This is a genomic window from Proteocatella sphenisci DSM 23131, from assembly GCF_000423525.1.
GTDB lineage: Bacteria > Bacillota > Clostridia > Peptostreptococcales > Filifactoraceae > Proteocatella > Proteocatella sphenisci.
Genome location: NZ_AUID01000012.1, coordinates 1 through 57671, shown reverse-complemented (window position 1 = coordinate 57671; position 57671 = coordinate 1). Strand labels below are relative to the sequence as shown.

Sequence of the window (57671 nt, the reverse complement as noted above, 5' to 3'; positions counted from 1 at the left end):
AGCAAGCTGGAGCCCTATGAGGCGCTTACTGTTGCACTTCCGCTTCAAGAAGGGTATTTCAGTCAAGCACATAAAAAAACCAATCCGGCTGACATGGTGCAAAAATATTATTTACTCATAATGCCTTTAATTACTGGTCTGGGAGCTTTTTTCTGGTTTAAAAAGGGGAAAAGTAAGCCCTTTGTGCAGACTGTAGAATTTTATGCTCCACAAGGAGTCACTCCAGCTGATGCAGGATTTATAATAGATAATTCGGTAGATCCTATGGATGTAACTTCACTCATAATTTACTGGGCGGATAAAGGATACCTTGAAATAGAGGAAATAACAGAGAAAAAAATTCTCTCTGTTAAAAAAACATTTACGCTTCATAAACTCAAAGATTTGGACACCAATGCCAAAGCCTATGAAATAACTATGTTTGAATCACTTTTTAATGAATTTGGAGATGGTTCGAGTGTTAGCACAAGTGAACTGGAACATAAATTTTATAAAGTCATGAGCGCCGTAAAAGAGATGGTAAAATCTTCATGGCAGGATGATTCAGATAATAGGATATATAAAAAAATGAACATTTTCATTTCAGCTATACTTTCGCTTGCATCGCTTCTGATTGCATTTATCGGTTTTATGCCGGCTATAAATACAGGATTTGGCGACACGTTTGCTGTGACAGTCATACTTTCCCTTGTTGGCGCTATTGTAGTAATGATACCGGTGTGGGGATTTATGTATGTAGTAAGCTGGAACAGATATAAAGAAAAGAAATTTGGATATTATGCAGCGCTTATACTGTCTGCGATATTGAGTGCGATCGCGTGGAGCATTGCACTTTATCTGAGCATTACTCAAAACAGTCTCATGCCTCTTGCAATATCACTTGCAGGCGCAGCAGTTCTTAGCGCAATGTCATTCATGTGTGATAAAAGGACTGAAAGCGGTAATCAGTATTATGGAAGAATGCTCGGCTTTAGGGAATTTTTGCAGACTGCAGAAAAAGACAGGATAAACATGCTTGTTGAAGAAAATCCACATTATTTTTACAGCACTTTGGCATATGCAATGGTACTTGGAGTAACAGACAAGTGGGCAAAAAATTTCGAATCAATAGTGACCCAGCCGCCTGACTGGTACAGGACTGACAGCTACGGAAGAAATTTCAATACGATAATATTTGCGAATGCGCTTAATAACAGTATGAGCAGTTTCAACTCTGCAATGACCACCCCTCAGCCTCAGAGTACAACGAGTTCTGGTGGAAGCATGGGAGGAGGTTTTTCTGGTGGAGGTTCTGGAGGAGGAGGAGGTTCCAGCTGGTAAATGGATAAAAAAAGAGGTTGCAGTATTGTTTGCACCTCTTTTCTTGTTTAAAATACGCTTAGATATAAGGAGTTGCTAAGCTTTTCAAGAAGTTTTATTCCGGCTATGCTGTTTCCTTTTGAATCAAGAGCTGGACCATATATGCCTATGCCCATAATGCTTGGAGCGACAGAGAGGATTCCACCACCAACCCCACTTTTGGCAGGGATACCAACTCTTATGGCAAAATCTCCTGCGCCATCATACATCCCGCATGTCATAAGTATGGCATTTACAAAGCGTGTGTATTTTTTTGATACTATTTCTTCATCAGAGGATTTGGATCTTCCGTTGTTTGAAAGTACAAATCCTATATTTGCAAGGTCTTTGCAAGTTATTTCTATAGAACATGCTTTAAAGTAAACATCGAGTACGTCATCTACATCATCTGTTATGGTTCCGTAACTTTTAAGAAGATAGGCAAGGGCCCTGTTTCTGTCTCCGGTCTTTCTTTCGGACTCAAACACTTGCATGTTTACCCCTATGTTTTCATTTCCAGAGAGTTTTTTTGTGAGATCGAGGAGCCTTTGAAACTTTTCATCCTTATCTTTACCCTCTATCATAGAACACATTGCAATAGCACCGATATTTACCATGGGATTTATGTGATCCTTTAGATCTTCAACCTGCGAGAAATCCATGATTGCATTAAAGGCTTTTCCTGTGGATTCAACACCTACTCGCTGGGTTACGTAATCTTCGCCATTATCAATAAGGGCAAGAAGGAGAATAAGGGGCTTGCATACACTTTGTATTGTAAATCTCTTATCAAAATTACCAGCGTAGAATTCTTTTCCGTCATTTCTTATAAGGTATATTCCCAAATCGTCCTTGTTATACTTAAGAAGCTCAGGTATGTAGCTGGCAAGTTGGCCACCTTGCGTAAATTCCCTGCTTTCTTCTACCATTTTTTCTAATAATTCTCTCACATTTCACCTCTTTGTGTATTTGTTTTTTATATTTTTATTATAGCACTAGAGCAAGTATAAATTCAACACTTGCTTATAATGTAAGAAAAATGTAAGAAAAATATAGATACTCACTTAAGAATTTGTTTGTACAATAATATCCATAGGCTCAATAAATTCACGATTAAAAAATATGATGAAAGGAGACGGATCTTGAATATGAAAATAACAGCTTCATCAGAAGGAGAAGCTACAATACTTGTAGTAGATGATGATATAGAGATTGCAAATTCAGTTGCAAAAATACTGGAAAAAGAAGGTTATATGTCGCTGATTGCACATGATGGGATAGAGGCACTTGAAATTATAGCGCAAAAACAGGTGGATCTTATAATACTTGATATTATGATGCCAAGGCTGGATGGACTCTCTGCTACAATGAAGATAAGGGAAAAACGAAACATTCCTATAATAATACTTTCGGCCAAGACAGAGGACAGCGACAAGGTACTTGGGCTCAGCATGGGTGCAGACGATTATGTATCAAAGCCATATAATTCAATGGAGCTGGTTGCAAGGGTAAAATCTCAACTCAGGAGATACCTTTATCTTGGAAGTTCAAAAAGGCTCCAGGAGAGGACTTCTCAGAGCGGTGAAATGATAAGGGTAGGAGGCCTGGAACTTGATAAGAACTCCAAAACCATAATAGTAGATGGCAGAGAAGAAAATCTTACAGCGACAGAGTATAAGATCCTTAAGCTGCTTATGGAAAACCCAGGCAGAGTTTTTCCATCTGAGGAAATCTATGAAAGAGTTTGGAATGAAGAAGCATATTCAGTAGAAAATACAGTAATGGTCCATATAAGAAGAATCCGTGAAAAGATAGAAATAAATACTAAAGAGCCTAAATATCTTAAGGTGGTGTGGGGAATTGGATACAAAATTGAAAATAAATTTATATAACGGATTTTTTAAATTCATAGCAGTAATATTTATAATAGCAGGAATGTCAGCGATAACCCTGAACATTTCAAATCAGGGAAGCCTGGAAAGCGTGGCAGTCTTCATCGAGGGAGAGAGCTACTATAACTCAAAAGTATATTATGACACGCAGGAAATAGCAGACATGATAGGTCCGCTCAAATTCTCGGAGAAGAATTCTGAGGGTGGCTGGAACTATTATCCGGATGACGAAGCAAGAGCGAGCATGCAAGCCAACCTTGATGAATATCTGAAGAAGGGATACAGGTACTTGGTCACTTCAGATGGCAGGACGGTGCTTGAGGATGGAATCATTCCTGGGATATCGCCGCAAAGCAATCTTGAGAGCAGATATATAGTAAATGAGTTCGGACAGAGCTATATGGAAAATGGCGCCTACAAAGATGTGACAATAAAGGTTGCGGTGCCAAAGCAGATGCTGACTGAACAGGGATATCACATGAATCCGGATTCTCCGGAAGGCCGCATAATATTCTACAGCACTGTGGCAGGGATAGGCGCTATACTTGCAGGAGCGCTGTGGCTGATGATTTTTGCTGGGCAGGGCAAAAAGGGAGATGATGTAAGCATCCGTCTTTATGACAGGGTTTACTTTGACATCCTTCTTGTAATAACGTTTTTTGCAGAGCTTGGCTTTGGTGCAGGATTTATATTGCTTTATCAGGGCATAATAGACAAAGCGGCAAATGAAGAGGTCATAATAACGCTGCTCTGGCTTCTTTCGGCGCTGTTTGTGATTTACAACATATATTTCGTGACAAACTTCGCAAAGAGGATCAAGAGAAAGGAACTTCTGAGATACACGCTTGTCTTCAGAAGCCTTGCATGGATGAAATCTCTTTTCAGGGCAGTCCTGGAATTTTTCAGGATAAGAGCCATGAATATAAGGACTGCTATTAACAGCCTCATGGGAGAAAAACTCTCAAAAAGATATACGAGGTGGATAATTCTTGTGATGGCAGTGCTTCTGATAAATCTTGTGTTTAGTGCTGCAGGGGGCCCTCTTTGGGCTATAGTGACTTATCCGGTGATTGTTTTTTACCTGCTTAAGCCGGCGGCAAAGGAAATAAAAGATTTTTCGCAGATGGCAAAAGGTGTCAGAGAACTAAGAAATGGAAATCTGGGTCAAAAGATTCCGTTTGCATCCTGCAGGGAACTCAGCGAAGTTATAGATGATATCAACAATATTGCAGAAGGATTTGACAAGGCGGTCCAGGGGGCTGTGAAAGCTGAAAAAATGAAATCAGAGCTTATTACCAATGTATCTCATGATCTCAAAACTCCGCTTACTTCGATAATCGGATATGTGGATCTGCTTGAAGGAACAGAGGGAATGCCTGCTGAGGCCAGAGATTATATCGCAGTAATAAAGAAAAAATCATATAGACTAAAAAATATAATATCAGACCTTTTTGATCTTTCGAAGAGTACAAGTGGAAATTTTGAGCTTGAAATGGAAAAACTGGACATGAAAAAACTTATAGAGCAGACGCTCGCAGATATGTCAGATTCCATAGAAACCAGTGGAAGGACCATAAGGCAGAGTTTGCCTGAAAATCCTTTGATGATACTTGGGGATGGGAAAAAGCTATATAGAGTATTTCAAAATGTAATAGATAATGCTATAAAATATTCTATGGACAATACGAGGATATTTATTAATCTTTATGAAAAGGACAATAGGGCCTTTGCAGAAATAAAAAACATTGCTGCATATGAACTGGATTTTTCTGAAACAGAAATTACAGAAAGGTTTACACGAGGAGACAAGAACCGGGCAACAGAAGGAAACGGGCTTGGGCTTTCTATAGCCAAGAGTTTTACAAATGCCTGTAATGGAGATTTTAGAGTGACTATAGACGGTGATCAGTTCAAAGTGACAATAGAATTTAATACACTCAGAGAAAATATGTAATAAATTAATTCAATTATATGATATCTTTTGTTAAAGACCGTCCAAAGAAGGGTATAAATAGTATCAGATATGAAATTGTGACCAAATGGAGGGTGTATGGATAATATAGTTCATAGAAAGATACGTGTAGGAATAAGTGCCTGCGCTTATGGTGCAAAAACCAGATACAATAGAAAAGGATGGGATCTCGTTTCCGAATTTGGAAGAGACATGTCCAATTTTATATGGTGTCCGGTATGTCCAGAAGTTATGTCAGGTATGGGTACTCCCAGAACTCAGATAAGGATACAAGGTGACAGTGGCAGGGACGTAATAGAAGGTCGTGCAAAGGTCATCACAAGAAATGGAGTTGATGTCACGGCAGATATACTCTCTGCGTCCAATGTATGCATGGATATACTCAAAAAATCTGAGATAGATGCATTCATATACATGGATGGAAGCCCAACTTGTGGAGTAGAAAGAACTTCTCTTAAAAATAACAAGGTTGGGAAACCGCCGGGAGTTTTTGGTGCTATGCTTCTTAATGAAGATATATTTTTAATTCCGGCACTTTCGCTTGCAAGTCCTGTTAGAAGATGGGACTATAAGAGGCGCCTCTATGCATATGTGTGGGCCAAAAATCAGGAAATAAAAACTAAGGATGAGCTTTTTAAATTTTGGCATAATGTAAAATTTTTATGCCAGGAGCTTGATGAAAAAGAGTCAAGGATAATGGGGAAAAAAATTGCAAACAGTGAATTTAGTCCAGAACTTGCACAAGAGCTAAAGATTTTTGTAACAGCTTTGATGAAAAAACCCTCAACTCTTGAAAAAATAAAGAACAGGCTGTGGAAGCATTATGTTTATATAAAAAGAAAGCAGGGAACTGAGATTGAAGAAATAATGGCACCTCAGGAAAACAGGAATATGCATCATATAGCAATGGAGCTTGAGGCACTTGAAAAATATGCATTTACACACGATATACTTTTTGGCTCAATGCCAGCCAGAAACAAATAAAACATTATATATAAAATAAGGAGGAAATTTTATGGTAACTTTAGAAAAAATAGACAAAATTGTTGAAAGAACAGGTGTAACGTTTGAAGAGGCCAGAGATGCATTAAACGAATGCAATGGAGATGTTGTAGAAGCTATAATTCTTATACAGTCCGAGCCAGGTTTAAAACAAGAAAAAGACAGTAAGGTTTCTGATATTATATCGACACTTAAAGAATATATCAGAAAAGGGAATGTAAGCAGAATAATAGTTGAAAATGACGGAGAAGTAGTTTTGAGTATTCCTGTCACTGTGGGAGTAATTGGTGCAGTCATAGCTCCAGTCATTGCAGTCATAGGCCTTGGTGCTACCGTTATAAACAAGGTTACAGTAAAGGTAGTAGACTCAGATGGAAAAGTAACCAACATAAATAAAGTCAAGTCTGAAAAAGTAGATGACCTTAAAAAAGCAGGCAAAGAAATGTCTGAAGATTTTAAAGATATGACAGATGATATAAAAGCGAAGATAAAGGTAAAAAAAAGAGCTGTAGAAGATAAGTTTGATGACATAGACGAAATCTTTGAAGATGGAAGCGAAGAAGTAGAGCTTGAAGCAGATGATGAGCTTTGTGAATGGCGTGAAGATGCAGGCACTGAGTGCGAACCGGAAAAAGAAGTAAAACTTGATAAATAGTTGATAAAAAAATCAGAGCCTCTGCTCTGATTTTTTTATCGAACTTGAAATTAATTCTAATTTACGGTATAATTAATAATTGTTCAAAACAAAAGAAGCTAATTCTAATAAAATAAAATTAAGGAGGTAAAGAAGTGGACAGTCATAGTATGAAAACGGAAACAAGAGAAACATCATATTCTGCAGACGGTTCATTTAAGTAGCCTCCGGGTCAGGTAAACCCCGCCCCATAGATGCACTGATATGAAGTTTTGGCCGTTTTCAGTTAAATCTGAAAGCGGTTTTTCCTGTTTTGGTACTCTTTAAAAGGAGGAAAAATGGAAAATAGAAACTTAGAACTATATGAACTTATAGAAAATAAGAAATTCATCGATCTGAGAGAAATTTTGATAGAGATGAATGAAGTAGATATTTCAGAGTTTTTTGAGACTCTTGAAATTGAAAAAATGATTGTGGTATTCAGGATGCTTCCAAAGGAAATTTCATCAGAGGTATTTTCTTTCCTTGAGTCGGATACCCAGGAGCACATAATAAACTCGGTAACTGACAGTGAACTCGCAGAAATAATTGAAGATCTTTTTGTAGATGATGCAGTTGATCTTCTTGAAGAACTGCCCGCATATGTTGTAAAGCGGGTTCTTGAAAATGCAAACAGTGATACCAGAGACCTTATAAATCAATTTTTAATGTATAAAGAAAACAGTGCGGGAAGTATCATGACAGCTGAATTTATACACCTGAAAAAAAACATGACTGTGGATGCGGCATTTGACAGAGTAAGGATGCTTGCGCGCGATATGGAAACAATCTATACATGCTATGTAACTAATGACGGCAGAAAACTCGAAGGAGTTGTATCTATAAAGACCATGATTCTTTCAGATCCTCAAGAAATTCTGGAGAACATAATGGAAACTGATGTAATATCAGTGATTACAGACAATGACAAAGAAGAAGTTGCAGCCATATTTTCAAAATATGGACTACTTTCTCTTCCAGTGGTGGATCATGAGAAAAGGCTTGTAGGTATAGTCACCATAGATGATGCAGTTGATGTAATAAATGAAGAAGCTACAGAAGACTTTGAACTTATGGCTGCAATGAGACCATCAGAAAAACCATATTTAAAAACCAGCGTCTTTTCTCTTGCAAGGAACAGGATAACGTGGCTTCTTGTACTTATGATATCAGCAATGGTCACAGGTAACGTGCTTCAAAAATATGAATACGCCTTTGCAACATTTCCCTTGCTTGTTACCTTTATACCAATGCTTACAGATACGGGAGGAAATGCCGGTTCTCAGAGCTCAACACTTGTAATAAGGGGAATGGCACTTTCGGAGATAAAGCTTGCAGACGTGGGCAAGGTTTTATGGAAGGAACTGAGAGTCAGTATTCTTGTGGGAAGTGTTTTGTCAGTTGTAAACTTTTTTAGATTATTGGTAATGTATCCAGGAAACGAAATCATAGCGTTCACTGTTGCCCTCAGCCTTTTTGCAACAGTAATAGTAGCAAAGACTGTGGGATGCCTGCTTCCAATGGCTGCAAAAGTATTTAAGGTTGACCCTGCGATAATGGCGGCACCAATAATAACTACATTAGTCGATGCTTTTTCTCTTATATTTTATTTCAATATTGCACAGAGACTGCTTCAATTGTAGATATAATTTCAAAAAGAGCATGAAATACGGATTTACTGTATTTCATGCTCTTTTTTTGTTTGAGTTTTAAACTTTGACAGTATTATAACATATTTTGTCCATAATTATAACATGTTTTGTCCGCCAAATAGAGCCAGGTTCGTTATAAAGTGATATTGATTTTTCCGATGAATATTATATTTAGATGTTACAATTATAACAATCAGAGAATAAAGATAAGTATAAAAATCCATAGCGAGGAGGAATTGATATTGAGCAGTAGCTTTTTCAACAAATTCAACAATGGTCAATCGAATTTTGTAACTGCTGGAATGCAACTAAAATACATTGCAGATTATAAACCAGATGATACCGCCATTATTTATATTGATAAGGAAGAAAAAACTTCTTTTATAACCTGGAGTCAACTATACATACAATCAAATAAGCTGGCATGGATGCTTATGGAAAAAAACATTAAACCGGGTTCGGTAATCATGGTAGCATGGCCCAACTGCATTGAACATATAATTGCAGCATTTGCCATATGGAAGGTAGGAGCCTGTTATCTTCCAGTCTCCAGCAAGACAGCTGATAAGGAATTTGTAGAAATCGGCGATATGATATCACCAACTATTGCATTTGCAGAATTTGAAGTTCCAGGAGTGCCTATAACCTTAAATTATAAAAAGATGTACGAGAGTATGGAAGGACAATCAGAAGAAATGCCAGAAGACATCAAGGCAGATCCTAACATGATCTCACTTTCCGGGGGAACTAGTGGAAATCTTAAGCTCATACGTCAGAACATGCCAAGTGGAATATCAGATGACATTTTACAAATTTGGTTTCATATGTCTGGGATGGGATTTGAACAAAGGCAGCTGCTCTTGGGTCCATTATTTCATGGGGCACCTCATACTGCAGCATTTAACGGTCTGTTCTCCGGCAATACCCTGGTAATACCAAGGAATCTGTGTGCAGGAAACATTGTAAGACTGATAAAAAAATACCAGATAGAATATGCGCAAATGGTACCTATTCTTTTAAATCGTATCATTAAGATTCCTGGTCTGAAAATCGAAGACTTTGACTCTATAAAGGCTATATGTCATACCAGCGGATACTGCTCTGACTGGCTCAAAAAAAGGTGGATAGATCTGCTGGGGCCGGAAAAAATTCATGAGATTTACTCCATGACTGAGGTGATAGGGCTGACTTGTATCAGAGGAGATGAGTGGTTAAAACATACTGGAAGTATTGGACGCCCTATATGTAATGGAAAGGTATCAATTCGCAACAATCAGGGAAAAGAATTGCCCCCACGTGAACTTGGTGAAATCTATATGACATTTCCAGATGGATGCTTTGATACAGAATATATGAACAAGGAACAGCTGGAAACTACAAAGGATGGATTTAGAAGTGTTGGAGATTTTGGATATATAGATGAAGATGGATATCTTTATTTTGTAGACAGGCGAAATGATATGCTGGTGACAGGTGGGGAAAATGTATTTGTTAACGAAGTAGAGACTGCCCTGCTCAGACATGAGGGCATTATGGATGCAATTGTTGTTGGCATCCCTGATGAAGAATGGGGAAGACTCATTCATGCGGTTATAGAGTCTACAACAGGAATATCAGAAGAGGAATTAAGAACTTTTTTAAGGCAATATCTGTCGCCGTACAAGATTCCCAAGACCTTTGAATTTGTAAATAATTTGACAAGAGTAGGTAATGGAAAGACCGACAGAGACAGGATATTAAGAGAATACGTGTCCAGCTAATAACGTTTTAAATGAACAATGAAAGTCGGTAATTTTTATTTAAAATATAATACAATCAATCGATCAAGGAGGATACAAAATGAGTTATGAAGCATTATTTTCACCGTTTAAAATTCGTGGGCTGGAATTAAAGAACAGAATTATTCTGCCAGGAATGAACACAAAAATGACAAAGAGCAAGCATGATATAGGAGAGGATCTTATAGCATATCATGTAGCAAGAGCTAAGGCAGGGTGTGCACTTAATATTTTTGAATGCGTTGCCATATGTCCAGCTCCACATGCGTACATGTATATGGGACTTTACAATGACCATCATGTAGAGCAGCTGAAAAAACTTACAGATGCTGTACATGAGGTTGGCGGCAAGATGAGCGTTCAGCTATGGCATGGAGGATTTAGCCCGGAACTGTTCTTTGACGAAACAAATGTACTGGAAAAACCTGAAAATCTTTCAGTAGAGAGAATCCATGAGATTGTTGAAGAATTTGGACTTGCTGCAAAAAGAGCAGTTGAAGCTGGATTTGATTCTGTAGAATTTCATGCAGCGCACAGCTATCTTCCTCATGAGTTCCTTAGTCCAGGAATGAACAAGCGTACAGATGAATACGGTGGAAATTTTGAAAATCGCTGCCGATTCCTTTTCGAGACAATTACAGCAATCCGTAACAACATACCAGAGGACATGCCTTTCTTCATGAGAGTGGGATGTATTGACGAACTTATGGACGAGACTATGACAGAAGCAGAAATAGTTGAATTCATAAACAGAAGTGCGGATCTAGGGGTGGACGTGGCAGACATTTCCCGTGGAAATGCAGTGTCATTTGCTACAGTATATGAGGTTCCTCCATTCAACCTTGCACATGGCTTCAATATAGAGAACATATACAACATCAAGAAGCAGATCAAGATCCCGGTAATGGGTGTGGGAAGCATCAAGACCGGAGAAATGGCAAACAGAGTAATAGAGGAAGGTAAATTTGATCTTGTAGGTATAGGGCGTTCTCAGATTACAGATCCAGACTGGGTTGCAAAAGTAAGAGATGGCAAAGAAGACACAATCCGTCACTGCATAGGCTGCGTACAGGGCTGCTATGATGCGATAATTGATCCTAAGATGAAGAGTATAACGTGCACTCATAACCCTATGGTAGCTCAGGAATATAAGGGACTTCCAAAGACGGAAGAAGCTAAAAAGGTAATGATCATCGGCGGGGGAATGGCTGGACTTATGGCGGCGCAGATACTTAAAAAACGTGGACATGAACCGGTAATATTTGAATCATCTGACAAACTTTCAGGACAATTTGCTCTTGCCGGAGTTGCGCCCATGAAACAGGACTGGGCGAATATGGCAATATGGGAAGCGGAAGAAGTTAAGCGTCAGGGAATTGAAGTTATGCTTAATACAGCTGTAACCCCAGAAAAGATTGCTGAAATAGCACCAGACCATGTAATCATTGCAATAGGTTCTGACTATGTGGCACCTGAAATCCCAGGAATTGACAGCCCTAATGTATATTCACAGTACCAGGTTCTAAGGGGAGAAGTAAACCCGACTGGTCATGTAGCAGTTGTCGGCTGTGGACTTGTAGGTACAGAAGTATCGCAATTGCTTGCTTCAAGAGGACAAGAGGTTACGGCAATAGAGAGAAAAGGTATTGGTACAGGCATGAATATGCTTAGAAGAATGTTCTTACCAGGAGAGCTCAAGTACTACAAGATAGCAAAACTGGCAGGTACTGATGTTACAGGAATAAAACCAGGAGAAATCCATTACAATATAACCGACAAAAAGACTAAAGAAATCATTCCTGGAACGCTTGAGTGCGACTCAGTAGTTATCTGTACTGGAATCACATCTCGTCCAAGTGAAGATCTAAAAGCTAAATGCCAAGAGCTTAATATTCCATATAACGTAATTGGAGACGCAGTTAAGGCGAGAGATGCAAGAATTGCAACACTTGAAGGCTACAACGTGGGTATGTCAATTTAAATAATAATTATTTTAAATAGAAAGGATTTATAGACATGACTTTAGAAGAAAGAATAATCGCCCTTGAAAAAGAAATTCAAAATATAAATGATATTGAGGCAATTAAAGAATTAAAAGGAAAATATTTCAGATGTCTTGACAGCAAGCACTGGGATGAGCTGGAATCTACGCTTTCACCTAATATTGTCACATCTTATTCTGATGGAAAACTTGTTTTTAAGAGTCCAAAAGAAGTTACAGATTATTTGAGAAGTGCGATGCCTCCTGAAGAAATCAGCATGCACACAGGACACACTCCAGAAATTACTCTTGAAAGCGAAAATATAGCTTCAGGAAGATGGTATTTAGAAGATAAATTGATTTTTACAGATGGAAAGTATAAGGGTATAGAGGTTAATGGCGGGGCATTCTATACAGACAAGTATGAAAAAGTTGATGGACAATGGTACATATTAGAAACTGGTTATGTACGAATTTATGAAGAAAACTTTAGAAGAGATGAAAAAAGAAGAATATTAACAAATATGCATGACAAATAAGAGGAACAGAAGGACAACAGAACTGGAAAACCATTTAAACCATTTAAATAATTTAAACAACAAGGAGAGATAAAATCATGAAACTAGTACAAGATAAAATTACAGTAATCACTGGTGGAACTCGCGGAATAGGTTTTGCAGCAGCAAGAAAATTCATAGAAAATGGGGCAAAGGTAGCTATATTTGGAGAAACTCAGCCAGAAGTAGACGCTGCGCTTGCAGAGCTTAAGGGACTATATCCAGAGGAAGAAGTGCTTGGATTTGCTCCAAACCTTGCTTCAAGAGATGAAGTAATGGGTGCAGTTGGTGCAGTAGCTCAAAAATACGGCAGACTGGATGTTATGATAAATAACGCTGGAGTTTCAATGAACACAGTTTTCAGCAAAGTAGAAGAAGATGAGTTTAAGAACATAGTAGACGTAAACCTTATAGGAGTATTCAACGGTGCCTGGGCTGCTTATCAGTGCATGAAGGATGCTAAAAAAGGTGTAATTATAAATACGGCATCTGTAACAGGTGTATACGGTTCACTTTCAGGTATAGGATACCCAACAACTAAGGCAGGAGTAATAGGTCTGACTCATGGTCTTGGAAGAGAAATTGTAAGAAAGAATATCCGTGTAGTTGGCGTGGCTCCAGGAGTGGTTAATACAGATATGGTGAGTGGAATGCCACAGGAAATTCTGGACGGATACCTTAAAACTCTTCCAATGAAGAGAATGCTTGAGGCTGAAGAAATAGCAAATGTGTATATGTTCCTTGCATCAGATCTGGCAAGCGGAATAACTGCAACTACAATCAGTGTAGATGGAGCTTACAGACCATAATTTGAAAACCTGTAATTTTAAAAATAACTTTAACTTTAACTAATAAACATAAGGGAGATATAAATATGGCTGGATTAAAAGATTTTCCACAATTTGGAGCGCTTTCAGGATTAAAAGTACTGGACAGTGGTTCAAATATTGCAGGACCTCTTGGAGGAGGACTTCTTTCAGAGTGCGGTTCTACGGTAATTCATTTTGAAGCTCCAAATAAACCGGACAATCAGCGTGGATGGTATGGCTATCCTCAGAACCACAGAAATCAACTTTCAATGGTAGCAGATATAAAGACAGAAGAAGGAAGAGAGATTTTCTTCAAATTAATAAAATGGGCAGACATCTGGGTAGAGTCTTCAAAAGGAGGACAGTATGACAGACTGGGTCTTTCAGATGAAGAGATCTGGAAGGTAAATCCAAAGCTTGCTATAGTCCATGTATCAGGATATGGTCAGACAGGGGATCCTGCTTATGTAACAAAGGCTTCTTACGATGCAGTTGGACAGGCATTCAGTGGATACATGTCTCTAAACGGAACTACTGAGGCATTAAAGGTTAATCCATATCTAAGTGACTTTGTGTGTGGACTTACTACATGCTGGACAATGCTTGCATGTTATGTAAGTACAATGTTAACTGGAAAGGGAGAATCCGTTGACGTAGCCCAATATGAGGCTTTAGCCAGAATAATGGACGGACGTATGATGCAGTATGCTACTGACGATATAAAGATGCCAAGAACAGGAAACAAAGATACACAGGCGGCACTGTTCAGTTTCTATACTTGTAAGGATGGAAAGACTATATTTATCGGAATGACTGGGGCTGAGGTATGCAAACGTGGATACCCTCTAATAGGACTTCCCGTACCTGGAACTGGAGATCCAGATTTTCCAGAAGGATTTACAGGCTGGTTGATCAATTCACCTGTAGGACAGAGAATGGAAGCTGCTGTTGAGAAGTTTGTATCAGAGAATACTATGGAAGAGGTAGAGGCTCTGATGCACGCTAATCAAATTCCATGTCAGAGAGTTTACGAACTTGAAGACTGCCTGAATGACCCTCACTGGAAAGCTCGTGAGACAGTAATGGAATGGGATGATCCAATGATGGGAAGAGTTAAAGGCCTTGGACTTATAAACAAGTTTAAGAACAATCCTTCACAAATATGGAGAGGTGCACCTTTGTTTGGTATGGATAACAAAGATATACTGAAAGATCTGGGATATTCTGACGAAGAGATACAAAGTCTGTATGAAAAGGGCATAACTAAAGAATTTGATCTTGCTACAACAATAAAGCGTTATAGATTGGAAGAAGTAATTCCGCACATGAGAAAGAAATAATTCTATTGAAAGGCGGGCAAAGCCCGCCTTTCATAAAATAAAAAGGAAGGGGATTATATAATGGATGCCGCGTTAAATAAAAAAGGTAATAATATTAAACCAGCTACAGATTATAAAAAAGGATTCATACCATATGCTGTTGCAGCCCTTATGTTGGGACTGATTGGAGGATTTACAGCAGTTCTGGCACCGGCATTCGTAGCGGATCAGGGGCTTGCCTACAATAATACTACCTGGATATCGCTTGCACTGGCAATGTCAGCCGCAGCATGTGCTCCCATTCTTGGTAAATTGGGAGATGTACTTGGAAGACGCAAGACTCTACTTATAGGAATAGGAATTTTTACTCTTGGTAACATACTTACGGCTATTGCCCCATCTTTGATGTTGATGCTGGCGGCTAGATTTGTTGTAGGTATTGGTACTGCAGCTATTGCGCCGGTTGTAATGTCTTATATTGTTTCTGAATATCCTCCTGCAGAAATGGGAAAAGGATTTGCTGTGTACATGCTGGTATCGAGCGGTGCAGTAGTTGTCGGACCTACCTGCGGCGGACTGATCATGAAGGCGGCAGGATGGAGAGTGATGATGTGGGTATGCGTTGCCATATGCGCTCTGGTATTCTTATTCTGCTCATTAGTTATAAAGAAAACGGCTTTTGAAAAGAAAAGTCTTGTAGATTTTGATAAAAAAGGCGCTGCACTTGTTGTTGTGTTCTTCAGTCTTTTCCTTTGCGTTCCGTCTTTTGGACAGAATATAGGCTGGGGTTCCACACTCTTTATGACTGTAGCTGGAGTTGCAATCATATCACTGTTTGCCCTTATAAAGGTTGAGAAAAAAGTTAAGAACCCTGTTTTAAATGGTACATTCATGGCACGTAAGGAATTCATACTTCCTGTGATGATTCTTTTCCTTACACAGGGACTTATGCAGGCTAACATGACCAATGTAATTGTGTTTGTAAGATACACTCAGCCGGACAATGTACTTATAGCAAGCTTTGCCATTTCGATAATGTACATCGGGATGTCACTTGGTGCTATTTTGATCGGACCTAAGGCAGACAAAAAAGAGCCAAGATCCATACTTACATTTTCACTTGTGCTTACAGGCATAGGCTGCGCCATAATGTACTTCTTCAAGGCGGATTCTTCAATAGCAATATTTGCAGCATCACTTGGTATCCTGGGAATCGGACTTGGAGGAAATGCTACAATATTCATGAAGGTAGCACTGAGCGGATTATCCAGTGAACTGGCAGGATCAGGAACAGGTACATACGGACTTTTCCGTGATATAGCGGCACCTTTTGGAGTAGCAGTATTCGTACCTATGTTTACAAACAGCGTGACTAGACTTATCGACAGGGCTACTGTAGCAGGTGCTGAACAGGGCGCTGCAGTTGTTCAAGCGGCTACTTCTTCAATACAGACCCTTGCATTAATCGAGGTGGCATGCATTATAGCAGGTATTATAATTGTAAGGATGATGCCAAAGATACATGACAGCAAAGCAAAATAAATAAATAATCAGTAATGAAAAGAGGTAGCATTATAATGAAAAACTCAAAATTATTTTCACCACTAAAAGTGGGTTCACTGACTCTTCAAAATCGTGTTGGGATGGCCCCTATGAGCATGGATTACGAAGTAGCTGATGGAACAGTACCAAAACGCCTTGCTGACGTTTTTGTCCGCAGAGCAGAAGGGGGAACTGGATTTGTTATAATCGATGCGGTAACTGTAGATCGAAAATACCCATATATGGGAAATACTACTTGTCTTGATTCGGATGATCTGGTTCCTCAGTTTAAAGAATTTGCGAAAAGAGTGGGAAACACAGGAAGCACACTTATTCCTCAGATTATCCATCCGGGGCCAGAATCTGTATGTGGTTACAGAAATATAGCGCCGATGGGACCATCTGTGAATACAAATGCAAACTGTCATGTGAGCAGAGCTATAAGCATCGATGAAATTCAAACTGTCATAAAACAGTACGGTGAGGCAGCAAGACGTGTAGAGGAGTCCGGATGCGGAGGAATATTTCTTCACTGTGCCCATGCATACATGCTTCCAGGAGCATTTCTGTCACCGCTTAGAAATAAGCGCATGGACGAATACGGAGGAAGCCTTGACAACAGAGCACGCTTGATGCTGGAAATAATAGCCCAAGTAAGAAAGAACGTAAGTCCGGATTTTCCTATATTTCTAAGAGTATCAGGAGATGAAAGAACTATCGGGGGAAACTCACTTGAAGATATGATCTATCTTGCACGCAAATTTGAAGCAGCTGGAGTTAACCTGATAGAAGTATCAGGGGGGACTCAGTATGAAGGAATGGAGCATATAATCCCGTGTCAGAATAAAAATATAGGCGTGAATGTATATGAGGCATCTGAGATTCGTAAAGCGGTTAACATTCCGGTTTTCGTTGTAGGAAAAATAAACGACATAAGATATGCGGCTGACATAGTAGAAAGAGGACTTGTGGATGGAGTATCCATGGGAAGACCTCTGCTTGCAGATCCAGATATATGCAACAAGGCCATGGAAAATAGATTTGAAGACATAACTCCTTGTGCAAACTGTGGAGGAAGCTGTATTTCGAGAAGTGCAGAAAGTCCACAGTGTCACTGCCATGTAAATCCTCTTGTAGGAAGAGAATATGATTTTCCGGAAGTACCGGCAGAAAAGCCTAAGAAGACGCTTGTAATAGGTGCGGGTCCAGGTGGTATGTACGCTGCAGTTACTGCAGCAGAGAGAGGCCACGATGTTACTGTATGGGAAGCAGACAGCATAATCGGAGGCCAGATCAACCTTGCCGTTGTTTCTCCTGGAAAACAGGAAATGACCAAATGGATGGTACATTTAAACCATAGAGCAAAAAAAGCCGGGGTTAATATTGAATTTAATAAAGAAGCTACTATAGATGCTGTAAGAGAATTTGCTCCTGAGGCGGTTATTGTGGCAACCGGAGCAAGACCACTTGTGCCGCCAATAAAAGGTACGCAGGATTATCCAGTACTGACAGCGCATGATTTCCTTAGGGGAAAATATGTAATACCAAAGGGACGTGTATGCGTACTTGGAGGTGGGGCTGTAGCGTGTGAGACGGCAGAAGCGGTTATGGTAAATGCAAGACCATCAGCATATATCAGAGGATTCAATTCAAGTATTGGTGATGTGGAAGTTACTCTTATTGAGATGATGCCACAGCTGCTTACGGGAGTGTGCAGTCCAAACAGAGGACCGCTTATAAGAAAACTCAAAGAAAGCGGCGTTGACATCAATGTAAACACAAAGATTCTTGAGGTAACTGACCATGCAGTAAAAGTGCAGCGTCTGGATGGTTCTGAGGAATGGCTGCAAGGATTCGATTATATCTTATTTGGACTTGGTTCCAGAAACTATGACCCACTTTCCGCTGAACTTAAAGAATTTGTTCCTCAAGTTCATGTAATAGGTGACGCTGTAAGAGCGCGCCAGGCGAGCTTTGCCATGTGGGAAGGCTTTGAAACTGCCTACAGTCTATAACATTTTCCTTTTCATAAATACAAACAAGGCATCCTGTGATATACATTCTCCGGGGTGCCTTGTTTTGGGTGCGCCCAGCATGGGCGATTATTTTGACCTTATATTACTTCCAAAAATCCACCTGATAAGTTTTTTGAAGGATTCCTATCAATCTCATGCACAGAAAAAACTCTGTATTTCCGCTTTTGTGAAGAAATCTGTCTGATATATTTCCACTTTGAGACAGGTCTTTGTATTTACTGCAGTTTTCTTTTTTTCGGCTTTTAGAGCTCGTGTCCACAAGTTCTTCAATTATATTCTCAGCCCTTTCAAGCATTTCACCTTCAAGTAATGCAGTAAGAGGTTTTGGATTCAGAGTAATCTCAGAGAAATCATAGTAAGGATTGGCGGCCATATATAAAAAAGTATCATAGCTCAGTCTGCACTGCATAAGCTCTATGGATACATTTGAAGGCTTTATCTGGAAATAGTGGTATGACCCTAAACATATAAGCATGCCTCTTTTGATTTCATAAGGCTTGGAATTTATAATTATGCTTCCCTCACCACTTCGAAAATAAATCAGAGTAATACCGCTGTTGTTCTTGAGCACAGTTGTATTATTTACAGTCTGATTGACCGCGTTAATTGGGAAAGTGAATTCTTTTTTTGAATAATAATGACCGCTGGCATATATTGGCGGATAGTTATTATTTTTGCACGTCATTTGAATAACCTCCCTTGTTAAGAGCCTTGTATTCGCCCGGGGTCATTCCGTGTATGGTTCGAAATACCCTTGAAAGAGAGCGCGAACTGTTAAATCCTACATTTATTGCAATGTCAAGGATCGGAAGATCTGTTGTGAGAAGAAGCGCCTCAGCGTGCCTGATACGGTTAAGTGAAGTAATATCTTTAAAACTTATGCCAAACTCCTTTTGTACAAGATCACTGACCATGCTCTCTGATATGTAAAGACTCTTTGCTGTGTTATTTATATTAATAGGATATGAAAAGCTGGAATAGCAGTGATTCAGAATTTTCATCAAAGTGCTTTCCATGATCATACCCCTGTATATGCCATCACCCTTGTTAAGGATATGACTTCGGTACTCAAGTGGAGTTATACCCATGTACTTTTTAAAGGTACGATAAAAATCTGTTTCTGAAGGAAATCCGGAATGAGTCGCAACATAGGAAAGTGGCATTCCCTCATAAAGCAGCGCCATTGAAGCGATATTCACGCGTATTCGGTTCAGTATCTGCGCAAAGTTATACCCACTTATATTGCGCAGTTCACGGTTTAGGTCAGAAACGCAGGAACCAAAATGTGAAGCTACATTTTCTGAAGTGAGATCTTTTGAGAAATGCGCACTCATGTAAAGAATGACCTTCCAACCAAGAGGTCTTTCTGATTTTGGCTGGCCCAGGTGATACTTCAAGCTCTTTCTTACAAAAATATCAGAAAGCTGGCCCAGTATTGATACTTTAATAAGAGAACTTCCGGGGTCGTAACACTCGTTTTCCTTTTCAAACTCATCAAAGAGGGATTGAATCTTTAAAAGCGGATCTCCTTGAGGATATAAAACTGGAGTGGCATCAATTATGGAGGCCACCACATCAGACCCTGGCTCCTCAAATACGAGAAAAGAGGAGAGCGGGTAGTCATATACACACACGCTTATCTCCAGAGGATAGTCGGCAAAAGCTTGTATGGAAAAAGTGTGATATGATTGTAGCCAGGCAAAGGTGCCTTTTTCAAAAGGGAACTCCACTCCATTTATCAGAATAAGGCCCTTTCCCGAATTTACTATAATTAATAAAGATTCATTTTCGGATATTGGTGGAGTTATGTCATATATACAATGTTTCTGAAGATGAAGATACTTGTCCACTCCGGTAAAATAGGAATGGACAGGTCTGCCACAGATACGCTTTGATTTAATAATTTTTTCCACAAGATACTCTCCTTCTAAATATTTTTTATAAAGAATTGATCATATCTGATTATTGATATAGCATTGAGATTTGCACCGCCTATGTTCTTTTTATGTGCTATTCCATTTTTGGGATGAAATAGGAATGCCCATGGGGCATCTTCGTGAATAATCTCAGCAAGTTCATTGTACATTTTCGCTCTTTTTGTTGGATTGACCATTTGCTTAGCATCTTCAAGAAGCTGAACTACTTCGGGATTATGGTAAGCGCAGAAGTTGTCGTTGCTGTCCTTTGTCAGGTTAGGTCTTAAGAAATTGTCCTGATCTCCTGTGTCAGCAGTCCATCTTGATATAAAGACATCTGATTTTTCATATGCGCGAGTCCTTATAAATTCCGCAGATGGGATGCTGTGCAGATTTATATTAAATCCAGCCGCCTTTAAATCTTCGACCACAAGTTTTTCAGTTCTCTTAAAGAGTCCGTTTCCTCCGTCATCTCTGGTATAGAGGTTAAGGGTAAGGTTACTCACACCACTTGCACGTATAAGCTCTTTAGCTCTTTGAATATTATGAGGATAAGGAGATATGTGGCTATCTTCAAGCATAGAAGGAGGAAGTGGAGAAGCAGCTATGGAACCGTAATTCATTAGCACTTCTTTTACAATCTGGTCCTTATTAATTGCAAGATTTACAGCCTGTCTTACAAGTTTGGAGTGAACAGCAGGGTGATTTGACTTGAAATTGAATCCTAAGTAGTAAACAGAGAGCATATCCAATTGCTGGATCTCCAGGTTTGCTTTTTTTGCAGCCTGATATGACATACCGTCTTCTATCCTTATGAAATCAAGTTCTCCATCTATGACTCTTTGAACACGATTTGCATCATTAGTTGAAATCTTAACTTTTGGAATATATGGAGCGCCAGAATAACATTCATCAAAGGCTTGCAGTATCATTTCGTCGTTAGAGTTTTTGGTAAGCTTGTAGGGTCCGCAGCCTGAAAGTTGACTTTCTTTTTCAAAGGCACGTGCTGAAATAACGGCAGAAGCAGGCTGGCCCAGATTAAGAAGAAATCCTGTATATGGGCTCGTTAGCTTTATAGTAAGGGTATGGGAATTTACAACTTTGATACCATCTACAGATTTAACCTGTCCCTTATGATATTCGTTTGCACCTTCTATATCCATAAGTATCCATGCAGAATTGGCATCAAGCGCCTTGCTGAGTAGTCTCTCATAGGAAAACTTCACATCTGCTGCTGTCAGCACGTCTCCATTGTGGAATTTAATGCCCTTTCTTATCTGGAATTCCCAGGTAAGCTGGTCGTCTTTTACATGCCAGAATTTGGCTATGCCAGGAGAGACTTTTCCATTGATATCTATATTTATAAGTGTTCCGTGGATATTGTACAATGTGCTGGAATCCACCAGGTCAGAGCTGATCATTGGGTCAACAATAGACAAACCATAAGGTTCACAGCACTTGAGTACAAGTGATTCCGAAACCTCACTGCTTAAATCATTTGAAGATATAAGTTTTTGAGACCCCTGTATAGAAGTGGATATGTTATTTAGTCTGCTCAGCGCTGTGCTTGTAAGCTCAGTGTTAAGTATAGTAAGCTCTACTGTTTTTATGAGCTGAGAAAAACTCTGGCTCATTTTTTGAGTAGAAAATATAACTGATTCAAGGGAATCTGTCTGTCTTGATATGGCTGTGCTTATTTCAGATGACACATTAAGATTTTCTCTTGCTGAATCTATAATGGTTTCAAAGACCTGTTTTGTAGCTTCAGATATCTGTTTTCCATCATTTACCTTGTCTATTGCAGAGAGCATAAGGTCTGATGTATTGCCTATGCTCTGCTTAATTTCATTAAGGATATTATCTATATGGGCCACGGATTCCATACTTCTGTCCGCAAGCATTTTCACCTCACCTGCAACGACTGCAAATCCTTTTCCTGCAGCGCCAGCATGGGCAGCTTCTATGGCAGCGTTAAGGGAAAGAAGGTTCGTACTGGTTGCTATGCCTTTTATTATATTGAGAAGGTCGTCTATATTCTTTGATTTTTCAAAAAGTTCGTTTACAGACTTTCTTACATCATTTACAACATTTTCTATTTCATCCATTGATCCAAGTACATTTCCCACAGCATTAGTACCTTCGTTTGCGTTTTCGACAGTTTTTTCAGCTATTTCTTTGGAGCTTTCAATACTAGTAAAGACTTCTTCGGCCAGTGAAGAATAGCTTGTAATTTCATCTACGACATTGTCTATAATTTCCATCTGCTCCTCGATAGAGTGGTTGATGCCTTTTGTGGATGCAATCAAGCCGTCTGCTACGACAGCTGTTTCTTCAACCTGATTGGTAAGTCTTGAAATCATCTTTGAACGATTCATTTCCTGAAGTATATCTAGATTTTTCTCGGAAATAGAGATTCTTTTTGGAGTGATTTCACTACTTACAGATATGTTGGTGCTTGATTTAAATAGATTGTTTTTTTTAAAGAACATTATATGTAACCCCTTCTTTTGTTTAAGTATTGTATATATATTATTAATTGTAACATTTATATAAACATACTTCCAGTTAATTAGTTTAAAATTAATAAATTAAAAAGTAAAAAGTTAACAATATTCCATAGATATTGACATTTTTATGTAAGGTTATAGTATAATAATCATAATGGAATAGTTTGAATAGTTAAAAAATGGCGATGGGTGGTGAATGATGAAGGCAGGACGAGCATTTATTTTAAAAATAGTGGTTATAATCTTAATAGCAGGTGCGGCGCTTTCGGTGTGGGACAGAGGAAACGGTTTTTTCAAATTGGGAACTGCTGGTATGGACCCCTATACTTTTTTTGGAGAGCTTAAAGAATACTCCACAGGTGAGGCACAAATTCCGTCTGGCCATATAAAACAGATAGATGTTATATGGGCATGGGGAAATATAGAAATCTCAGAATATGAAGGAGATTATATCGTTGTTGATGAAGCATATAAAGAAGATTTATCGGACATAGATAGAATAAAATTTCTTTCAAAAAATGGAAAGCTGATAATAAGATATAATGGAAATACTAGTGAAAACAATTTAAAAAATTTAAATAACAAGACACTCTATCTTAAAATACCACAAGGTATAAAGGAAGATATAAATCTGATAAAAATAATGACTGATGAAGCCTATATAAGTGTAGCTTCTGATCATGTGGAAAATCTTGTGGTATCTTCAAAAAAAGGAAATGTAAATATTTCAGGTGATATTGAAGACATAAAGATTCAAGAAGACTCTGGGCATATAAATATAGAGATGGATTCCAGACCAGATGATATTGAAATAAGAACGAACACAGGAAATACCACCATACAGATACCAGAAAACAATGGGTTTAAAGTGGATTACAAAATAGGAGAAGGACGTTTTTTGTGTGATTTCCCACTTATCTCAAGGTCGCATTATGGAATATATAAAAAGGTGGAATCGAAGTTTGAAATAAGAAGCGCTAAGGGCAACCTGAGTATTAAGAAAACGGCTTAATTTTTTAAAAGCGGATTTAAAGACTAAACAGGAGGTAGTTATGATAACATTGATAAAGAATGCAGAAGTGTACGCTCCAAAATATCTGGGAAGGCGAGATGTATTGCTGACAGCAGATAAAATTTGCAAAATCAGTGAAGTTGTGGAGCTGAGTGGATCTGTCGAATATACAGAAATAGATGCCACAGGTAAAATCTTATTTCCTGGATTTATAGATTCACATGTTCATATAGCGGGTGGAGGAGGAGAAGGCGGGTTTAACACCAGAACTCCGGAAATAATGATCAGTGATATAACTCAAGGAGGGGTAACGACTGTAATTGGGTGTCTTGGAACAGATGGAACCACAAGAAGCATGGCAAATTTGCTTGCAAAGGCAAAAGCACTTGAAGAAGAAGGAATAACGACTTTTGTTAATACAGGTTCATATCAGGTGCCGGTATTAACTCTGACTGGATCAATAACAGATGATATAGTCTTTATAGACAAGATTATAGGAGTAGGCGAGATTGCAATTTCAGACCACAGATGTTCTCAGCCCTCATTTGAAGAAATAACTCGCATAATATCTGAAGCCAGGATTGGCGGAATGCTCAGTAAAAAAGCTGGAACTGTAAACTTTCATGTTGGAGATTCTCCAAGAATGATAGATATATTAGAACAGATCGTTGAAAATACAGAGATACCAATAAAAAACATAATACCCACTCATATGAATCGAAATGAATTTTTATTCGAAAAAGGTATAGAATATGCAAAAACAGGAGGGATAATAGACCTGACTACAAGCAGTATCCCTCGATTTTTTGAAGAAGGAGAAGTAAAGTGTTCATCTGCTCTCAAGATACTTATTGAAGAGGGCGTTCCCGTTGAAAATGTCACCATGTCTTCAGACGGCCAAGGCTCTCTTCCTGAATTTGACGAACAGGGAAGAGTAGTAGGAATAAGTGTAGGAAAAGTAACATCACTTTACAAAGAGATTCAAGATGCAATACTTGTAGATAAGGTCCCTGTTGAATATGCAGTTATGACGGTCACATCAAATCCGGCAGCCATATACAGGCTCAGAGGAAAAGGTTCAATAATAGAAGGATTTGATGCAGACATAGTGCTTGTTAATGCAGATACATTTGATATAGAAACAGTGATATCAAAAGGAAGAATCATGGTAATGGACAAAGCGGTAACAGTAAGAGGAACTTTTGAATAAAGCTTATTTGTAAATGATTTTAATATTTAAATAAAATAGATCCCCTAAAGTATTCTTCAGGGGATCTATAAATTTAATTAATAATCAATCATCCTACCATACATCAGTATTTTTTATGCCAACAGCCTTTGCAGAAAACACAGGATCTTTTCCAGCTTTTCTCTGGTCAGAGTAATCCTTGAGGACAAGAACAGCTGTATTTCCAAGCAGAAGTATGGCAGTTATATTTATAAGGGCCATAACTCCCATGAGAACGTCAGCAATATTCCACGCAAGATCGTATCCAGCTATACTTCCAAGGAAGACAGCGATTATACACGTAATTCTAAAAATCGTAAGTGATCCGTCAGGTCTGTTTTGTATAAACATTACATTAGATTCAGTATAATAATAGTTTCCTATAATCGAACTGAATGCAAACAAGAACACAGAAATTGTAATAAATGTGATTCCCCACTCTCCAACTTGAGAAGACACCGCCTGCTGAACAAGAGGCATGGCTTTGAGTGCAGTATAATCTACTCCAGAAAGAAGTATGATAAAGGCAGATGTGCTGCAGATAAGCAGTGTATCTATGAATACAGATATCATCTGAACAAGGCCCTGCTTTGCGGGGTGAGAAACCTGCGCAGCTGCAGCAGCATTGGGAGCGCTACCCATACCGGCTTCATTAGAGAAAAGACCACGCTTTATTCCCCAAAGTATAGCAGACCCCATAAGGCCTCCCGAAAAACTTTCAAAATCAAATGCACTCTTGAAAATCATTGCAATTGTAGCTGGAAGTATACCGATATTCTTTACTATTATATAAAATCCAAGTGCCATATAAAACAAAGCCATAACGGGAACAAGTATAGAAGATATAAACGCTATATATTTTTGTCCTTTAAATATTATATATCCTGTAAAACCGGCAAGTACGAGGCCTATCATTGCTGGAATTGCAATGCTCGGATATTCGCCTCCAAAATAGTATGATAAAGCAGAAACTATGTTATTTGCCTGAAGTGTATTAAATCCATAAGCGAAACATGCTATAAGAGAAATTGAGAATATTATTCCAAGCCATCTCTGTCCAAGAGCTTTCTGGATGTAATAAGAAGGTCCCCCACGAAATTCCTCTCCATGCTTCACCTTGTAAACCTGAGCCAGAGTACTTTCAACAAAGGCAGATGCAGATCCAAGTACTGCAATAAGCCACATCCAAAATACAGCGCCAGGACCACCCGCGGAAATAGCAGTTGCAACGCCGGCTATATTTCCAATACCCACGCGTGAAGCCGTAGATATCATGAGAGCCTGGAAGGATGACATTGCAGATTTATTTTCATTTTTTTCCATAATTTGCTTTAATCCATCGGGAAAAAGCCTGAACTGAACGAAGCCAGTCCTCAAAGTAAAGTAAATACCAACGACCACAAGAAGGCCTACAAGTATATAACCATACATATAATCATTAATAGTTCCAATTATACTGTTTAATAATTCCATAAAAAATCTCCTTTGAATAATATTTTCATAATTTCATATTATGACAGTAATCATTATATCATCCTTCAAGATGTAAATAAAGCTAAAATTTCAAAATAATACATTGTATTATGAAAAGTGGAGTATACAAGACTTTAAACCGGATGTATACAGGAATGTCATCTAAAAAAGTTCGAATAAGACGAAATAAATCCTGCATAAATGAATAATCTAAACGGAAATAAATCAAAAAATTGAATTATCGATATTGATTTCCTTCTTGTTATTATTGTATAATGAGGAATAGCAAATATTGCAAATATAGCAATTATAAAAAAGGAGAAAAAATTGAAAAAACAGAAAAGCAGCATACTTTTTAAAATGATAGCAATGATACTAATTCCTGTCATAATTACTCTGATAATAATGCAAAGCGTGCTCCTCAGAGAATCTGGAAGTGCACTCGAAGGACTCACCAATCAGCAGATAGAGGATAAATCTGAGCTTGCTGCAAAGGATACTGAATCGTTCTTCTATAAATACCGCATGGTATCAGAGCAGATGGCAGCAAACAGCCTTGCCGCTAAGCTTTTCGCCAAGGTAACGGACTCATCTGACCGTATTTCTGAAAGAGATGAATACATACAGGTCCTTAATGATATGAAGGATTCGGCTTCACTTGATACACATAACGTATTGTTTACATGGTATGCAGATGCAGACACCAGCCAGTATATCCAAAATGATGGGTTTGTGGCAAATAAGGACTGGGACGTGACTAGCAGGCCGTGGTACAAGGTAAAAGAGCTCGGATCCACAATGCTTGTGCCGCCGTATGAAGATACATCTACAGGAAAGACTATTGTGAGCCTTGTTTCCCCGGTTTTTGAACCAGGAACAAAAAATGTAGTTGGCTTTGCCGGAATAGATCTTCTTCTCGATACGCTTGGAGAAAATTTTAATACATATAAGCTCGGAGAGACAGGGTTTTTTATTCTTTTTTCCGATGACGGAAGGATAATTTACCATCCGGATTCTGAAATGATAGACAGATCGATTGAAGAAATGGACATATCTGAAAATGTCGCATCTGCCTTAAAATCAAGAGAAGAGAACGACTTCAGCTATGAATTTAAGGGAACGGATGTATATGGTGTTACAAAGGCCGTAGGAGATACTGGCTGGACCGTACTGACGGGGCTCCCAGATGAAGAGCACTACAGAGTTGTCAATGGCCTTAATACCAGAGCCATGATAATACTGCTTGCGGGGACATTGATAATCGCACTTATAACATATTTCATAGCAAAGAGCATAACTACTCCTATGAAGCGCCTTGCAAAAGGGGTGGAGCAGATTGCAGCTGGAGAACTCGACGTAAGAATAGATGTAGTTACCAATGACGAAGTAGGCCTGATTGCAGATGGGGTGAGAAATACCACAGACAGACTTAGAAAATACGTGGCATATATAGATGAGATAACTCTTGTGCTTGATGATGTAGCAGGTGGAAATCTGGATTTTACCCTTACACAGGAATATAATGGGGAGTTTGCAAAGATAAAGTCAGCGCTTATAAATATATCTGAATCACTTAGCTCTACACTTTCACAGATTGGAATAGCGGCAGATCAGGTTGCAAATGGATCAGAGCAGGTTTCGGCAGGGGCACAGAATCTAAGTCAGGGAGCGACGGAGCAGGCATCATCAGTGGAAGAGCTTACTGCAAGCCTTGTTGAGATAACAGACAAGATTTCTGAAAACAGTAAAAATACGCTAGAAGCAAGCCGCCTGAGCATCGAAACTGGAAAAGCAGTTAACGATAATAATTACAAGATGAATGAAATCGTAGATGCTATGGAGATAATTACACAAAAGTCAGATGAGATTGGAAAAATAATCAAAACCATAGACGATATAGCATTCCAGACCAATATACTTGCACTCAATGCGGCTATAGAGGCAGCGCGCGCAGGAGCTGCGGGAAAAGGGTTTGCGGTAGTGGCTGATGAGGTAAGAAACCTTGCACAGAAATCAGCTCTGGCAGCTCAAGAGACAACGGAGCTTATAGAAGGCTCTATGACAGCAATAGCCTCAGGAAGATCCATAATCAATGAGACGGCAGAAGCACTGGGCCTCGTGGTTGAAAAAACAGAGGCTGTAGGCAGGGAGATAATAAGGATTGCAGATTCATCTGCGCTTCAGGCTCAGGAAGCAGAAAAGATAACTTCGGGAGTTGAACAGATTTCCTCAGTTGTACAAAACACCTCGGCAACTGCTGAGGAAAGTGCGGCAGCCAGTGAAGAACTTTCCGCACAGGCACAAATGCTGAGGGAGCTTGTGTCAACTTTCAGGATAAAGAGCGAATACTAGTTTTAAAATAATATGAAATCAAAAAAAGCAGGATGAAATCTGAATCAATAATCAGATTTCATCCTGCTTTTTTGCGTAAGTGCATAAATTGGATATATTTATTTTATATTGAACTTGCCTATCAGGCTGTCAAGAATCTGCGACTGACCAAAGAGCTCCTCGCTTGCTGCGGCGCTTTGCTCAGCGGTGGCAGAGTTTGTCTGAACTACAGCAGAGATCTGGTCCATACCAGTAGTTATCTGTGATATAGCCACCGATTCCTGCTGAAGGTAGCCTGATATAAGGTCGATGTTTTCGACAATTACCTGAGAATCCAAGGCCACTTTTGAGACAGAATTTGCAGTTTCTACCGCCATGTCGGAGCCTTCTTTTATTAGCTCAACGGAAGATTCTATAAGTTCAGCGATATTTCTTGCGGCCTGAGCACTCTTGCCCGCAAGATTACGGACTTCATCTGCAACTACTGCAAATCCGCTGCCGGCACTTCCAGCTCGAGCGGCTTCGACTGCGGCGTTTAGGGCCAGTATGTTGGTCTGGAAAGTTATGTCCTCTATAGTCTTGACAATGAGTGCAATTTCATTGGACTTGCTGTCTATGGCCTTCATGGCTTCAAGCAGATTTTGAACCTGAGCATTGCTGCTTTCCATTTCTGTGCCCATTTCAGTAGCCTGCCTGCTCACATTTTGAGCATTCTTTGCATTTGTCCTTACTTTTTCTGAAATGTCCTCTATGGTCGCTGAGAGCTCCTCTACAGAGCTTGCCTGCTCAGTGGCTCCCTGAGCCAGGGACTGTGATGCGCTGGAAACCTGATCAGAGCTCAGAGATACCTGAGATGAAGCCTGGTGCATTTCAGAAAGTACATCATTTAGAGAATAAATTATATTGTTAAGAGAATCTTTGATTTTTTGAAAATCACCCTCGTATTCACTTTCTACTTCAAGTTGAAGGTTTCCTGAGGATATGTTCTCAAGTATATATGATATGTCGCTTATATATCCATGAAGGCTTTCAGAAGTTGTTCTGAAAATTTTCATTAAATCACCAAGCTCATCTTCTCGAATATTGGATTCATCAATTTGAAAATCCAGGTTTCCTTTTCCCATTTGCTCAGCCATATGGATTACATCCTGGAGCGGGGAAAGAGATTTTCTAAGTATGGCAAGGGTCAAGAAAGTAAGGATTATAAGTCCTGCCAGGGCAATGGCTATGACTATGAAAGTGATATTTCTTACAGAGGCAAGAGATTCACTTTTATCCACTACGAAAATGCTCGACCATGACTTGTCAAATCCGCTTATTTTGACAGGAGAGTGGACTACAAAGGTCTTTCTGTTTCCATCAAGGGACTGGTTTCCTTCACCTATCATGAATTCTCCGTTTTTTGAGGCATTGCTTACAAAATCATCTTTTCCCGTAGATTCATAGGCAGTACCGACCTTTGAGCTGTCTCCTGAGTGGGCTATGTAGCTGTCTCCGTTTGTAAGGATATAGCTGTAGGAAGTATCATAGTTACCACGGTCATATTCCAGGCCGCTTATTGATTCTGTAAGGATATCACAGTTGGCGACTCCGATGAAATTCCCGTTTTCATCCAGTACAGGGTTGCTCAAAGTGATAAGCCATACGGTTTCGCCGTTGGAAAGCTCATAGGAGTAAGGCTCTGTGATGTGGGTGGAAAGAGTTTCCTTTGTGGGAGCATAATAATCTCCATTTGAATATGTACTGTAGTCATTGTAGATATCCATAACTATGCTTGAACCATCACGAAAGGCATAGTATGAAAGGCCTTCTGGTGTATCTTTAAAAAATTTGTCAGGCTCAAATGCGTAGTAGGCAGAAAAAATTCTTTCATCACGCAGTATCCCAGTAAGTGAGTTTTCAAGCATTTTTTCTGAGGATTCACGGTCCAGGGACTTGTAGCGGTTTACCTCCATTGCAAGAGCTTTTGAAGTAGTCTGGAGGTTTTCCAGATATGACTGAGCTGTATTTGCGTTATGCTTTGCAATGTAGCTTATCTCGCTCTTTACATCTGCAGAAATTATGGTGTTTAGCAAGATGTTAAGGGAGATGCATATAACAAGCATAACCACAGATACTACAACTCCAATCTTAAGAGGGATCTGAAACATAAGGCTTTTTCTCTTGTTTTTCATATAATCATTTAAATCCTTTCATGATGAATAAATTATTCCAATTGATAAAAAACTATTTTAACATGATAACATCATTTTGTTTATTATGTCAATATTTTACGGATGATATTGATCATAATTAAAATTAAGTTCGTGAAAAAATAATTGACATATAGCATATGCCATGTTATTCTAAAGAAAATTGAATAGCAAATCTTCAGGGCAGGGCGAAATTCCCTACCGGCGGTAAAGTCCGCGAGCCTTAATTGGCCGAACTTGTGAAATTCAAGTACCGACAGTAAAGTCTGGATGAAAGAAGATATCTACAGGAGCTTTATTTTCCTGTATTTACAGTACGCACGATACAGCTCTGGAATGTCATAAAACATTTCAGGGCTTTTTTATTATGTGATTTCCTGTACCCTGAATATGTACGTATTCAGGGTTTTATTTTATTAAAAAGGAGATGCAGGTTATGAAAGAAAACTATATGAAACTTGCCATAAATCTGGCACTCAGAGGTGGAAGCAGAGTAAGCCCAAACCCTATGGTGGGAGCTTTAATAGTAAAGGATAATGAAATTATAGGACAGGGTTATCATGAAGAGTACGGAGGGCCTCATGCAGAAATAAATGCTCTCAGATCCGCACACAAATCTCCTGATGGAGCGACTATGTATGTCACTTTGGAGCCGTGCTGCCATCACGGAAAAACTTCTCCATGCACAGAGGCCATAATTAAAAGTGGGATAAGCAAGGTAGTGGTAGGCTCAAAAGATCCCAATCCCCTGGTTGCCGGAAAGGGAATAAAAATGCTCAGAAAAAAGGGAATTAATGTGGAGATGTCTGAGCTTGAGAATGAATGTGATAACATCAACAAGATTTTCTTTCACTACATGAGGACAGGCTTGCCATACCTGGTAATGAAATATGCCATGACCCTGGATGGAAAAATTGCTACATACAGTGGTAAATCCAAATGGATAAGTGGAGAAACTTCAAGAGCTCATGTTCATCATACGAGGAATATGCTGACTGCGATAATGGTTGGCTCGGGAACCATCATTGCCGATGATCCGGAGCTTACATGCAGGATGGGGGGAGGAAGAGACCCCAAGCGTGTAATATGTGACGGAGGACTCAGGATTCCGCTTGATGCAAAGATTTTCAAGAACGCGGACCGGATAGAGACCTTTGTAGCAACTTGCAGCAAAGACGAGGCGAAGATTGAAAATCTTGAAAACTTTGGTTGCAAGGTAATTCGAGTATCAGAACTCAACTGCCATATGGATCTTGAAGATCTTATGAAACAGCTGGGAGCGCAGAATATTGACAGCATACTTCTCGAAGGAGGCTCAAACCTAAATGCGGCAGCGCTGGAGGCTGGCATAGTAAACAAGGTTCAGGCATACATCTCACCAAAGATATTCGGGGGAGAAAGTGCGAAAGGTCCGGTTGGAGGAAAAGGGATCTACAGCCCGGATGAGGCATTCATTATGAAGAACAGGAAAATCACATTAATGGATGAAGATGTGCTTTTGGAATATGAGGTGGAAAGATGTTTACAGGAATAATAGAGGAGACGGGAAAAATTATAAGGGTTGAAAAAAGCACAAAATCGTCAAGACTATCCATTGAAGGAAAGCTCATATTTGATGATCTAAAGCTTGGAGACAGCGTTGCAGTAAACGGAGTGTGCCTGACTGTTTCGAATATGGGCTCGGGAATTTTTGTGGCTGATGTGATGAGCGAGACAGTCTCAAGGAGCTCGCTTGGAATGCTTCGGGCGGGAAGCAAGGTAAATCTTGAGAGAGCGATGCCTGCAAACGGTAGATTTGGGGGTCATATCGTAAGCGGGCACATAGATGGTACAGGAACTATAGCCGCTTTAAGGTCAGATGAAAATGCGGTATGGATAACCATAAGTATCTCAGAAAAAATATCCAGATACATCGTTGAAAAAGGGTCGGTTGCAATAGACGGAATAAGCCTTACAGTAGCGCAAGAGAGCCCAGGGAAGTTTTCGGTGTCGGTAATTCCACATACGGGAAAAGAAACGACCCTTCTTAAAAAGAAGGTGGGAGACATAGTAAACATAGAAAATGATGTCATAGGAAAATATATAGAGAGATTTACCGGGTATGGGACTGGTAAAGGACCGGATTTATACAAAAAAAGTTATGAGAGCAATATAACTGAAGATTTTATCATGAGGTCGGGATTTTAATTATCGGTATTTTAATTACAGGGAGGATTAAAAATGTTTAAATTCAACACTATAGAAGAAGCACTTGAAGATTTGAGACAGGGAAAGATAATAGTTGTGACAGATGATGAGGACAGGGAAAATGAAGGCGACTTTATCTGCGCAGGAGAATTTGCTACCACAGAAAATATAAACTTCATGGCAATCCATGGAAAAGGGCTTATCTGCATGCCTTTAAGCAGAGAACTTGCACAAAAGCTGGATTTTCATCAAATGGTAACTAAAAATACGGATAACCATGAGACCGCATTTACAGTATCTGTAGATCACGTGGATACAACTACTGGAATATCTGCAGCAGAAAGATCCGTAACTGCAATAAAGGCGCTCGAAGAAGGAGCAAGGCCACAAGATTTCAGAAGACCTGGCCATATGTTCCCACTCCTTGCTAATGATAATGGAGTACTTGCGCGAAACGGACACACTGAAGCCACAGTAGATCTTATGAAGCTTGCAGGCCTCAAGCCCTGCGGACTTTGCTGCGAGATAATGGGACAAGACGGCACAATGATGAGGACTCCAGAGCTGATAGAGCTTGCCCAAAGATTTGGACTTAAGTTTATAACCATAGAGGCCCTCCAAAAATATAGAAAGCAATTTGACAGTCTTGTGCAAAGAGAAGTAGAGACCAAGATGCCACTTGTTCACGGAGAATTTAAGGCCATTGGATATGTAAACAAGCTTAACGGGGACCATCACGTTGCGCTTGTCAAAGGAGATATAAGCGGTGGAGAACCGGTGCTTTGCAGGGTTCATTCAGAGTGCCTTACAGGAGACTGTTTTGGATCGCTAAAGTGTGATTGTGGCCAGCAGTTTGATGCAGCCATGGCCCAAATAGAAAAAGAAGGAAGGGGCCTTATGCTTTACATGAGACAAGAAGGCAGAGGGATAGGCCTGATAAATAAGCTTAAGGCATATGCACTTCAAGATACAGGCCTTGACACAGTTGAAGCAAATATTGCGCTTGGATTTGAAGAAGACCTAAGAGAGTATTATATAGGGGCACAGATACTAAGAGACCTTGGGGTAAAAAAACTTAGACTGCTTACCAACAATCCCAAAAAGATAGACGGCCTTTCAGACTTTGGGATAGAGATAGTAGAAAGAGAGCCCATACAGATGGAAGCTACAGACCACGATGAATTTTATCTTAAGACAAAGCAGAACAAGATGGGACACATGATGCATTTTTAATTAAAAAAGGAGAGAAGAAAAATGAAAACATATGAGGGAAGTTTAGTATCAAGGGGAATCAAGGTAGGTATAATAGCAGCCAGGTTTAATGAATTTATAGTTTCAAAGCTTATAGGTGGGGCTACGGATGGCCTTCTTCGCCACGACGTAAAAGAAGAAGACATAGAAATTGCCTGGGTTCCAGGGGCATTTGAAATCCCGCTTATAGCTTCAAAAATGGCAAAGTCAGGAAAATATGATGCCGTAATATGCCTTGGAGCAGTGATAAGAGGAGCAACGACTCACTATGATTATGTATGCAGCGAAGTCACAAAGGGAATAGCGAGTGTATCTCTTGGGGCAGACATACCTGTGATGTTTGGGATACTTACTACAGAAAATATAGAGCAGGCTATAGAAAGAGCGGGAACTAAGGCAGGGAACAAGGGATATGACTGCGCGGTGGGAGCCATTGAAATGGTAAATCTCATAAGAAAAATAGAGCAGAATTAATATGAAGGGAATAATTTTTGATTATGATGGAACCCTGCATGAGAGCATAAGGATATACGCTCCGGCTTTTCAAAGAGCCTATGAATTTCTCGTGCAAAGAGGGCTTGCTCCTGAAAAAGAGTGGAATTACTCAGAAATAGGCCGGTGGCTTGGATACACCAGCAAAGACATGTGGAATGCCTTTATGCCTGGTCTGGATGAGGAGCTCAAGCAGCGCTGTAGCACCATAATAGGACAGACGATGCTGGAATTTACAGGTCAGGGGAAAGCCCAGCTTTATGACGGGAGCCTGGAGACCCTGGAAACCCTTAAAAATAGAGGGCACAAGCTGATATTTCTAAGTAACTGCAAGACTCAGTATATGGAGGCCCATAAAAGAGAATTTGGCCTGGATAGATACTTTGAGGGATTCTACTGCACCCACCAGTATAATTTTGCACCAAAGCATGAGATATTCAGCCATATACTGGCGCAGCACCCAGGAACGTACACTGTTATTGGCGACAGATTTCAGGATATTGAAATTGCACAAAGGCATGGCCTTGTGTCCATAGGTTGCACATACGGATATGGGGAGCTTGATGAGCTCAGAAATGCGGATTTCAGAATTTCAGACATAAGAGAACTCAGCGACATACTCAAATCGAGATATCCTCTACAGCACCTATATCCCTGAATATCCCTCGGGTAGCTCAAACATATCCGGCGTTACGTTTTCAGACAACTCTATGATTTCCATCATTACCGTCTCGACAGGATTGGTATTCAAGATGGCATAGAGTTTTTTCTTGTCTTCCTTATTAAAAAAGAATTTCAGAGTTCCTATGTCGTAGGTATACTCCTCATATATCATTCTCATGCCGTTTATTATTTCTTCGCCCTCAGATGAGTACACCAGGGACTCGCCGTTTATCAGGCTGGTTTCCATATTAGATATAGTTCCTGTTATATAAGATTTAGACTCTTGGTCAATCATGAAGGCCGTATCGCCCTTGGTAATGATATGACTTTTTGAGTCCTCGGCTTCGATTATCCAAAGGCCGTTTTCACCTTGCATTGCAAAAGTAACATTTGAGAATATATCTTCGGGATCGAGATCCACTACGCCTTTGAATTTGAGAAGATAATTTCCGCTTTTAAAAAGCTCCACATAGGGGTTAGAAACAAGCTTTGAGGTATCTATTTCGGGAACGGTATCTTCTGCATCTATATCTTCTGCAGCGGGTTTTTCGGTAGAATCCCCGCCTTTATTGCATCCGGCAACAGAAAATATGGTTATCAGGATGAGTATTAAAATATATATAAATTTTTTCATTTATTAAACCTTCCTTTATTTGTTTAGCAAATAGGTATTTTATCATATTATCATCAAAAATCATATTAAAACTTTTAAAAACAAATTTATCAGACGCTGAAACAGGCATTGACCAAGACACCTATGAGTGTTACAATCTTCATAGATATACATTTAGGGAGCTGATGCAAATCGGCTGAGATAGAAGTTAATGCGCTTCTGACCTTAGACCTGATCCAGATAATGCTGGCGTAGGAAAAATAAATTGAGAAATTTTTTCTACGCAGGCCTCAGCTTGCGTATTTTTTTATTTAAATTTATTAAGAATGGAATGGAGAAAAACATGAAACAACCAGAAGCAAGTATTGCAATACAGGTACTTCCAGCCCTTGAGGGAGAAAAAGTAATCGACGTTGTGGACAAAGTGATAGAATACATCAAATCTACAGGACTCACCACATACGTTGGACCCTTTGAAACCACAGTAGAAGGTGACTTTGAAAAACTAATGGATATAATAAAACAGAGCCAGATAATATGTATCAAGGAGGGCGCACCAAGTGTGATGTCATATATAAAAATAGCCTTTAATCCTGAGGCGGGGGTATGGTCAATTGACAAAAAAGTTAAAAAGCATCACGAATAACATTCATTCAATAGCATTTATTGCAGTGCTTGTGCTCATATGGCATTTAGTGTGCCGCTTTGAGCTGGTGCCTGCATTTATGCTGCCATCTCCAGAAAGTGTGGTAGCAGCCTTCTTTGCATCTGCGGCCCTGATGATGGATCATGCAGTCGTAACACTTGCAGAAGCATTTGCAGGGCTTTTTCTTAGCATAATTTTTGCTCTTTTGCTTGCAATAATGATGAATGAGTCAGAGTTTATAAAAAAGACTATTTATCCTTCAGTTATAATAACTCAGACAGTGCCTGCCATAGCCCTGGCTCCTCTTCTTGTGCTCTGGATGGGCTACGGTATGGCGCCCAAGATAGCTCTGATATTTATAACCTGTTTCTTTCCCATGGTAGTAAGCACACTCAGTGGACTTATGTCAGTGGATGAGGATATAATACGCCTCTTTAAATCCATGGGGGCAGGAAGGCTCAAGATACTGCTTTGGGTAAAATTGCCTTCAGCCATGGAGAGTTTTTTTTCGGGCTTGAGACTGGCGGTCTCTTATTCCATAGTGGGAGCAGTTATTGCCGAGTGGCTTGGAGGAAACAGGGGGCTTGGAGTCTATATGACAAGGGTAAGAAAGTCATATGCATTTGACAAGATGTTTGCGGTTATAATATTTATAAGTATAATCAGCCTCTTGCTCATGAAAATTGTTGATATTATACAGAAAAAAAGTATGCCCTGGAAAAATCTTGGGGACAAATCAGAATAAAGAGGAGAAAATAATATGAAATTTGGAAAAAAACTAATAAGCCTGGGACTTGCAGCTTCAATGCTTATTTCGCTTGCAGCCTGCACAGGAGAAACTAATACAGATCAAGAAAGTACAGAATCAGGACAACTTAAAAAAGTAACATTCGTGCTAGACTGGACTCCAAACACTAATCACACAGGAGTATATGCGGCAATAGAAAATGGATACTACAAAGATGCGGGACTTGAAGTTGAAATAATCCAGCCACCAGAAGGCGGAGCTCTTTCGGCAGTAGGTACGGGAAATGCTCAGTTTGGAGTAGATTTTCAGGAGTCTCTGGCTCTTGCGCTTGTAGCAGAAAACCCAATACCAGTTACTGCAGTAGCTGCAATTATAGACCACAACACTTCGGGAATGATTTCCATGAAGGATAAAGGCATAGACAGCTTTGATAAACTTGAAGGAAAGACTTATGCAACCTGGGATATGCCTTCAGAAAAAGCAATAATAAAACAGGTTATGACAGATGCAGGAGCAGATTACGATAAATTGAAAATGGTGCCTAATCCAGGATCAGATGCACTGTCTTTGATGCAGACAGACGTAGACGCAGTATGGGTATATGAAGGCTGGGATGTAATGATGGCAGAGCTTGCGGGCCTTGAATATAACTATATTTCCTTTGCAGACCAGTCACCGGTTTTCGATTTTTATACACCGGTAATAGTGGCAAACAACGACTTTCTTGAGTCTGATCCAGAAACAGCAAGAGCATTTTTAAGTGCCACTGCAAAGGGATATGAATTTGCAGTTCAAAATCCTTCTGAGTCAGCAGATATACTTTTAAAGCATGTTCCGGAGCTTTCTCCAGAGCTTGTTCAAAAGAGCCAGGAATATCTTGCAAGTCATTACATGGGTGAAAAAGAAGCCTGGGGATTTATTGACGAGTCAAGATGGAGCGCATTTTATACTTGGATGTTTGAGCAAGGACTTATAACAAGAGAACTTGGAAACCAGGGTTTTACAAACGAATACCTTACAAAGTAAAAAATCACAAGCTTGAAAGTAAAAGGAAATGGAGACGCAGTATGGCTTTTTTTGAAGCAGACAATATTTACAAGTCCTATGATGGAGAGCGCATCCTTGAAAACGTTAGGGTAAAGCTGGAAAAAGGCGAACTCGTATCTTTGCTCGGGGAGAGTGGGACTGGAAAAACTACCTTATTTAATATAATGTCAGGCCTTGAAAAACCAGAAAGTGGAAGAGTGACACTCGATGGCAAAGATGTAACAGGGATTCCAGGAAAGATAAGCTATATGCAGCAAAAAGACTTACTGCTGCCATTTATGAATATAATAGATAATGTAAGCGTCCCCCTTAGGATAAAGGGAGTCAGCAAAGCAGAAGCGAGAAAAACTGCTGCCAGATATATTCAAGAATTTGGACTCGAAGGATCAGAGGGCAAGTATCCAGCTCAGCTTTCTGGTGGCATGAGGCAAAGGGCGGCGTTTTTAAGGGCATATCTTTATTCAGATAATGTGATGCTCCTTGACGAGCCGTTCAGTGCACTTGATTCAATAACCAAATCCTCCATGCATCAGTGGTATAAGGACGTTGCAAAGATACATGGGACGACTACATTTTTTATAACGCATGACATAGATGAGGCCATACTGCTTTCAGACCGGATATATATAATGCAAGGTCCAATCGGACATATAAGGAGAGAATTCAAGGTGGAGTCTAGTGGAGACCGTGGTTCTGATTTTGGAATGACCCAGGAATTTATAAAGTTAAAAAGAGAGATTCTTGAATTTATAAAAGTATAATTTGAAAAAAAAAGTATATAAAAACTCCCTGAAGAAGGCTTTTTTGCCATTTACAGGGAGTTTTTATTTTTATTAAAACATTCCGATTTTATTTAAATATTCCAAACGGTTTTCCAACTGGAAGGAAAGTTTTTCCAAAGTGGTTGTTGAGTACGTTTGCACCACATCCGTAGAAAGAGAGCAGTGAAATAATAAGCTCAGAGTAAGCCGCAAGGCTATGCATAGCATGCTCTGCGATTCCAAGTGTTGAAAAAGCAAGTCCGATGAAAAGAAAGTCTATCATCAGGAATATGAAAAACAGTACCTTATTTGTTTCCATTGCTCCGATTGTCATGAAAAGAGTGAATATCAGATATCCGATAAATGCGAATCCTAACTGCTTTGGATCTGCAGCAGCTGCAAGAGATTCTCCAAAAACACCATTTTGAATCATCCATGACATAGCCATAGAAAACCAGAAGAATGCATAAGCTCCAAATGCAGTAGCACCAAAATGGTTGTTATGCTTGAAGTCATTGATGCAAGCTACAAGCTGAGCACAAGCTCCTAAAAATATTGCCCACGGGATAACAAGTGATACCCCATCTGTTAGACCTAGTTTTTGAGAGGACGCAACAAGTGTAACCATTGCAAGTCCAAAGAGTCCGATAGCCGAAGGGTCAGCTACAACTATCTTAACCTTATTTTCGTTCATGATACCTCCGAATAATATTATAATTGTAATAGTGCAAAAAACACATGCTACAAAACTTTACCAAATTTATGTACGCTTGTCAACTACAATTATAAATAAAAAATCATGGACAAAGCACTATTCAGTCAGAAACAGCCTTAAGATCTCTGAAATATGTTTCACGATAGGTAAATCCAAGATTTATATGGCCATCCTAAAGGGTAGCTATAATATAGAGGTTAAATATATGAGAAATTGGAGGATGTAATTATGAAGGTGTCAGAAATTTATAGAAAAAATAAAAAGAAAGTTATATTTCTTGTAGTAATACTGGTTTCTCTGGGAGGTTACGGCATATACCGTCAGCTTTACAGTACACCGGTGCCCCAGATGACCGTACCTGTAGATCTTTCCAAGAAACTCGATATTGAGCAGACGATTTCGGTAAATGGAAACATAGTCCCGTCCCAGAGCGCCGAAGTGAACTCGATTTACAATCTGGAGATCAAGGAGATAAGAGTAAAAGAGGGGGACTATGTAAAGCGTAATCAGATACTAGCAGTACTTGATTCAAAGTCAATCATGCAGGAGCTGACCATATCAAAAAAACAGCTGGAGCTTGCAAGTCTTAATCTTTCAGAGACTCTGAAAAAATCTCAGGAATCATACAACGATGCAGTTCTCAATCTTGAGAATCTGAGTCGCAGCCTTGAAAATACCAAGGCCCTTTTTGAAGCAGGTTCGGCATCTCAAGAAGAAGTGATTCAGGCTGAGAAAATCTATAAGAGCGCCCAGATAATGGTAGATAGCTTCAAGGTTTCTGGCGGCAAAGTGGTGGCTACGGCGGCGCAGAGCAAATCAATCGAAGTTCAAAGAGCGACTTATCAAAAGCAGCTAAGCAGCCTTGATGATATCGAGATAAAGAGTCCCATAGACGGCACCGTAACGAGGGTCAATGTGTCTCTTGGGAAATTTGCAGGTGATACGCTCAACCGTGAACCCATGTTTATAATAGAGGATATAGCTAATCTGAAAATGGATGTTAAGGTGAGCGAATATGACATAAGTCAGATAATAGAAGGCCAGAGCGTGAAGATAAGTTCAGATGTCACCGGAGATCTTATGGTGGATGGCCTTGTCGCGCGGATTTCGCCTTCGGGAGAGAAAAAAGATGCAGTAAGCAGCGAAATGGTAATACCAGTAGAAATCAAGATATTTAAGGGGAAAGCCAGACTCATATCAGGTGTAAGTGCAAGAGCACTCATAGTCGTAGAAAGCAGGAAAAATGTACTGGGAGTTCCCGTGGACTCAATCCTGGAAGATGGAGCAGGTGGCTACAGGGTCATAAAGGTAGATGAGAATAATATGCTTAGACTAATCGACGTAAAACCAGGCCTGGAGGGAGATTTTTACATTGAACTTGTTTCTGGAGATATAAAGGAAAATGAAAGGCTGGTTTTAAGCCCCGACCTTTCTATGAAAGACGGAACTCTGGTTGCTTTGGCAAATGAGGAGAATCTGGATAATGAAGCTGTCCTCCAGGGACCACCAGCCGTTGTAAGACAGGAAAACCAATAAGGAGACAATATGATAGAGCTGATAGATATATGCAGGGACTACATCATGGGAGATTCTACGGTAAAGGCGCTCGACCAAGTAAATCTTAAGATTGAAAAGGGTGAATTTATTGCCATAATGGGGGCCTCGGGTTCGGGGAAATCCACTCTTATGAACATCCTGGGCTGCCTGGACAGGCCGGACTGCGGGACTTATCTTCTCGATGGAATAGATATCAGGGATAAGACTGAGAATGAACTGGCAGAGATAAGAAACAAGAAGATAGGCTTTGTATTTCAGTCGTTTAATCTCATACCCAGAACCAGTGCCCTTAAAAATGTCGAACTTCCCATGATATATGCAAAAAAAGATGCGACGCAAAGGACCAAAAAGGCTATGGAAATTCTGGGCAGCCTGAATCTCGGGGACAGGGCAAAACACATGCCCAGCGAACTTTCTGGCGGGCAGAGGCAGAGAGTGGCGATAGCAAGGGCGCTTGCAAATGACCCGGATATAATTCTCGCCGATGAACCCACGGGAAATCTCGATTCCAAATCGTCGCTGGAAATAATGGAGATAATGAAGGCACTTAACTCAGAAGGCCGAACCGTCATAATTGTAACCCATGAACATGACATAGCAGACTATGCGAACAGGACAATTACCTTCAGGGATGGCAGAGTAATATCTGACGTCCTCAGAGACGATGCTTTGAAGGGAGATGCTTAATATGCTTATAGGCGAAAATATAAAACTTGCACTTCTAGCCATAAGGGCCAACAAGATGAGATCCTTTCTTACTATGCTCGGTATAATAATCGGGATAAGCTCGGTGATATCCATAACCTCCATAGGAGACAGCGCAAGAGCTTTGCTTACGGACCAGTTTTCCAGCTTTGGTAAAAACCGTATGATAATATATGCAGACAGCGAACTGTCAAAAGACGAAATCAGATACGAAGACTTATTTCAGATGAAAGATATCGATAATTTGAAGGAGAAGTTCAAAGACTCCATAGCCTATATAGTGCCGTCTGTTTCTGGTAGCAGTGAGGTAAGGGTCGGAAGAGTCGAAAGTACCATAATAATGGAAGGGGTAGATCAGGATTATGATGTATACCAGAACATCGAGATGCTCCATGGACGTATGATATCAGGCCAGGACACGGATTCGAGGAGAAACCGGATCGTAATCGATGAGGAGGGCGCATTAAAGCTTTTTGGAAGGACAGATGTGCTTGGTGAATCGCTGACCCTGGATATAGACGAAAAGACACTTGTGATGACCATAATAGGAGTCACCGCAAAGTCGGATTCCATATTCGCTTCGGTGGGCATGTCCAACAATCTGAAAGCTTATATCCCATATACCCTGTTTTCATCGAGGCTTAAGGATATGCCGATTCTGGATTTCTACACAGGAGAGGGACTCGACCAGAGGATAATGGGCAACACCATAACAAATTATCTGGCAAAGGTAAAGGATCGTCAGAGAGGTTTCTATGTCTTTGAATCCACCCAGCTTCAGCAGGACGAACTCGATAAGACGCTTCAGACCATATCGGTAGCAGTAGGAGCCATTGCAGGAATATCGCTGGTGGTAGGCGGTATAGGTATAATGAATATAATGCTGGTATCTGTAACAGAAAGAACCAGAGAAATAGGAATTCGAAAGGCGCTCGGTGCAAAAAGAAGAGACATCTTGCTTCAATTTCTTATTGAAGCCGTTATACTTTCAGTTATCGGAGGAATCATCGGACTTGTGCTCGGGATACTGCTTGGGATGGCGGGGGCAAAGCTCGCCGATATAGAGCTTGTGGTAAATCCAAATGCGGTAATTACCGCCCTTATCTTTTCAGCAATGGTCGGTATTTTCTTCGGACTCTACCCGGCCAACAAGGCTGCAAAATTGAATCCGATAGAAGCCCTGAGATATGAATAATTATGAGGTATGAAAAATAAAGAAAGCCCATCCATATGGATGGGCTTTTTGCATGAGTTGGTCCAAGCCATTGGCTGAAAGTAATATAGCATTGTCTGCCGCTATATGCTCATGAAAGGTCCAAATCTTGCCAGATATTCCTGATGCTCCCTGTAAGAAGGGTCATATGAGCCAACCTTCCGCCAGAAAGATCGGTCGTGATTGAGGTGGTGCATATGGCACAGCTCATGGATGACTACATAATCTATTACAGATTCAGATGCCATTGAAAGCCTGTAGTTGAATGTCAGCTCCCGAAGCGAATTGCAGGTGCCCCAGGTGGATGGTGAATCAACAATGGATACACTCTTTGCCTTGACCCCTATTATGCCTTCAAAGTGCTTAACTCTTTTTTTGACTATCTCGCCTGTTTTTGATAAATAGAATTTTTTTACCATTTCCTGGGATTTTTCATCAGAATCAGGGATTTGATCCAGCAGTTGCGAAAGGCTGCGGGCATATCCAAGATAGAGGAAGGTTTCTTCGCTGACATAACTTTTTTCCCTTGTTATATATCTTCTGTTTTCCAGTTTTTCAAGAACACTGAGGATTTCTTTTGAATTAGATTTCACGAATTCAATTATTTCAGCTTCGTCAGTTTTTGGAGGAGCTTTTACGGTCACATATCCCTCTGGCGTGACGTCCAGACTCATCTTTTTTCTTTTGGAGTATTCAATATTAAATACTACTTCTTTGCCTTTTATTTCGATTTGCATATTATTCTCCAATGATATAAAAAATTTAAAGATCCTATATAGATATATTATATCAGAAAATTGCCATGAGAGAATGTGCAGATATAGAAATTAGACATTAAAGATGATATAATGAAAGGTAACGATATAATATTACGAAAAACATGAAATTTTAATATAAAAGGAGAATATTGGATATGGATAATAACGTAAATATGGACAGAGAAAAAGCTATAGAGTTACTTGAGGGATATGTTTCTACTCCACACATAAAAATACATTCACTTGCTACAGAAGCGGTAATGAGAGCTCTTGCTTCAAGACTTTCTCCTGGAGACGAGCAGATGTGGGCCATGGCAGGGCTTCTTCATGACCTTGATGAGGACCACTGTGATTGGAAAAATGACATGTCCACTCATGGACCAAAGAGCATTGAAATACTAAAAGACCATAATTTTGGAAATGAAGAGATGTATAATGCTATACTTGCCCATAATCCCAAAAACGGAAAGAAGCCGGAAACTAAATTTGAGATTGCCATGTATGCAGGAGATCCGATAACTGGATTTATAAACGCCATAGCGCTTGTATATCCGGACAAGAAGGTAGGCAGCGTAAAGCTTAAATCTATAATAAAAAGAATGAAAGAGACCAGATTTGCTGCGGGCGCTAACAGAGAAGCCATGAAGGCGATAGTGAAAACAGGAATTTCCTTTGACGAGTTTGCAGACATATCTCTTAAGGCAATGCAGGATATATCAGACGATCTGGGACTTTAACAGACAAGTTTATGAATGAACAGGAGAATTAAAATGTATATAGATGATACGATTGCGGCCATAGTAACTGCCCCGGGAGAAGCCGGAGTAGGCATAATAAGGGTCAGCGGAAAAGATGCACTTGAATGTGTTAACCGTATCTTTGAACCTGCCAGAGAAGGCACAAAACTTGAAGACAAGGTAAGATACATGGTGCTTGGCCACATTGTTGAAAAGACAGGCGACTTAGACAGACATACTGTGGACGAGGTGCTGTGTGTATATATGAAAGCTCCCCACACGTACACAAGAGAAGATGTAGTGGAGATAAACTGCCATGGAGGATACCTCAGCCTCAGAAAGACTTTGGAGCTTGTGCTCAAAAACGGAGCAAGGCTTGCCGAGCGGGGGGAATACACCAAGAGAGCTTTTTTAAGTGGCAGGATAGACCTTTCCCAGGCAGAAGCGGTCATGGATATAATAACTGCAAAGACTGGAAAGAGCCATGAGCTTTCGCAAAAACAGCTTGAAGGAAAACTCTCCGGAAAACTTGCTGATATAAGGCATGCAGTTACTGCAGACCTTGCGAGGATAACTGTAGCGGTAGACTTCCCTGAAGAAGACGAGCCGGATGTGACTTACGCCGAGCTTATAGAAAGTACGACGAAGCATCTTCTGGACATAAAAAAGATGGTGAACAGCTTTGAGGCTGGAAAGATATACAGAGACGGCCTAAGAACAGTAATAATAGGAAAGCCAAACGTAGGAAAATCTTCACTTCTTAATGGAATACTGATGGAAAACAGGGCTATAGTTACTGAGATAGCAGGGACTACAAGAGATATAATAGAAGAATACCTTACACTTGACGGGATACCGATAAGACTTGTGGATACTGCGGGGATAAGATCGACAGAAGATGTCGTGGAAAAAATTGGAGTAGAGCGCTCTAAAGAATCGATAGAAGAGGCAGATCTTGTAATTCTTATGCTTGACCGTTCAAGAGAACTCGATTCAGAGGATCTGGATATTATAGATATTTCAAAAGATAAAAAGCTGATTGTCATAATAAACAAACAAGACCTTGAGAGCAGGATGGACGAAGAAATTGTAAGGAAGCACATCGACACAGACCACATCATACATGCCTCTGTAATAAACAATCAGGGAATAGATGAGCTCAAGACCATGATAAAACATATGGTAGAGGGTGAAGGACTCTCAACTGACAACGATTACATGATAAACAATGTCAGACACAAAAATGCCCTTGAAAGAGCGGCAAAAGCATGTGAAGACGCCCTTGAATCACTTGCTGTGGAGCTTCCACTCGATATTATAGAGACGGATTTTAAAAATATCTGGGATTATCTTGGAGAAATAACAGGGGATACCACATCGGAGACACTCCTGGATAATATATTCGCGAATTTTTGTATAGGAAAATAATGATGATTTAATAGAGACAGGATTTTGGAGGAAAAATGTATTTTGATGCAGAAAAATATGACATTATAATTATTGGAGCAGGACATGCAGGCTGCGAGGCGGCACTTGCGAGCGCAAGGCTGGGTAAAAAAACACTTATGATAACGCTGTCGCTGGATACTATAGCGCATATGCCATGCAATCCGGCAATTGGTGGAACAGGGAAAAGTCAATTGGTAAGAGAAGTTGATGCACTTGGCGGAGAAATGGGTAAGAATATAGACAGGACATTCATACAGTCAAGAACCCTCAATGCCTCAAAAGGACCGGCAGTTCAGTCCGTGAGAGCCCAGGCCGATAAGATAAGATACCATGTAGAGATGAAAAAGGTAATGGAAAACACTCCAAACCTTGATCTTGTAATGGATGAAGCAGTTGCACTTATTCATGAGAACATGAAGATAAAGGGAGTAAGGACAAAACAATTCTGTCAATACCATGCCGATGCAGTAATACTTTGCACTGGGGTATTTCTTAACGGAAGGATATACATGGGAGAAGTGAATTTCCCATCAGGTCCTATAGGCCAGCCTAATGCGCCTTATCTGAGCGACAGTCTTATTGAGCTTGGACTTCCTCTTAGAAAGTTTAAGACGGGTACTCCGGCAAGGGTGCATGGAGATTCCATAGATTTTAGCAAGATGGAAGTGCAAAATGGAGACGACAATATAGTGCCATTTTCCTTTATGACGGAAAAGGTAGAAGACATGGATCAGGTTCCTTGTTATCTTACAAGGACTACTCCAAGAACACACGATATTATAAGAGAAAACCTCAGTCGTTCAGCCGTTTATGGGGGGATGATTGAGAGTACGGGTCCGAGATACTGCCCTTCGATAGAGGATAAGGTTGTGAGATTTTCAGAAAAAAAGAGTCACCAGTTTTTTGTTGAACCAGAAGGTAGAGATACAAAAGAATACTATATACAAGGCTTTTCAACTTCTCTTCCTTATGAGATACAACTTGAAATATATCACAGCGTAACGGGATTTGAAAATGTAAAACTCATGAGACCTGCATATGCCATAGAATATGACTGTATAGATCCGCTCCACCTCCTGCCTTCTTTAGAGGTTATGTCAGTAGAAAATCTGTTCAGCGCAGGACAATTCAATGGAACCAGTGGCTATGAAGAAGCCGCGGCTCAGGGACTTATGGCAGGAATAAACGCAGTAAGAAAATTAGACGGCAAAGAACCTGTTATATTTGACAGAGCTACAGCCTATATAGGGGTTCTCATAGATGACCTGGTTACAAAAGGCACCAATGAGCCATACCGCATGATGACTTCAAGATCAGAATACAGACTGCTTCTAAGACAAGACAACGCAGACCTTAGACTCACTCAGACAGGGCGTGAAATAGGCCTTGTAGATGATGAAAGATATTCAAGGTTCCTTGAGAAGAAATTTGAAATAGAAAAAGAAATGGCAAGACTCTCAGAAGAAAAGATTAAACCTTCGGAAGCGAAAAAACTGCTCGAAGAAATGGGAGCTTCTCCTTTAAACAACACTATTGCTCTGGCAGACTTTATAAAAAGGCCGGAAATAAACTATGAGATACTCAAAAAACTGGGCAAGTATGGCGGAAACCTCAACTGGCAGGTGACTGAGCAGTGTGAAATTCAGCTCAAATATGATGGATACATCAAAAAACAGGTACAGCAGGTGGAATCATACAGAAAACTTGAAAAAAGAATGATTCCAAAAGACCTGGACTTTAAGGCTATAGATGGACTAAGATTAGAAGCCAAACAGAAGCTTGAAGCCATAAAACCACTCAATATTGGGCAGGCCAGCAGGATATCAGGCGTTTCGCCAGCAGATATATCAGTGCTTCTTGTATATCTTCAGGCATATAATAGAAAACACGAACCCACCATGGACAGTTATCATCCACAGAATTAATATCTGATTAGAGAAAGCGAGGCAGTAATGAAAGAGGCTAAGGAAATAATAAGATATGATCAGGACGTGCTTGACGAGATACTAGTAAGCGGACTTGAGAAGATGGGACTTCTTGCAAGAGAAAACGATAAGGTAGCAAGGGAACTCTGTATGGATTTCAAACTATACAAGGACAAACTCCTTGAATATAATGCCCATACCAATCTGACTTCTATAACAGATGAAAAAGAAGTATATATAAAGCACTTTCTGGATTCACTTTCTATATTCAAAGCCATAGAAACTGCAAAAAAGAAAGTGGAGCTTCCAGAGGGAGCAAGGATAATAGACGTAGGAACAGGCGCAGGATTTCCTTCACTTCCAATGAAGATTTACAGGAGCGATCTAAAGCTTACACTGCTGGATTCGCTCAACAAGAGGATAAAGTTTCTTCAAGAAGTATGCGAATCGCTTGAACTGGAAAATTCACTTTGCCTTCACGAAAGAGCAGAAGACGGAGCAAGGATGGCAGACCACAGAGAAGGCTATGATATGGCGGTTTCAAGGGCAGTAGCTTCACTTCCGGCGCTTTTGGAGTACTGCATCCCATATGTAAAGCTTGGAGGATATTTTGTATGCCTCAAAGGCCCTGCTGTAGAAGAAGAAATAAAAATGAGTGAAAAAGCACTTAAAGTCCTAAAATCAGAGATAGTAGATGTTATCGACATAGAGATACCTCACAGTGAGCTAAATCATAAAATTGTTATAATAAAAAAGAACGGAAAGACAGACAAAGCTTATCCTAGAAAAGCAGGAAAGCCAAACAAGGAGCCACTAATCTAAAATGAACCAGATAAAAGAGATAGGTCTTGAAGATATAATAAGAGATGAAAATCAGCCAAGAAAGCATTTTGGCAAAGGCGAGCTGGATGAGCTGGCGGATTCCATAAAAAAATATGGATTACTTCAGCCTGTAATAGTATCAAAAGATGAGCTCTCAGGCAAGTATGTAATAATCGCTGGAGAGAGACGTTATCGCTCGAGTGTAATTGCTGGGATGAAGTCTATAAAAGCGCTTGTAAGAAGCCGTGATGACAAGTCAGAGATTGCCCTTATCGAAAATCTTCAGCGAAAAGATCTTAACAAGATAGAAGAAGCAAATGCCATAAAACGCATAATGGAAGAAAAAAAATATACTCAGGACCAGGTAGCTCAGATACTTTCAAAGAGCAGGTCCTATATAGCCAACAGTCTGAGGCTTCTAAGACTTAGTCCTCATGTTCAAAAAGCGCTGATAGATGAAAAAATATCAGATGCCCATGCCAGAGTGCTGGCTGGTATAAAAGAAGAAAAAGAAAAGCAGAAACTGCTTGAAAAAATAATAAATGAAAAGCTTTCTGTAAGAGAAGCCGAACAATGCAGCAGGAGCCTTAAAGAAAAGAAGGACATCTTTTTGATCAGCGCCCTTGAAGAACTTGAAGACAGCCTGGGGACCAGGATATACACAAAAGGAAGCGAAAAAAGCGGAACTCTTTGTATAAATTATCACAGTGAGTTAGAACTTGGAGATATAGTAGAGAAACTGCTTGATACGTTCAGATGACAATCTGACATCTCAGAAAAGGAGATAGAATGATATATTTAGATAATTCAGCAACAACCTTTCCAAAACCGGAATCAGTAATTGAAGCTATGTCAGAATTCATGAGAACTACCTGTGCAAATCCAGGCAGAAGCGCTCACAAGATGGCTCAGGAAACCAACAGAGAGATCCTGATGGCAAGAATGGAACTTTCGCAGATGCTTGGAGTCCAAAACCCAATGCAGACAGTATTTACAAAAAATGCATCAGAATCTTTAAACATGGCTATAAATGGGTATGTGAAAAATGGAGACCACGTAGTAACTTCATGCATGGAGCACAACTCGGTGCTCAGACCCCTTCACTACCTTCAAGACCAGGGAATAATAAACCTTACTATAGTTTCCAGTGACGATGAAGGTTTTGTACATGCCAGAGATATAAAAGAGGCCATAAACTGGGAAACATCGCTTGTAGCAATTACCCATGCCAGCAATCTTACAGGAAGCATAAATGATATAGAAGAAATCTCAGATATGATAAAAAAAGAAAACATTGGCAGAGATAAGAATATAGTTCTTCTTGTGGATGCGGCTCAGACAGCAGGTTTTGCAGATATAGATGTCACACAAATGGGCATAGATATGCTTGCAGGAGCTGGGCATAAGTGTCTTTACGGCCCTACAGGTACTGGGTTTTTATGTGTAAGTGAGAATATAAAACTAAGACCAGTCTACAGGGGCGGTACGGGTAGCATGTCTGAATCCCTTGAGCAGCCAGACTTTATGCCCGATATGCTGGAAACAGGAACCCTAAATGCCGCTGGAATAGCAGGGCTAAGAGCTGGAGTAAAATATATAGATCAGAACCAGGTTTCAAAACTGAGAGAAAAACAACAAAAATATATAGCAAGACTTATAAGAGAGTTTTCTGGCATAGACGGAGTGAAACTTTTTGGGACAAGAGATGCATCAAAAAGAGCAGGAGCGGTTGCGATCAACATAAGAGACAGAGATTCTCAAGAGATCACCCACCTTCTGAGCAGTGAATATGACATAGCTACAAGAGGTGGCAAGCACTGCGCACCCCTTGCACACAAGAGGATGGGCACCCTTGAACAGGGAATGGTCAGAATAAGTGTGTCCAGCTTTACAACGGACAAGGATATAGACAGTGTAATACAAGCAGTAAGAGAACTTGCGAAAGAATAACGAGGTTTTAAATGGATAAGGATAGGATAGACATAGCGCTCCAAGAATTTTTGAAAGACCAGGAATTACAGGACCAGCGTGAGAAAAAAAGACAGGAGCTGGAGCTGAAAAAAGCAAGGCGACAGAAGACCCTTAACAAAGTAAAGATAACAGCCATAGTGATGCTTATTGTTGCTGCTCTTGTTTTTAATCCCTATAATGTCAGAAAGTTAAAAGATTACAGGCAGCAGCAACGCCCAAGAGAAGAATACCTCATAACATACAACTACTCACAGGGAATGCAAGTAATGCCCTTTGCAGATAACATACTTATATATGACTCCTCAAATCTCAGACTTTTAAAACCCTCAGGGGAGGAGATCTTTAATGTAAATCTGGTATTGGACAGTTGGGCTTTGGAAGTTTCAGGCAAGAATATATATCTTATGGACAAAGTAGAAAAAACCCTATATTTTATTTCATCAAAGGGGGAATTTAATAACAATGTGAGGCTTTCAAATATCCCACAGAAGATAGTATCGGGGGCAAATGGGGCCATAGCGGTATACTATACTACTGATGTAGGAGTTGAAGGCACAGTGTTTTTTGATAGTGAAGGAAAACAGATAGCTGATCTTAATTTCCCTAAGATAAGCATAACAGCGGTAGAAGTAAATGAAAAAAATCAATTTACAGTCCACGGTATATACCGGCTTGCAACCACCCTTACAAACAATGTATATCATTATTCTTCACAAGGGCAATTGATATATTCATCCGAGATAAAAGATGCCATAGTGATGGACCAGATAGACATGAAGGACAGATATATGCTTGTGGATATAAACAATCTCATAATGCTGAAAAACAACACAAACGAAGAGCTTTTTCGCATAAGCACCACCGTGCCCTTCATATCGGTCCAGCTCCATGAAGACTTGATATATGCAGTAGACAAAAGAAACAAACTGACAGTAATAGACTTAGATGGAAAAATAGTAGACGAAAAATACTATCAGGGGGATTTTACAGGGATAACATGGCTTGACGATGAGATGATATTTTACAGCAAGGATTATGTAAAAAATGCAGATACACAACTCAAATTTGCAAAGCCTATAGAAAAGATAATACATGTTGGAAACCATATAGGAATTGTTATGAAAGGTGAAATAAAACTTATAAACAGGATAATGCAATAACTTATTAAATAAGAGATTGGAGAAAAAATGAACAGTTTGGATATTATGTTTGGAATATATGCTTTGACGCAGATATACAGAGGATTCAAGCTGGGGTTCAGAAAAATGCTCTATGATACTGTAAAATGGGTGCTGATCTTTGGCGGTGCAGGACTGGGATATAGATTCTTGCTTCCCCTGCTCCTTAAAATTGAAGAATATACAAAAATGGCTATGAAGGTAAATTCGAGTGTGACAGGATTTATACAAAAGACATTCGAAGACAACAAGGGAAACTTTATTGCAGACTTTATTCTTAATCTTTCTCAAAATGCAAAATTTGACAGAGTCGCTGTATTTCTCATACTCATGATTATGGCAGGTTTTATAGCCAGAGGTATAATAGTAGGGAGTTTCTGGAAATCAGACAGCGGCGGTAAAATACTCGGAGCCTGTTTTGGATTTGTAAAAGCGTCTATATACGCAATAATCATAATGATCCTGCTTTCCGTGGTTATGAATATGGTAAATCCGGAAGGTTTTTACAGATGGCAGATGGAAAGCAGAATCTTAGATTTGCTTAACCTTGTTTTTTAATCTTTGCTAATTCAAATTTTATTAAAAAAAGGAGAAATAATGAAAACGACCTTAGACCTTAAGGGGATGGCTTGTCCAAAACCAGTACTAGAAACACAAAAAGCATTTAAAAATCCTGAAATCACAGAATTTGAAGTAATAGTAGACAACAGCGCCGCAAGAGAAAATCTGAAAAGACTGGCAACAAGCAAGGGATACAAGGTTGAGATTTCAGAAGAAGGAAGTATAATAAGAGTCAACATAAAAAGAGACCCGGCTTTTTCAGAAGAAGAAGAAGGTCAGGAATATGTAGCCTTATGTGATATAGAAACTGAAGAATCACCTTTAAAGGGCAAAGTGCTTACTATAAAGAGCGAATTTTTAGGAGAAGGAGAAGGTGAGCTTGGGAAAGTTTTGATGAAAGGCTTCCTTTATACTATAACAGAAACAAAACCATATCCACAAAAAGTAGTGCTTTTAAACTCAGCTGTAAAGCTTTCAACTCTCAACGAAGAGACTGTAATGCATCTCAAAAAACTTGAAGAATCAGGGACACAGATATACAGCTGTGGAACGTGCCTGGACTACTATAAACTTACAGATCAGCTAAAAGTCGGGGTAATAGGAAATATGTATGACGTAGTAGAAGCACTTATGTCAACGACAGACAGAATAATATTATAATACTTAAAACTGAAAATATTTGAGGAGAAAAACATGATAGAGTTTGGGAAAACAGGGATGAAGGTAAACAGGCTTGGTTTTGGAGGCATTCCGATTCAAAGGATAGATCAAAATGGAGCTAATGAACTGCTTAAATTTATTAAAGAATCAGGAATAAATTTCCTGGATACGGCAAGGGCATACGGTGAGAGCGAGACCTACATCGGAGAAGCCATAAAAGAAATGAGAGACAGCTTTTATCTTGCTACAAAATCTATGGCAAGAGACTATGAAGGAATGAAAGCCGATATAGAAAAAAGTCTGTCCTGCCTTCAGACAGACCATATAGACCTTTACCAGATACACAATGTGCAGGTGCTTGAAATTGAAAATCTAATGTCACAAGATGGGGCCTACAGGGCGCTTTTAGAAGCCAGAGACCAGGGAAAGATTAAAAACATAGGAATAACTACCCATACTTTGGAAAGCCTTGAAAAGATAGTAGAAATGGGAACGGATTATTTTATGAGCATACAATTTCCCTTTAATATAGTCGAGTCACAAGGAACAGACCTTCTTACCAAAGCACATGAAAAAGGAATGGGAACTATAATAATGAAGCCACTTGCAGGAGGTGCTATAGAAGACCCTGAGCTCGCGGTAAGATATATACTGGATCAGAACTTTACAGATATAGTTATACCAGGAATGGGAGACATAGAAGAAGTAAAGCAGAACATCCAGTCAGCAAAAGCTGTCCTCGAAGCAGAAAAACATGAATTTACACAAGAAGAGCTTGTTAAAATAGAAGAAATCAAAAAAGACCTCACAGGCAATTTTTGCAGAAGATGTGGATATTGCAAGCCCTGCCCACAAGGAATAGATATACCGCTTGCATTTTTGTCAGCCAGATATATGAAAAGGTACAATCTTGCCCAGTGGGGATACGGAAGATATATGGCATCCAATCTAGAAAAAGATGGAGAGTTTGCGTGTGTAAAATGTGGAGCCTGTCTTCCAAAATGTCCATACTTTCTGCCTATCCCAGATATGCTTGAAGAAGTCTACAAGACAAAACTCGAGACTGACAAATCAAGAAGACAAGAGGTATAAGATGTATCTGATAAGTTTCAAATCAACCCATCATGCTATGATGATGGAAATGAAAGTAAAAGAAAAAAATCTAAAGGCGCTTACCATACCAACCCCAAGGGCAATCAGCAACAGCTGCGGTATGAGCATAAAGCTCATGGAAGAAGTAGAGCTGGAAAAGCTGATAAATATAGTTGAAAAAGAAGATCTCAAGATACTGGGAATATTCAAAGTGGGAGACAATACCCTTGAAATGGTATATGAGGGTAAATAGGAGGATTTATGTACAAGCCAATGAAGCTCGATGTAGGCGATAAAATAACGACAAGAAAAAACCATCCATGTGGAGGAAATACATTTGAGCTTACCAGAGTAGGTATGGATATAAGGATGAAATGTGATACCTGCGGAAAAGAAATATGGATAGCCAGGCCAGAATTAGAACGCAGGATAAAAAAGCTTGATAAAGCCCCAGGAACAGAAGAGGTGTAAATATGAATGCAGAATTGCTTAAAGGAAAGCCCGTAGCAGATTCCATGCAGGAGATGCTTTCGGAAAAATCACACGAACTTAGAAAACGTGGCATAATACCCAAGTTATGTATAATAAGAGTTGGGGAAAAGGCTGACGACATAGCCTATGAAACTGGTGCGATGAAAAAAATGGCAGCCACAGGTATCGAAGTTGATCACGTGCGGCTTGACTTAGAATGTACACAAGAAGAACTTGAAGAAGTTATGAAAGAAAAAAACATTGACGAAACCGTGCATGGCATACTTATGCTCAGACCTCTTCCTTTGCATTTTGACGAAAAAAGAATTACGCAAATGGTGTCACCACAAAAAGACGTGGACTGCATGAATCCAGCAACCCTTGCAGGAATACTGGAGCTTTCACAAGAATCAAAGACTCCATGCACGCCCCAGGCTGTAATAGAGCTACTCAGGTATTACAATGTAGAAATGGCAGGTAAGAGAGTTGCAGTCATTGGAAGATCAAGCGTTATTGGAAAGCCGGTGGCACTTCTTCTTTTAAATGAAAATGCCACGGTGACCATATGTCACTCAAAGACAAAAGATATGAAAGCTATAGTAAAAGAAGCAGATATAGTAGTATCTGCAATGGGAAGAGCAAAGATGATAGACTCAAGCTACATCAAAGAAGGAGCAACTATAATAGATGTAGGAATGAATACAGATGAAAATGGAAAGCTCTGCGGAGACGTAGATTTTGAAAGCGCAAAAAGCATTGCAGGAGCCATAAGCCCAGTCCCAGGAGGAGTAGGCAGCGTTACTACAACAATACTTGCAAAAAACCTTCTTTCTGGAATTGAAAAGCTGATTGAGATGAATTAAACAAGTCAAAGGGGGATTTATATTGAGCAGATTTATAAACAGACAGATCGTAAAGCTTCATAAAAAAGAAGATAAGATGCTGAAAAAGAAATCAGCGGGATTTTTACAAAAAAATGTAGACAATATATCTGACAAGCTTGAAGCCAAAATTCCACAAAACCTCAGAGATACCCTTGAAAATGCCTTTGAAAAGGCATTCAAAGTCGTATTCGAAAAAGGAACGGCCATAATAGAAAAGACTTACTCAAAGGACAGGGTTAGCTTTGAATATGAAATAAATGACTTTGCAATAGATAGAAACAGAAGAAGTATTCCCTTGAAAAAACACATGAAAAATATTGACAAAATATCCAAAAGAAGCAGGTTTATGGGAAAAGGACTAGCCTTTGCAGAAGGTGCGGGGCTTGGACTGCTGGGCATAGGCCTTCCAGATATACCGGTTTTCATATCAGTAATCCTAAAAGGTATATATGAAACTGCAACTGGTTATGGATTTGAATATGATACGCCTCAAGAAAGAATGTATATACTAAAGCTCATACAGGCAGCCGTTTGTGAAGATGAGGAAAAATATATAAAAAACTATGAATTAGACCAATGGGCAGAAGCTATCAGAAAAAAACATTGGAATGGAGACCTTGAAACTGAGATAAAAAAGACAGCGAAGATACTTTCAGACAACATGCTCTTTGCAAAATTCATACAGGGCCTTCCTGTAATAGGAGTCGCGGGAAGTTTATTCAACCTGAGCACATATTCAAGAGTATCAGAATATGCCGCGCTTAAATACAAGAAGAGATACCTTGAAAAGAAGAAACGCAAGAAAATATTAGCCGGGGATAATAGCAGATAATATTTTTAAAACCATAAAAACAAGCCTGTGTCCCAAATATGTTTTTTTGAAAAACATGTTTGGGATGCGGTTTTGAGGGTATAAAAATAGAGTACCGAAAAAATATAATAAAAAAATAAAAAAAGATGTTGACAAAATTATGAATCCGAAGTATACTAATAAAGTCGCCAAAACACAGCAACAACAACACAAACAAAACAAGATAAGAGCGGCGCAACATGAACCTTGAAAACTAAACAGCAGAATATACAAACCATTTATAGGTGTGAGCCGCAAGGCAATCATCTACAAAAAAGAAACAAACCGTAATTTCAATTAATTGAGATAACAAAAATAGATATGTCGGATGTTTAATCCGGCCAGTCAAACATTAAATTTAAGAGTTTGATCCTGGCTCAGGATGAACGCTGGCGGCGTGCTTAACACATGCAAGTCGAGCGGAGTTTAATTGCGGATCCCCTTCGGGGGTGAAAGAGTTAAATTTAGCGGCGGACGGGTGCGTAACGCGTGGGTAATCTGCCCT

The 57671-nt window shown here is 39.6% G+C and carries 51 protein-coding genes, 1 rRNA gene and 2 riboswitches (1 of these 54 running past the window's edge); of the genes, 43 read left to right on the top strand and 9 right to left on the bottom strand.

Going from position 1 to position 57671, the window contains the following annotated elements:
- A protein-coding gene (locus G558_RS0105990) for a DUF2207 domain-containing protein (protein ID WP_028829368.1) crosses the window boundary here: on the top strand, nt 1-1320 show its 3' portion. The gene continues 573 nt to the left of window position 1, outside the view; the window shows 1320 of its 1893 coding nt (coding positions 574-1893); the start codon falls outside the window, past its left edge; it ends in the stop codon at nt 1318-1320.
- 47 nt (nt 1321-1367) lie between these two features.
- Here G558_RS0105990 and glsA read toward each other — a convergent pair whose 3' ends face one another.
- Complete coding sequence (gene glsA, locus G558_RS0105985; RefSeq protein ID WP_028829367.1) at nt 1368-2288, bottom strand: glutaminase A; 921 nt, start codon at nt 2286-2288, stop codon at nt 1368-1370.
- A 198-nt stretch (nt 2289-2486) separates the two neighbouring features.
- Here glsA and G558_RS0105980 point away from each other — a divergent pair, with 198 nt between their 5' ends.
- The 12 genes from G558_RS0105980 (at nt 2487) to G558_RS0105925 (ending at nt 18530) form a co-directional block, all read left to right on the top strand.
- A complete protein-coding gene (locus G558_RS0105980; protein WP_051188506.1) occupies nt 2487-3230 on the top strand; it encodes a response regulator transcription factor in 744 nt (247 codons plus the stop codon).
- Nucleotides 3211-5184 (top strand): sensor histidine kinase, encoded by a 1974-nt coding sequence (locus tag G558_RS0105975; protein ID WP_156888521.1) that lies wholly within the window; start codon nt 3211-3213, stop codon nt 5182-5184. Before G558_RS0105980 ends, G558_RS0105975 begins: the two co-directional genes overlap by 20 nt.
- 96 nt (nt 5185-5280) lie before the next feature.
- On the top strand, nt 5281-6186 hold the full coding sequence (locus tag G558_RS0105970) for a DUF523 domain-containing protein (RefSeq protein ID WP_028829364.1): 906 nt from the start codon (nt 5281-5283) through the stop codon (nt 6184-6186).
- Between the two features lie 31 nt (nt 6187-6217).
- The gene (locus G558_RS13360; protein ID WP_051188505.1) at nt 6218-6859 is read left to right on the top strand and encodes a DUF4342 domain-containing protein; all 642 of its coding nucleotides are present in this window, start codon (nt 6218-6220) and stop codon (nt 6857-6859) included.
- 317 nt (nt 6860-7176) lie between these two features.
- Entirely contained in the window at nt 7177-8520 is a 1344-nt protein-coding gene (gene mgtE, locus G558_RS0105960) for a magnesium transporter (protein ID WP_028829363.1), read from the top strand.
- Nucleotides 8521-8771: 251 nt separating this feature from the next.
- Nucleotides 8772-10289 carry a bile acid--CoA ligase BaiB gene (gene baiB / locus G558_RS0105955; protein ID WP_242825210.1) on the top strand — a complete coding sequence of 506 codons (1518 nt, stop codon included), beginning with the start codon at nt 8772-8774 and terminating at the stop codon, nt 10287-10289.
- 79 nt (nt 10290-10368) lie between these two features.
- Nucleotides 10369-12288, top strand: coding sequence for a bile acid Fe-S flavoenzyme BaiCD (baiCD, locus tag G558_RS0105950; RefSeq protein ID WP_028829361.1), 1920 nt, complete (start codon nt 10369-10371; stop codon nt 12286-12288).
- A 35-nt stretch (nt 12289-12323) separates the two neighbouring features.
- Nucleotides 12324-12827 (top strand): bile acid 7alpha-dehydratase, encoded by a 504-nt coding sequence (gene baiE, locus G558_RS0105945; protein ID WP_028829360.1) that lies wholly within the window; start codon nt 12324-12326, stop codon nt 12825-12827.
- Between the two features lie 77 nt (nt 12828-12904).
- Nucleotides 12905-13654 carry an SDR family NAD(P)-dependent oxidoreductase gene (locus G558_RS0105940; protein ID WP_028829359.1) on the top strand — a complete coding sequence of 250 codons (750 nt, stop codon included), beginning with the start codon at nt 12905-12907 and terminating at the stop codon, nt 13652-13654.
- Between the two features lie 65 nt (nt 13655-13719).
- Nucleotides 13720-14994: a bile acid CoA-transferase BaiF gene (gene baiF, locus G558_RS0105935; RefSeq protein ID WP_028829358.1), complete on the top strand. Its 1275-nt coding sequence runs from the start codon at nt 13720-13722 to the stop codon at nt 14992-14994.
- A 60-nt stretch (nt 14995-15054) separates the two neighbouring features.
- Nucleotides 15055-16515 (top strand): MFS transporter, encoded by a 1461-nt coding sequence (locus G558_RS0105930; RefSeq protein WP_051188504.1) that lies wholly within the window; start codon nt 15055-15057, stop codon nt 16513-16515.
- Between the two features lie 35 nt (nt 16516-16550).
- A complete protein-coding gene (locus G558_RS0105925; protein ID WP_028829356.1) occupies nt 16551-18530 on the top strand; it encodes an NAD(P)/FAD-dependent oxidoreductase in 1980 nt (659 codons plus the stop codon).
- Between the two features lie 103 nt (nt 18531-18633).
- On the opposite strand, the gene G558_RS0105920 is transcribed toward G558_RS0105925, so the two are convergent.
- From G558_RS0105920 to G558_RS0105910, 3 genes are read right to left on the bottom strand one after another with little or no spacing between them, the layout of a single operon-like run.
- Nucleotides 18634-19236, bottom strand: coding sequence for a hypothetical protein (locus tag G558_RS0105920; RefSeq protein WP_028829355.1), 603 nt, complete (start codon nt 19234-19236; stop codon nt 18634-18636).
- Nucleotides 19220-20464 carry an AraC family transcriptional regulator gene (locus G558_RS0105915; RefSeq protein ID WP_028829354.1) on the bottom strand — a complete coding sequence of 415 codons (1245 nt, stop codon included), beginning with the start codon at nt 20462-20464 and terminating at the stop codon, nt 19220-19222. Before G558_RS0105915 ends, G558_RS0105920 begins: the two co-directional genes overlap by 17 nt.
- Before the next feature lie 14 nt (nt 20465-20478).
- Entirely contained in the window at nt 20479-22956 is a 2478-nt protein-coding gene (locus G558_RS0105910) for an ABC transporter substrate-binding protein (protein ID WP_051188503.1), read from the bottom strand.
- A gap of 217 nt (nt 22957-23173) precedes the next feature.
- Between G558_RS0105910 and G558_RS0105905 the strand changes: the two genes are divergently transcribed.
- Nucleotides 23174-23986 carry a DUF4097 family beta strand repeat-containing protein gene (locus tag G558_RS0105905; protein WP_028829352.1) on the top strand — a complete coding sequence of 271 codons (813 nt, stop codon included), beginning with the start codon at nt 23174-23176 and terminating at the stop codon, nt 23984-23986.
- Between the two features lie 40 nt (nt 23987-24026).
- Nucleotides 24027-25196 carry a beta-aspartyl-peptidase gene (gene iadA, locus G558_RS0105900; RefSeq protein WP_028829351.1) on the top strand — a complete coding sequence of 390 codons (1170 nt, stop codon included), beginning with the start codon at nt 24027-24029 and terminating at the stop codon, nt 25194-25196.
- A gap of 93 nt (nt 25197-25289) precedes the next feature.
- Here the strand turns inward: iadA and G558_RS0105895 are convergent, their stop codons facing one another.
- Nucleotides 25290-26687, bottom strand: a complete 1398-nt coding sequence (locus G558_RS0105895; protein ID WP_028829350.1) for an alanine/glycine:cation symporter family protein — start codon at nt 26685-26687, stop codon at nt 25290-25292.
- Between the two features lie 327 nt (nt 26688-27014).
- On the opposite strand from G558_RS0105895, the gene G558_RS0105890 reads away from it, so the two are divergent.
- On the top strand, nt 27015-29039 hold the full coding sequence (locus tag G558_RS0105890) for a methyl-accepting chemotaxis protein (protein WP_028829349.1): 2025 nt from the start codon (nt 27015-27017) through the stop codon (nt 29037-29039).
- Between the two features lie 98 nt (nt 29040-29137).
- On the opposite strand, the gene G558_RS13355 is transcribed toward G558_RS0105890, so the two are convergent.
- Nucleotides 29138-31192, bottom strand: coding sequence for a methyl-accepting chemotaxis protein (locus tag G558_RS13355; RefSeq protein WP_051188502.1), 2055 nt, complete (start codon nt 31190-31192; stop codon nt 29138-29140).
- A 188-nt stretch (nt 31193-31380) separates the two neighbouring features.
- A riboswitch (FMN riboswitch) is annotated at nt 31381-31496 on the top strand.
- A gap of 150 nt (nt 31497-31646) precedes the next feature.
- Between G558_RS13355 and ribD the strand changes: the two genes are divergently transcribed.
- Genes ribD through G558_RS0105860 form a run of 5 tightly spaced genes read left to right on the top strand, consistent with a single transcriptional unit; the run spans nt 31647 to nt 35798 of the window.
- Nucleotides 31647-32744 carry a bifunctional diaminohydroxyphosphoribosylaminopyrimidine deaminase/5-amino-6-(5-phosphoribosylamino)uracil reductase RibD gene (gene ribD, locus G558_RS0105880; RefSeq protein ID WP_036931691.1) on the top strand — a complete coding sequence of 366 codons (1098 nt, stop codon included), beginning with the start codon at nt 31647-31649 and terminating at the stop codon, nt 32742-32744.
- Complete coding sequence (locus G558_RS0105875; RefSeq protein WP_028829347.1) at nt 32729-33397, top strand: riboflavin synthase; 669 nt, start codon at nt 32729-32731, stop codon at nt 33395-33397. The genes ribD and G558_RS0105875 overlap by 16 nt, the downstream gene beginning before the upstream one ends.
- 33 nt (nt 33398-33430) lie before the next feature.
- On the top strand, nt 33431-34630 hold the full coding sequence (locus G558_RS0105870) for a bifunctional 3,4-dihydroxy-2-butanone-4-phosphate synthase/GTP cyclohydrolase II (protein WP_028829346.1): 1200 nt from the start codon (nt 33431-33433) through the stop codon (nt 34628-34630).
- Nucleotides 34631-34651: 21 nt separating this feature from the next.
- The gene (gene ribH / locus G558_RS0105865) at nt 34652-35122 is read left to right on the top strand and encodes a 6,7-dimethyl-8-ribityllumazine synthase (protein WP_028829345.1); all 471 of its coding nucleotides are present in this window, start codon (nt 34652-34654) and stop codon (nt 35120-35122) included.
- A gap of 1 nt (nt 35123) precedes the next feature.
- On the top strand, nt 35124-35798 hold the full coding sequence (locus G558_RS0105860) for an HAD family hydrolase (RefSeq protein ID WP_036931689.1): 675 nt from the start codon (nt 35124-35126) through the stop codon (nt 35796-35798).
- Here the strand turns inward: G558_RS0105860 and G558_RS0105855 are convergent.
- Nucleotides 35787-36437, bottom strand: coding sequence for a hypothetical protein (locus G558_RS0105855; protein WP_028829343.1), 651 nt, complete (start codon nt 36435-36437; stop codon nt 35787-35789). The genes G558_RS0105860 and G558_RS0105855 overlap by 12 nt on opposite strands.
- A 145-nt stretch (nt 36438-36582) precedes the next feature.
- Nucleotides 36583-36691, top strand: a riboswitch (TPP riboswitch).
- Between the two features lie 68 nt (nt 36692-36759).
- Here G558_RS0105855 and G558_RS0105850 point away from each other — a divergent pair.
- Genes G558_RS0105850 through G558_RS0105835 form a run of 4 tightly spaced genes read left to right on the top strand, consistent with a single transcriptional unit; the run spans nt 36760 to nt 39618 of the window.
- Complete coding sequence (locus G558_RS0105850) at nt 36760-37062, top strand: thiamine-binding protein (RefSeq protein ID WP_028829342.1); 303 nt, start codon at nt 36760-36762, stop codon at nt 37060-37062.
- Nucleotides 37031-37807 (top strand): ABC transporter permease, encoded by a 777-nt coding sequence (locus G558_RS0105845; protein WP_028829341.1) that lies wholly within the window; start codon nt 37031-37033, stop codon nt 37805-37807. Before G558_RS0105850 ends, G558_RS0105845 begins: the two co-directional genes overlap by 32 nt.
- Before the next feature lie 15 nt (nt 37808-37822).
- Complete coding sequence (locus G558_RS0105840; protein WP_036931686.1) at nt 37823-38836, top strand: ABC transporter substrate-binding protein; 1014 nt, start codon at nt 37823-37825, stop codon at nt 38834-38836.
- Between the two features lie 41 nt (nt 38837-38877).
- Complete coding sequence (locus G558_RS0105835; RefSeq protein ID WP_028829339.1) at nt 38878-39618, top strand: ABC transporter ATP-binding protein; 741 nt, start codon at nt 38878-38880, stop codon at nt 39616-39618.
- A gap of 88 nt (nt 39619-39706) precedes the next feature.
- Here G558_RS0105835 and G558_RS0105830 read toward each other — a convergent pair whose 3' ends face one another.
- Nucleotides 39707-40312: an acetate uptake transporter gene (locus G558_RS0105830; RefSeq protein ID WP_207636201.1), complete on the bottom strand. Its 606-nt coding sequence runs from the start codon at nt 40310-40312 to the stop codon at nt 39707-39709.
- Nucleotides 40313-40561: 249 nt separating this feature from the next.
- Here G558_RS0105830 and G558_RS0105825 point away from each other — a divergent pair, with 249 nt between their 5' ends.
- From G558_RS0105825 to G558_RS0105815, 3 genes are read left to right on the top strand one after another with little or no spacing between them, the layout of a single operon-like run.
- On the top strand, nt 40562-41869 hold the full coding sequence (locus G558_RS0105825) for an efflux RND transporter periplasmic adaptor subunit (RefSeq protein ID WP_028829337.1): 1308 nt from the start codon (nt 40562-40564) through the stop codon (nt 41867-41869).
- A 9-nt stretch (nt 41870-41878) separates the two neighbouring features.
- Nucleotides 41879-42577 carry an ABC transporter ATP-binding protein gene (locus tag G558_RS0105820; RefSeq protein WP_028829336.1) on the top strand — a complete coding sequence of 233 codons (699 nt, stop codon included), beginning with the start codon at nt 41879-41881 and terminating at the stop codon, nt 42575-42577.
- A gap of 1 nt (nt 42578) precedes the next feature.
- Nucleotides 42579-43790 carry an ABC transporter permease gene (locus G558_RS0105815; RefSeq protein WP_028829335.1) on the top strand — a complete coding sequence of 404 codons (1212 nt, stop codon included), beginning with the start codon at nt 42579-42581 and terminating at the stop codon, nt 43788-43790.
- A 101-nt stretch (nt 43791-43891) separates the two neighbouring features.
- Here the strand turns inward: G558_RS0105815 and G558_RS0105810 are convergent, their stop codons facing one another.
- Nucleotides 43892-44545, bottom strand: a complete 654-nt coding sequence (locus G558_RS0105810; protein ID WP_028829334.1) for a M48 family metallopeptidase — start codon at nt 44543-44545, stop codon at nt 43892-43894.
- A gap of 176 nt (nt 44546-44721) precedes the next feature.
- Here G558_RS0105810 and G558_RS0105805 point away from each other — a divergent pair, with 176 nt between their 5' ends.
- The 15 genes from G558_RS0105805 to G558_RS0105735 all read left to right on the top strand — a co-directional run.
- Nucleotides 44722-45303: an HD domain-containing protein gene (locus G558_RS0105805; protein ID WP_036931684.1), complete on the top strand. Its 582-nt coding sequence runs from the start codon at nt 44722-44724 to the stop codon at nt 45301-45303.
- A gap of 33 nt (nt 45304-45336) precedes the next feature.
- The gene (gene mnmE / locus G558_RS0105800; RefSeq protein ID WP_028829332.1) at nt 45337-46731 is read left to right on the top strand and encodes a tRNA uridine-5-carboxymethylaminomethyl(34) synthesis GTPase MnmE; all 1395 of its coding nucleotides are present in this window, start codon (nt 45337-45339) and stop codon (nt 46729-46731) included.
- Nucleotides 46732-46766: 35 nt separating this feature from the next.
- Complete coding sequence (gene mnmG / locus G558_RS0105795; protein ID WP_028829331.1) at nt 46767-48677, top strand: tRNA uridine-5-carboxymethylaminomethyl(34) synthesis enzyme MnmG; 1911 nt, start codon at nt 46767-46769, stop codon at nt 48675-48677.
- 27 nt (nt 48678-48704) lie between these two features.
- Nucleotides 48705-49499 (top strand): 16S rRNA (guanine(527)-N(7))-methyltransferase RsmG, encoded by a 795-nt coding sequence (rsmG, locus tag G558_RS0105790; RefSeq protein ID WP_156888519.1) that lies wholly within the window; start codon nt 48705-48707, stop codon nt 49497-49499.
- 1 nt (nt 49500) lies between these two features.
- A complete protein-coding gene (locus tag G558_RS0105785) occupies nt 49501-50259 on the top strand; it encodes a ParB/RepB/Spo0J family partition protein (RefSeq protein WP_028829329.1) in 759 nt (252 codons plus the stop codon).
- A gap of 29 nt (nt 50260-50288) precedes the next feature.
- The gene (locus tag G558_RS0105780; RefSeq protein WP_028829328.1) at nt 50289-51449 is read left to right on the top strand and encodes an aminotransferase class V-fold PLP-dependent enzyme; all 1161 of its coding nucleotides are present in this window, start codon (nt 50289-50291) and stop codon (nt 51447-51449) included.
- Nucleotides 51450-51460: 11 nt separating this feature from the next.
- The gene (locus tag G558_RS0105775) at nt 51461-52630 is read left to right on the top strand and encodes a DUF5711 family protein (RefSeq protein ID WP_028829327.1); all 1170 of its coding nucleotides are present in this window, start codon (nt 51461-51463) and stop codon (nt 52628-52630) included.
- Between the two features lie 27 nt (nt 52631-52657).
- Nucleotides 52658-53206, top strand: a complete 549-nt coding sequence (locus G558_RS0105770; protein ID WP_028829326.1) for a CvpA family protein — start codon at nt 52658-52660, stop codon at nt 53204-53206.
- A gap of 39 nt (nt 53207-53245) precedes the next feature.
- Complete coding sequence (gene yedF / locus G558_RS0105765) at nt 53246-53869, top strand: sulfurtransferase-like selenium metabolism protein YedF (protein WP_028829325.1); 624 nt, start codon at nt 53246-53248, stop codon at nt 53867-53869.
- Nucleotides 53870-53902: 33 nt separating this feature from the next.
- Nucleotides 53903-54961 (top strand): aldo/keto reductase, encoded by a 1059-nt coding sequence (locus tag G558_RS0105760; RefSeq protein ID WP_028829324.1) that lies wholly within the window; start codon nt 53903-53905, stop codon nt 54959-54961.
- 1 nt (nt 54962) lies between these two features.
- A complete protein-coding gene (locus G558_RS0105755; protein ID WP_028829323.1) occupies nt 54963-55214 on the top strand; it encodes a DUF3343 domain-containing protein in 252 nt (83 codons plus the stop codon).
- 8 nt (nt 55215-55222) lie between these two features.
- Nucleotides 55223-55432 carry a DUF951 domain-containing protein gene (locus G558_RS0105750; protein WP_028829322.1) on the top strand — a complete coding sequence of 70 codons (210 nt, stop codon included), beginning with the start codon at nt 55223-55225 and terminating at the stop codon, nt 55430-55432.
- A 2-nt stretch (nt 55433-55434) separates the two neighbouring features.
- Nucleotides 55435-56295 (top strand): bifunctional 5,10-methylenetetrahydrofolate dehydrogenase/5,10-methenyltetrahydrofolate cyclohydrolase, encoded by an 861-nt coding sequence (locus tag G558_RS0105745; RefSeq protein WP_028829321.1) that lies wholly within the window; start codon nt 55435-55437, stop codon nt 56293-56295.
- A gap of 22 nt (nt 56296-56317) precedes the next feature.
- Nucleotides 56318-57148, top strand: coding sequence for an EcsC family protein (locus tag G558_RS0105740; protein ID WP_028829320.1), 831 nt, complete (start codon nt 56318-56320; stop codon nt 57146-57148).
- A gap of 372 nt (nt 57149-57520) precedes the next feature.
- Nucleotides 57521-57671, top strand: a 16S ribosomal RNA gene (locus G558_RS0105735); the annotation flags it as partial.

What these genes read in the sequence shown, in the direction of transcription:
- G558_RS0105980 (WP_051188506.1), top strand. Translation starts at nt 2,487, where the DNA reads ATGAAAATAACAGCTTCATCAGAAGGAGAAGCTACAATACTTGTAGTA.
- G558_RS0105970 (WP_028829364.1), top strand. Translation starts at nt 5,281, where the DNA reads ATGGATAATATAGTTCATAGAAAGATACGTGTAGGAATAAGTGCCTGC.
- G558_RS13360 (WP_051188505.1), top strand. Translation starts at nt 6,218, where the DNA reads ATGGTAACTTTAGAAAAAATAGACAAAATTGTTGAAAGAACAGGTGTA.
- mgtE (WP_028829363.1), top strand. Translation starts at nt 7,177, where the DNA reads ATGGAAAATAGAAACTTAGAACTATATGAACTTATAGAAAATAAGAAA.
- baiCD (WP_028829361.1), top strand. Translation starts at nt 10,369, where the DNA reads ATGAGTTATGAAGCATTATTTTCACCGTTTAAAATTCGTGGGCTGGAA.
- baiE (WP_028829360.1), top strand. Translation starts at nt 12,324, where the DNA reads ATGACTTTAGAAGAAAGAATAATCGCCCTTGAAAAAGAAATTCAAAAT.
- G558_RS0105940 (WP_028829359.1), top strand. Translation starts at nt 12,905, where the DNA reads ATGAAACTAGTACAAGATAAAATTACAGTAATCACTGGTGGAACTCGC.
- baiF (WP_028829358.1), top strand. Translation starts at nt 13,720, where the DNA reads ATGGCTGGATTAAAAGATTTTCCACAATTTGGAGCGCTTTCAGGATTA.
- G558_RS0105930 (WP_051188504.1), top strand. Translation starts at nt 15,055, where the DNA reads ATGGATGCCGCGTTAAATAAAAAAGGTAATAATATTAAACCAGCTACA.
- G558_RS0105925 (WP_028829356.1), top strand. Translation starts at nt 16,551, where the DNA reads ATGAAAAACTCAAAATTATTTTCACCACTAAAAGTGGGTTCACTGACT.
- G558_RS0105920 (WP_028829355.1), bottom strand. Translation starts at nt 19,236, where the DNA reads ATGACGTGCAAAAATAATAACTATCCGCCAATATATGCCAGCGGTCAT.
- G558_RS0105910 (WP_051188503.1), bottom strand. Translation starts at nt 22,956, where the DNA reads ATGTTCTTTAAAAAAAACAATCTATTTAAATCAAGCACCAACATATCT.
- G558_RS0105905 (WP_028829352.1), top strand. Translation starts at nt 23,174, where the DNA reads ATGAAGGCAGGACGAGCATTTATTTTAAAAATAGTGGTTATAATCTTA.
- iadA (WP_028829351.1), top strand. Translation starts at nt 24,027, where the DNA reads ATGATAACATTGATAAAGAATGCAGAAGTGTACGCTCCAAAATATCTG.
- G558_RS0105895 (WP_028829350.1), bottom strand. Translation starts at nt 26,687, where the DNA reads ATGGAATTATTAAACAGTATAATTGGAACTATTAATGATTATATGTAT.
- G558_RS13355 (WP_051188502.1), bottom strand. Translation starts at nt 31,192, where the DNA reads ATGAAAAACAAGAGAAAAAGCCTTATGTTTCAGATCCCTCTTAAGATT.
- ribD (WP_036931691.1), top strand. Translation starts at nt 31,647, where the DNA reads ATGAAAGAAAACTATATGAAACTTGCCATAAATCTGGCACTCAGAGGT.
- G558_RS0105875 (WP_028829347.1), top strand. Translation starts at nt 32,729, where the DNA reads ATGTTTACAGGAATAATAGAGGAGACGGGAAAAATTATAAGGGTTGAA.
- G558_RS0105870 (WP_028829346.1), top strand. Translation starts at nt 33,431, where the DNA reads ATGTTTAAATTCAACACTATAGAAGAAGCACTTGAAGATTTGAGACAG.
- ribH (WP_028829345.1), top strand. Translation starts at nt 34,652, where the DNA reads ATGAAAACATATGAGGGAAGTTTAGTATCAAGGGGAATCAAGGTAGGT.
- G558_RS0105860 (WP_036931689.1), top strand. Translation starts at nt 35,124, where the DNA reads ATGAAGGGAATAATTTTTGATTATGATGGAACCCTGCATGAGAGCATA.
- G558_RS0105855 (WP_028829343.1), bottom strand. Translation starts at nt 36,437, where the DNA reads ATGAAAAAATTTATATATATTTTAATACTCATCCTGATAACCATATTT.
- G558_RS0105850 (WP_028829342.1), top strand. Translation starts at nt 36,760, where the DNA reads ATGAAACAACCAGAAGCAAGTATTGCAATACAGGTACTTCCAGCCCTT.
- G558_RS0105840 (WP_036931686.1), top strand. Translation starts at nt 37,823, where the DNA reads ATGAAATTTGGAAAAAAACTAATAAGCCTGGGACTTGCAGCTTCAATG.
- G558_RS0105835 (WP_028829339.1), top strand. Translation starts at nt 38,878, where the DNA reads ATGGCTTTTTTTGAAGCAGACAATATTTACAAGTCCTATGATGGAGAG.
- G558_RS0105830 (WP_207636201.1), bottom strand. Translation starts at nt 40,312, where the DNA reads ATGAACGAAAATAAGGTTAAGATAGTTGTAGCTGACCCTTCGGCTATC.
- G558_RS0105825 (WP_028829337.1), top strand. Translation starts at nt 40,562, where the DNA reads ATGAAGGTGTCAGAAATTTATAGAAAAAATAAAAAGAAAGTTATATTT.
- G558_RS0105820 (WP_028829336.1), top strand. Translation starts at nt 41,879, where the DNA reads ATGATAGAGCTGATAGATATATGCAGGGACTACATCATGGGAGATTCT.
- G558_RS0105815 (WP_028829335.1), top strand. Translation starts at nt 42,579, where the DNA reads ATGCTTATAGGCGAAAATATAAAACTTGCACTTCTAGCCATAAGGGCC.
- G558_RS0105810 (WP_028829334.1), bottom strand. Translation starts at nt 44,545, where the DNA reads ATGCAAATCGAAATAAAAGGCAAAGAAGTAGTATTTAATATTGAATAC.
- G558_RS0105805 (WP_036931684.1), top strand. Translation starts at nt 44,722, where the DNA reads ATGGATAATAACGTAAATATGGACAGAGAAAAAGCTATAGAGTTACTT.
- mnmE (WP_028829332.1), top strand. Translation starts at nt 45,337, where the DNA reads ATGTATATAGATGATACGATTGCGGCCATAGTAACTGCCCCGGGAGAA.
- mnmG (WP_028829331.1), top strand. Translation starts at nt 46,767, where the DNA reads ATGTATTTTGATGCAGAAAAATATGACATTATAATTATTGGAGCAGGA.
- rsmG (WP_156888519.1), top strand. Translation starts at nt 48,705, where the DNA reads ATGAAAGAGGCTAAGGAAATAATAAGATATGATCAGGACGTGCTTGAC.
- G558_RS0105785 (WP_028829329.1), top strand. Translation starts at nt 49,501, where the DNA reads ATGAACCAGATAAAAGAGATAGGTCTTGAAGATATAATAAGAGATGAA.
- G558_RS0105780 (WP_028829328.1), top strand. Translation starts at nt 50,289, where the DNA reads ATGATATATTTAGATAATTCAGCAACAACCTTTCCAAAACCGGAATCA.
- G558_RS0105775 (WP_028829327.1), top strand. Translation starts at nt 51,461, where the DNA reads ATGGATAAGGATAGGATAGACATAGCGCTCCAAGAATTTTTGAAAGAC.
- G558_RS0105770 (WP_028829326.1), top strand. Translation starts at nt 52,658, where the DNA reads ATGAACAGTTTGGATATTATGTTTGGAATATATGCTTTGACGCAGATA.
- yedF (WP_028829325.1), top strand. Translation starts at nt 53,246, where the DNA reads ATGAAAACGACCTTAGACCTTAAGGGGATGGCTTGTCCAAAACCAGTA.
- G558_RS0105760 (WP_028829324.1), top strand. Translation starts at nt 53,903, where the DNA reads ATGATAGAGTTTGGGAAAACAGGGATGAAGGTAAACAGGCTTGGTTTT.
- G558_RS0105755 (WP_028829323.1), top strand. Translation starts at nt 54,963, where the DNA reads ATGTATCTGATAAGTTTCAAATCAACCCATCATGCTATGATGATGGAA.
- G558_RS0105750 (WP_028829322.1), top strand. Translation starts at nt 55,223, where the DNA reads ATGTACAAGCCAATGAAGCTCGATGTAGGCGATAAAATAACGACAAGA.
- G558_RS0105745 (WP_028829321.1), top strand. Translation starts at nt 55,435, where the DNA reads ATGAATGCAGAATTGCTTAAAGGAAAGCCCGTAGCAGATTCCATGCAG.